57 protein-coding genes, 4 tRNA genes and 2 pseudogenes (1 of these 63 cut by a window edge) are annotated in these 55129 nt (G+C 71.5%); 40 read left to right on the top strand and 23 right to left on the bottom strand.

The annotated features are described in order from the left end of the window. Window position 1 carries a 1-nt sliver of a hypothetical protein gene (locus HCN08_RS13875; protein ID WP_240970077.1) on the bottom strand. 689 nt of this gene lie to the left of the window's left edge, so only 1 of the gene's 690 nt is visible here; only part of the start codon is in view: it crosses the left edge, with 1 base visible at window position 1; the stop codon falls past the left edge of the window. 588 nt (window positions 2-589) lie between these two features. On the opposite strand from HCN08_RS13875, the gene HCN08_RS13870 reads away from it, so the two are divergent. Then, the gene (locus HCN08_RS13870) at window positions 590-1411 is read left to right on the top strand and encodes a phosphoribosyltransferase (RefSeq protein ID WP_167983346.1); all 822 of its coding nucleotides are present in this window, start codon (window positions 590-592) and stop codon (window positions 1409-1411) included. Window positions 1412-1418: 7 nt separating this feature from the next. Then, window positions 1419-2276, top strand: coding sequence for a DNA-processing protein DprA (locus HCN08_RS13865; protein ID WP_167983345.1), 858 nt, complete (start codon window positions 1419-1421; stop codon window positions 2274-2276). An 8-nt stretch (window positions 2277-2284) separates the two neighbouring features. Here the strand turns inward: HCN08_RS13865 and HCN08_RS13860 are convergent, their stop codons facing one another. Both HCN08_RS13860 and HCN08_RS13855 read right to left on the bottom strand, forming a co-directional pair. Beyond that, a complete protein-coding gene (locus HCN08_RS13860) occupies window positions 2285-2791 on the bottom strand; it encodes a GNAT family N-acetyltransferase (protein ID WP_167983344.1) in 507 nt (168 codons plus the stop codon). Further along, window positions 2788-3540: a GntR family transcriptional regulator gene (locus tag HCN08_RS13855; RefSeq protein WP_167983343.1), complete on the bottom strand. Its 753-nt coding sequence runs from the start codon at window positions 3538-3540 to the stop codon at window positions 2788-2790. Before HCN08_RS13855 ends, HCN08_RS13860 begins: the two co-directional genes overlap by 4 nt. Window positions 3541-3947: 407 nt before the next feature. Here HCN08_RS13855 and HCN08_RS13850 point away from each other — a divergent pair, with 407 nt between their 5' ends. The 9 genes from HCN08_RS13850 to HCN08_RS13815 all read left to right on the top strand — a co-directional run bounded on the left by HCN08_RS13850 (window position 3948) and on the right by HCN08_RS13815 (window position 10031). Continuing rightward, window positions 3948-4247 (top strand): hypothetical protein, encoded by a 300-nt coding sequence (locus HCN08_RS13850; protein WP_167983342.1) that lies wholly within the window; start codon window positions 3948-3950, stop codon window positions 4245-4247. Then, complete coding sequence (locus HCN08_RS13845) at window positions 4244-4528, top strand: DUF6303 family protein (RefSeq protein ID WP_322974432.1); 285 nt, start codon at window positions 4244-4246, stop codon at window positions 4526-4528. The genes HCN08_RS13850 and HCN08_RS13845 overlap by 4 nt, the downstream gene beginning before the upstream one ends. Before the next feature lie 2 nt (window positions 4529-4530). Further along, a complete protein-coding gene (locus tag HCN08_RS13840; RefSeq protein ID WP_167983341.1) occupies window positions 4531-4767 on the top strand; it encodes a hypothetical protein in 237 nt (78 codons plus the stop codon). Further along, entirely contained in the window at window positions 4767-5627 is an 861-nt protein-coding gene (locus HCN08_RS13835) for a DUF2637 domain-containing protein (RefSeq protein WP_167983340.1), read from the top strand. The genes HCN08_RS13840 and HCN08_RS13835 overlap by 1 nt, the downstream gene beginning before the upstream one ends. Before the next feature lie 20 nt (window positions 5628-5647). Continuing rightward, window positions 5648-6034 carry a DUF6251 family protein gene (locus tag HCN08_RS13830; protein WP_240970076.1) on the top strand — a complete coding sequence of 129 codons (387 nt, stop codon included), beginning with the start codon at window positions 5648-5650 and terminating at the stop codon, window positions 6032-6034. 60 nt (window positions 6035-6094) lie between these two features. Then, window positions 6095-6271, top strand: a complete 177-nt coding sequence (locus HCN08_RS13825) for a DUF6257 family protein (protein WP_167983339.1) — start codon at window positions 6095-6097, stop codon at window positions 6269-6271. 84 nt (window positions 6272-6355) lie between these two features. After that, entirely contained in the window at window positions 6356-8551 is a 2196-nt protein-coding gene (locus HCN08_RS13820) for a cell division protein FtsK (protein WP_167983338.1), read from the top strand. Between the two features lie 166 nt (window positions 8552-8717). Next, complete coding sequence (locus HCN08_RS35305) at window positions 8718-9038, top strand: RRQRL motif-containing zinc-binding protein (RefSeq protein WP_322974431.1); 321 nt, start codon at window positions 8718-8720, stop codon at window positions 9036-9038. A gap of 87 nt (window positions 9039-9125) precedes the next feature. Beyond that, complete coding sequence (locus HCN08_RS13815) at window positions 9126-10031, top strand: bifunctional DNA primase/polymerase (RefSeq protein WP_167983337.1); 906 nt, start codon at window positions 9126-9128, stop codon at window positions 10029-10031. Between the two features lie 128 nt (window positions 10032-10159). Here HCN08_RS13815 and HCN08_RS13810 read toward each other — a convergent pair whose 3' ends face one another. After that, window positions 10160-10327 carry a hypothetical protein gene (locus HCN08_RS13810; protein WP_167983297.1) on the bottom strand — a complete coding sequence of 56 codons (168 nt, stop codon included), beginning with the start codon at window positions 10325-10327 and terminating at the stop codon, window positions 10160-10162. A gap of 23 nt (window positions 10328-10350) precedes the next feature. Here HCN08_RS13810 and HCN08_RS13805 point away from each other — a divergent pair, with 23 nt between their 5' ends. From HCN08_RS13805 to HCN08_RS13795, 3 genes are all read left to right on the top strand, one after another. Then, window positions 10351-11628, top strand: a complete 1278-nt coding sequence (locus HCN08_RS13805) for a DUF3631 domain-containing protein (protein WP_206318770.1) — start codon at window positions 10351-10353, stop codon at window positions 11626-11628. Between the two features lie 150 nt (window positions 11629-11778). Beyond that, the gene (locus tag HCN08_RS35300; RefSeq protein ID WP_167983335.1) at window positions 11779-12003 is read left to right on the top strand and encodes a helix-turn-helix domain-containing protein; all 225 of its coding nucleotides are present in this window, start codon (window positions 11779-11781) and stop codon (window positions 12001-12003) included. 74 nt (window positions 12004-12077) lie between these two features. Continuing rightward, complete coding sequence (locus tag HCN08_RS13795; protein WP_167983334.1) at window positions 12078-13259, top strand: site-specific integrase; 1182 nt, start codon at window positions 12078-12080, stop codon at window positions 13257-13259. 104 nt (window positions 13260-13363) lie between these two features. Here HCN08_RS13795 and HCN08_RS13790 read toward each other — a convergent pair. Together HCN08_RS13790 and HCN08_RS13785 are read right to left on the bottom strand one after the other, a co-directional pair. Next, a tRNA-Pro gene (locus HCN08_RS13790) sits at window positions 13364-13437 on the bottom strand. Between the two features lie 17 nt (window positions 13438-13454). Continuing rightward, complete coding sequence (locus tag HCN08_RS13785; RefSeq protein WP_167983333.1) at window positions 13455-14417, bottom strand: metallophosphoesterase; 963 nt, start codon at window positions 14415-14417, stop codon at window positions 13455-13457. A gap of 252 nt (window positions 14418-14669) precedes the next feature. On the opposite strand from HCN08_RS13785, the gene HCN08_RS13780 reads away from it, so the two are divergent. Beyond that, window positions 14670-15128: a GatB/YqeY domain-containing protein gene (locus tag HCN08_RS13780; RefSeq protein WP_167983332.1), complete on the top strand. Its 459-nt coding sequence runs from the start codon at window positions 14670-14672 to the stop codon at window positions 15126-15128. A gap of 282 nt (window positions 15129-15410) precedes the next feature. Here the strand turns inward: HCN08_RS13780 and HCN08_RS13775 are convergent, their stop codons facing one another. After that, window positions 15411-17714 carry a transglycosylase domain-containing protein gene (locus tag HCN08_RS13775; protein ID WP_167983331.1) on the bottom strand — a complete coding sequence of 768 codons (2304 nt, stop codon included), beginning with the start codon at window positions 17712-17714 and terminating at the stop codon, window positions 15411-15413. A gap of 397 nt (window positions 17715-18111) precedes the next feature. On the opposite strand from HCN08_RS13775, the gene HCN08_RS13770 reads away from it, so the two are divergent. Further along, complete coding sequence (locus HCN08_RS13770; RefSeq protein WP_167983330.1) at window positions 18112-18444, top strand: WhiB family transcriptional regulator; 333 nt, start codon at window positions 18112-18114, stop codon at window positions 18442-18444. Here HCN08_RS13770 and HCN08_RS13765 read toward each other — a convergent pair. Together HCN08_RS13765 and HCN08_RS13760 are read right to left on the bottom strand one after the other, a co-directional pair. Further along, a complete protein-coding gene (locus HCN08_RS13765; RefSeq protein WP_167983329.1) occupies window positions 18426-19763 on the bottom strand; it encodes an ArsA family ATPase in 1338 nt (445 codons plus the stop codon). The two genes, HCN08_RS13770 and HCN08_RS13765, sit on opposite strands and share 19 nt — an antisense overlap. A gap of 222 nt (window positions 19764-19985) precedes the next feature. Beyond that, window positions 19986-21002, bottom strand: a pseudogene (locus HCN08_RS13760) (ArsA-related P-loop ATPase); the annotation flags it as partial. Between the two features lie 589 nt (window positions 21003-21591). Here HCN08_RS13760 and HCN08_RS13755 point away from each other — a divergent pair. Beyond that, window positions 21592-22739: pseudogene (locus HCN08_RS13755) on the top strand (IS110 family transposase). Window positions 22740-22762: 23 nt separating this feature from the next. On the opposite strand, the gene HCN08_RS13750 reads toward HCN08_RS13755, so the two are convergent. Beyond that, entirely contained in the window at window positions 22763-22984 is a 222-nt protein-coding gene (locus HCN08_RS13750) for a hypothetical protein (RefSeq protein WP_322974444.1), read from the bottom strand. Between the two features lie 152 nt (window positions 22985-23136). Here HCN08_RS13750 and HCN08_RS13745 point away from each other — a divergent pair, with 152 nt between their 5' ends. The 5 genes from HCN08_RS13745 to HCN08_RS13725 all read left to right on the top strand — a co-directional run bounded on the left by HCN08_RS13745 (window position 23137) and on the right by HCN08_RS13725 (window position 27070). After that, window positions 23137-23301 carry a DUF4177 domain-containing protein gene (locus HCN08_RS13745; protein WP_073494871.1) on the top strand — a complete coding sequence of 55 codons (165 nt, stop codon included), beginning with the start codon at window positions 23137-23139 and terminating at the stop codon, window positions 23299-23301. Continuing rightward, complete coding sequence (locus HCN08_RS13740) at window positions 23298-23762, top strand: RidA family protein (RefSeq protein WP_167983328.1); 465 nt, start codon at window positions 23298-23300, stop codon at window positions 23760-23762. The genes HCN08_RS13745 and HCN08_RS13740 overlap by 4 nt, the downstream gene beginning before the upstream one ends. Window positions 23763-24075: 313 nt before the next feature. Then, a complete protein-coding gene (locus HCN08_RS13735; protein ID WP_167983327.1) occupies window positions 24076-24933 on the top strand; it encodes an NUDIX hydrolase in 858 nt (285 codons plus the stop codon). Further along, entirely contained in the window at window positions 24930-25763 is an 834-nt protein-coding gene (locus HCN08_RS13730; protein WP_167983326.1) for an MBL fold metallo-hydrolase, read from the top strand. The genes HCN08_RS13735 and HCN08_RS13730 overlap by 4 nt, the downstream gene beginning before the upstream one ends. Window positions 25764-25843: 80 nt before the next feature. Continuing rightward, window positions 25844-27070, top strand: a complete 1227-nt coding sequence (locus HCN08_RS13725; RefSeq protein WP_240970074.1) for a cytochrome P450 — start codon at window positions 25844-25846, stop codon at window positions 27068-27070. 54 nt (window positions 27071-27124) lie between these two features. Here HCN08_RS13725 and HCN08_RS13720 read toward each other — a convergent pair whose 3' ends face one another. Beyond that, on the bottom strand, window positions 27125-27937 hold the full coding sequence (locus tag HCN08_RS13720; RefSeq protein ID WP_167983466.1) for a diacylglycerol kinase family protein: 813 nt from the start codon (window positions 27935-27937) through the stop codon (window positions 27125-27127). Between the two features lie 206 nt (window positions 27938-28143). Here HCN08_RS13720 and HCN08_RS13715 point away from each other — a divergent pair, with 206 nt between their 5' ends. Then, on the top strand, window positions 28144-29427 hold the full coding sequence (locus HCN08_RS13715; RefSeq protein ID WP_167983324.1) for an adenylosuccinate synthase: 1284 nt from the start codon (window positions 28144-28146) through the stop codon (window positions 29425-29427). Window positions 29428-29463: 36 nt separating this feature from the next. On the opposite strand, the gene HCN08_RS13710 is transcribed toward HCN08_RS13715, so the two are convergent. Then, entirely contained in the window at window positions 29464-31251 is a 1788-nt protein-coding gene (locus tag HCN08_RS13710; protein ID WP_167983323.1) for a serine/threonine-protein kinase, read from the bottom strand. Between the two features lie 310 nt (window positions 31252-31561). Here HCN08_RS13710 and HCN08_RS13705 point away from each other — a divergent pair, with 310 nt between their 5' ends. Continuing rightward, on the top strand, window positions 31562-32254 hold the full coding sequence (locus HCN08_RS13705; RefSeq protein ID WP_167983322.1) for a GntR family transcriptional regulator: 693 nt from the start codon (window positions 31562-31564) through the stop codon (window positions 32252-32254). Between the two features lie 55 nt (window positions 32255-32309). Beyond that, on the top strand, window positions 32310-32963 hold the full coding sequence (locus HCN08_RS13700; protein ID WP_167983321.1) for a hypothetical protein: 654 nt from the start codon (window positions 32310-32312) through the stop codon (window positions 32961-32963). Between the two features lie 143 nt (window positions 32964-33106). Here the strand turns inward: HCN08_RS13700 and HCN08_RS13695 are convergent, their stop codons facing one another. After that, window positions 33107-33919 carry an SLATT domain-containing protein gene (locus HCN08_RS13695; protein WP_167983320.1) on the bottom strand — a complete coding sequence of 271 codons (813 nt, stop codon included), beginning with the start codon at window positions 33917-33919 and terminating at the stop codon, window positions 33107-33109. Between the two features lie 187 nt (window positions 33920-34106). On the opposite strand from HCN08_RS13695, the gene purD reads away from it, so the two are divergent. The 4 genes from purD (at window position 34107) to HCN08_RS13675 (ending at window position 40550) form a co-directional block, all read left to right on the top strand. After that, the gene (purD, locus tag HCN08_RS13690; RefSeq protein ID WP_167983319.1) at window positions 34107-35363 is read left to right on the top strand and encodes a phosphoribosylamine--glycine ligase; all 1257 of its coding nucleotides are present in this window, start codon (window positions 34107-34109) and stop codon (window positions 35361-35363) included. Window positions 35364-35672: 309 nt separating this feature from the next. Next, window positions 35673-37259, top strand: a complete 1587-nt coding sequence (locus HCN08_RS13685; RefSeq protein ID WP_167983318.1) for a hypothetical protein — start codon at window positions 35673-35675, stop codon at window positions 37257-37259. Between the two features lie 762 nt (window positions 37260-38021). Further along, entirely contained in the window at window positions 38022-39509 is a 1488-nt protein-coding gene (locus HCN08_RS13680; protein ID WP_167983317.1) for a N,N-dimethylformamidase beta subunit family domain-containing protein, read from the top strand. A 138-nt stretch (window positions 39510-39647) separates the two neighbouring features. Continuing rightward, window positions 39648-40550, top strand: coding sequence for a phosphoribosylaminoimidazolesuccinocarboxamide synthase (locus HCN08_RS13675; protein WP_167983316.1), 903 nt, complete (start codon window positions 39648-39650; stop codon window positions 40548-40550). 127 nt (window positions 40551-40677) lie between these two features. Here HCN08_RS13675 and HCN08_RS13670 read toward each other — a convergent pair. The 4 genes from HCN08_RS13670 to HCN08_RS13655 form a co-directional block, all read right to left on the bottom strand. Then, window positions 40678-40753 (bottom strand) — tRNA-Gly (locus tag HCN08_RS13670). 166 nt (window positions 40754-40919) lie between these two features. Then, window positions 40920-40995: transfer RNA gene (locus tag HCN08_RS13665), tRNA-Gly, on the bottom strand. A gap of 83 nt (window positions 40996-41078) precedes the next feature. Next, a tRNA-Gly gene (locus HCN08_RS13660) sits at window positions 41079-41150 on the bottom strand. A 151-nt stretch (window positions 41151-41301) separates the two neighbouring features. Beyond that, window positions 41302-41619: a histone-like nucleoid-structuring protein Lsr2 gene (locus HCN08_RS13655; RefSeq protein ID WP_167983315.1), complete on the bottom strand. Its 318-nt coding sequence runs from the start codon at window positions 41617-41619 to the stop codon at window positions 41302-41304. Window positions 41620-42044: 425 nt separating this feature from the next. Here HCN08_RS13655 and purS point away from each other — a divergent pair, with 425 nt between their 5' ends. The 3 genes from purS to purL are packed head-to-tail and all read left to right on the top strand — an operon-like array spanning window position 42045 to window position 45261. Further along, window positions 42045-42290, top strand: a complete 246-nt coding sequence (purS, locus tag HCN08_RS13650; protein ID WP_167983314.1) for a phosphoribosylformylglycinamidine synthase subunit PurS — start codon at window positions 42045-42047, stop codon at window positions 42288-42290. Then, window positions 42287-42991 (top strand): phosphoribosylformylglycinamidine synthase subunit PurQ, encoded by a 705-nt coding sequence (gene purQ / locus HCN08_RS13645; protein ID WP_167983313.1) that lies wholly within the window; start codon window positions 42287-42289, stop codon window positions 42989-42991. The genes purS and purQ overlap by 4 nt, the downstream gene beginning before the upstream one ends. Further along, the gene (gene purL, locus HCN08_RS13640; protein WP_167983312.1) at window positions 42988-45261 is read left to right on the top strand and encodes a phosphoribosylformylglycinamidine synthase subunit PurL; all 2274 of its coding nucleotides are present in this window, start codon (window positions 42988-42990) and stop codon (window positions 45259-45261) included. The genes purQ and purL overlap by 4 nt, the downstream gene beginning before the upstream one ends. A gap of 96 nt (window positions 45262-45357) precedes the next feature. Here purL and HCN08_RS13635 read toward each other — a convergent pair whose 3' ends face one another. Then, window positions 45358-46185 (bottom strand): hypothetical protein, encoded by an 828-nt coding sequence (locus HCN08_RS13635; RefSeq protein ID WP_167983311.1) that lies wholly within the window; start codon window positions 46183-46185, stop codon window positions 45358-45360. A gap of 160 nt (window positions 46186-46345) precedes the next feature. Here HCN08_RS13635 and HCN08_RS13630 point away from each other — a divergent pair, with 160 nt between their 5' ends. The 3 genes from HCN08_RS13630 to HCN08_RS13620 are packed head-to-tail and all read left to right on the top strand — an operon-like array spanning window position 46346 to window position 47991. Next, a complete protein-coding gene (locus HCN08_RS13630) occupies window positions 46346-46939 on the top strand; it encodes a Uma2 family endonuclease (RefSeq protein ID WP_167983310.1) in 594 nt (197 codons plus the stop codon). Then, a complete protein-coding gene (locus tag HCN08_RS13625; protein ID WP_240970073.1) occupies window positions 46936-47496 on the top strand; it encodes a Uma2 family endonuclease in 561 nt (186 codons plus the stop codon). The genes HCN08_RS13630 and HCN08_RS13625 overlap by 4 nt, the downstream gene beginning before the upstream one ends. A gap of 54 nt (window positions 47497-47550) precedes the next feature. Beyond that, window positions 47551-47991 carry a GNAT family N-acetyltransferase gene (locus tag HCN08_RS13620; RefSeq protein ID WP_167983309.1) on the top strand — a complete coding sequence of 147 codons (441 nt, stop codon included), beginning with the start codon at window positions 47551-47553 and terminating at the stop codon, window positions 47989-47991. A gap of 12 nt (window positions 47992-48003) precedes the next feature. Here HCN08_RS13620 and HCN08_RS13615 read toward each other — a convergent pair whose 3' ends face one another. Next, window positions 48004-48588 carry a Uma2 family endonuclease gene (locus HCN08_RS13615; protein ID WP_167983308.1) on the bottom strand — a complete coding sequence of 195 codons (585 nt, stop codon included), beginning with the start codon at window positions 48586-48588 and terminating at the stop codon, window positions 48004-48006. Beyond that, window positions 48585-49025, bottom strand: a complete 441-nt coding sequence (locus tag HCN08_RS13610) for an ATP-binding protein (protein WP_167983307.1) — start codon at window positions 49023-49025, stop codon at window positions 48585-48587. Before HCN08_RS13610 ends, HCN08_RS13615 begins: the two co-directional genes overlap by 4 nt. Window positions 49026-49147: 122 nt before the next feature. On the opposite strand from HCN08_RS13610, the gene HCN08_RS13605 reads away from it, so the two are divergent. Further along, window positions 49148-50017: a helix-turn-helix domain-containing protein gene (locus tag HCN08_RS13605; RefSeq protein WP_167983306.1), complete on the top strand. Its 870-nt coding sequence runs from the start codon at window positions 49148-49150 to the stop codon at window positions 50015-50017. After that, window positions 49977-50189, top strand: a complete 213-nt coding sequence (locus tag HCN08_RS13600) for a DUF397 domain-containing protein (RefSeq protein ID WP_167983305.1) — start codon at window positions 49977-49979, stop codon at window positions 50187-50189. The genes HCN08_RS13605 and HCN08_RS13600 overlap by 41 nt, the downstream gene beginning before the upstream one ends. An 81-nt stretch (window positions 50190-50270) precedes the next feature. Here the strand turns inward: HCN08_RS13600 and HCN08_RS13595 are convergent, their stop codons facing one another. Next, entirely contained in the window at window positions 50271-50708 is a 438-nt protein-coding gene (locus HCN08_RS13595; protein WP_167983304.1) for a DUF2262 domain-containing protein, read from the bottom strand. Window positions 50709-50771: 63 nt separating this feature from the next. Here HCN08_RS13595 and HCN08_RS13590 point away from each other — a divergent pair, with 63 nt between their 5' ends. Then, window positions 50772-51683, top strand: coding sequence for an SUKH-4 family immunity protein (locus tag HCN08_RS13590; RefSeq protein ID WP_167983303.1), 912 nt, complete (start codon window positions 50772-50774; stop codon window positions 51681-51683). A gap of 158 nt (window positions 51684-51841) precedes the next feature. On the opposite strand, the gene HCN08_RS13585 is transcribed toward HCN08_RS13590, so the two are convergent. Next, window positions 51842-52183 (bottom strand): PH domain-containing protein, encoded by a 342-nt coding sequence (locus tag HCN08_RS13585; RefSeq protein ID WP_167983302.1) that lies wholly within the window; start codon window positions 52181-52183, stop codon window positions 51842-51844. Window positions 52184-52348: 165 nt separating this feature from the next. Further along, complete coding sequence (locus HCN08_RS13580) at window positions 52349-53236, bottom strand: DUF3592 domain-containing protein (protein ID WP_167983301.1); 888 nt, start codon at window positions 53234-53236, stop codon at window positions 52349-52351. Window positions 53237-53494: 258 nt separating this feature from the next. Between HCN08_RS13580 and HCN08_RS13575 the strand changes: the two genes are divergently transcribed. Both HCN08_RS13575 and HCN08_RS13570 read left to right on the top strand, forming a co-directional pair. After that, window positions 53495-54796 (top strand): MFS transporter, encoded by a 1302-nt coding sequence (locus HCN08_RS13575; RefSeq protein WP_206318768.1) that lies wholly within the window; start codon window positions 53495-53497, stop codon window positions 54794-54796. 107 nt (window positions 54797-54903) lie between these two features. Then, window positions 54904-55107, top strand: coding sequence for a DUF4177 domain-containing protein (locus tag HCN08_RS13570; protein ID WP_167983299.1), 204 nt, complete (start codon window positions 54904-54906; stop codon window positions 55105-55107). Window positions 55108-55129: the final 22 nt, after the last annotated feature.

The raw sequence follows: 55129 nt of genomic DNA, 5'->3' as shown, positions 1-55129 counted from the left end.
TGTGGCGTCCCCCCGGGGTCGGCAATCCGTGGAGGCGACCGTAGCGCCGTCGCGAGGGCCGTCTCAGGCGTTCCGCCGAGCCGGGCCGCTCCTGCCTGAAGAGCCGGTTGTGGAGGTTGGCTCCCAAGACGCCCTCTGGAACGACTCGGGGCCCCGATCCTCGGAAGGATCAGGGCCCTGAGCTGCTGCTTTGGAGTCGGGGTGGCGGGATTTGAACCCACGGCCTCTTCGTCCCGAACGGCCGACAAGAAGCGGCGATCGCCTGATGACCCTGATTACAGGCCAGTGTGCGAGCGCAGATCCGTCCACAGTGGTCCGCAGGTGGCTGAGCAAGTCCGTGCTGTGTGGCTCCCCTCGTGGCTCCCCGAGGTAGCCGCTTCGCTCAGCGCCAAGGGTTGAGGTGTCAGTGCCTCGGGGCAACATGGACTGTAGGCACATGCGAACGCCAGTTCGTAAACCGTTGTCGATCTTGGAGGTTGCGTGAGTTTGTCGGAGACGAGCAGATCATCGTCAAAGTTGGAGCAGAACCTCGTAGCAGTGGGTAGCCTCACTGTTACGAACGGACCTGCGCTTGGGGGGCATGGTAAGCATGCGACTGGTGTTTCCAGCTTATGAGTTCAACGCTAGAGCGGATCGCTTATGGAGATATGAAATCCTCAAGTACGCCAATCACGAAACCCCTGACCGATGGTTAGATCTATGCGGTCCTGAAACCATAAGTGAGCAATTTCTTATGGCCAATGGGCCTCTTTGTCGCTCCGTGCGGGTTCCGGAAGATAGAGAATCCGAGTGGTCGCATCGCCTTCATTTCCCCAGGGGTATGCCCGGGGAAAATCGAACACTGGCTGACCTTCTCAAGAGTGTTCTTTCGCTGACCGTTCGGTCACCTCTGGACTGCTGCATAGCCCTGGATTGGTATAAAATCCCCGATCCTGATGTGGATCCGATGAAGTGGAAGAATACCGAAGCCGGAGAACTCAACTACCGCAGTAAATACTACTACCCGGGTGTTGATCTAAATAGGGCGCGCCATCGCCTGATCACCCGTTTCAGTGAGGTCATCAATAAACACCCCCTCTACAGAGATGCTGCGGCTATCGTGAGCGTGGCTGGGCATAAAGCTGATGGTAGGAGTCACGGCGAGATACTTGCATCCGCAGTTGCCGAGGCCACGGGCAAGCGCTTGATCATGACGCAGACGCCCGATGGGCCCCGTGCTCCCGCTAAGGAATCTCAGGGGACTATCACGGAAAAGACCTTCAGCTTAAACGAGCGAATCATCGGCAATGTGGTAATATTGGATGACGTTTATAGTTCCGGCGCAACGATGCATGCAGTGGCGAAGGTCGCAAAACGCGCGGGAGCGGATCGAATATTCGGTCTGTCAATTGTCAAGACGATGAGGAACTGAGATTGACATGGGAACACGCGAAGAGTCTATTCGTCTGAGTCTGACGGCTATGAAGGCTTATGGTAGTCCGAGTCAAATTGACAAGGCGTTAAGGGAGAGTGGCCGCGAAGGTTTGAAGGAAGCCTTCGCGGAGCTCGATTACGCAGCGCAGGAAGAGATCCTCAAGAAGACGGAAGAACTCGTCGGTGGCGGCATCGGCGTCGTGATGCGGGACGACCCACACTATCCGCAGACCTTGATCAATAATGGGCGATCCGTTGCGCCAGTTCTGTACTACTGGGGAAACCCAGACCTGTTGCTCGCCGAGGGGATTGGTATGTGCGGGTCTAGGTCTGCTAGTGACCTAGGCCTTAAGGCTGCTCATGACTGCGGCGAAGAGGTGAGCAGTCGCTACATGAGTGTGATTTCTGGTTATGCCAAAGGTGTTGACACCGCAACTCACCTAGCTGCCTTGCGCAGCGGAGGCTCGACAGTCGTTGTCCTGGCCGAGGGGTTTGATCATTTCCGCATCAAGCGGGAATTCAAGCAATCTTTCGATCCTGCTCGTATCCTTGTATTGTCCCAATTCGCCCCGGCGCAACCCTGGCGCGCTTATGCCGCTATGGCTCGCAATAAGGTCATCTTTGGATTGGGGCGAGCGCTTGTGGTGGTAGAAGCAGGCGAAAGAGGTGGGACACTTGCCGCAGGTGAGGGAGCTTTGCAAATTGGAAGGCCAGTATTGGTGCTCAACTTTGGATCAGACACGCCGCCTGGCAATCGTATTTTGATTGAGCGAGGTGGTTTCCCGATCGGATCGCGCGAGGAGCTAGGTAGGGTCCTGGACAAGCGGCCCGCTGTGGCCATTCAGGAAAGCTTGCCAATTTGAAGGTCGCCTTAGATGGCGACCACTTGCCTCTGAAAAAGCGCCCCTGAGCCTCGATGAGGCAGGTTGATCACCCTTACGAGAGAAAACCCCATTCTCTCGTAGTATCGATGTAGCTCTTGGTTGTCCTTCCAGGCGTCCAAACGCAGCCATTTTTTTCTAGAAGCTGCTGCCTGTCGAGATGCCCAGTCAAGCATTAGGGATCCCACTCCTAGTCCGCTGTATTGGCGTCCGACCGCCATGCGATGCACATACAACGCTGTATGTGGTTCATCAGAGGCAGTCCAAAATTCCGGATCTGCATACTCATCGAGTTGCAGAGTGCCGACTGGCTGGTCTCCTAGGGAAGCGATAAAAACCTCGCTTCGTGCCAGCGCCAAGGCGATGCGGTCGCTGTGGGGTGGGTACTGCCATTGGTCGATGCCACGGGAGGCAAGCCAGGCAGAAGCCTCCCGCAGCAGGTCTTCGACGATGGGTTGTTCATCCGGGCGAGCCGGCCGTATGTGCAGGTCGGTCATGCTTCCTCGCCCGGTGTCTCAAGACCACGCTCGTACGAGATGACGTGCCGGTCTCCCGGGAGCACGGTGGTGGCGACCCGGACGGGTCTGCCTTCCGCGGTGAAGCCTGTTGTGATGTGGTACCCGACCGGCGTGCCCGGGGGAAGCTCCAGTCGCTTCACCTCTTCCGGCTGCGGCATTCGCACGTACAGCTCATCAAGGGCGCGCACCTGGCGGTACCCGAGCTCGGCCAAGACCTCGTTGGCGCCACGCGTTATGTCCTCTGGGCGCATGATCTCGGAGTCACGGACGATGTCCAGCGGGAAGTAGCTGTCATTGATGTTGAACGGCTCGCCGTCCAGATAGCGCACGCGCTTGCGGATGGCGACCAAGTCGCCGGCCTTGAGCTGTAGGCGCTTGGCCACCTCGGCCGGCGGTTCCACGATTGCCACCTCGATCACCTGCCGCGGCTCGCGCCCCTCGGCTGAGTGCTCGGTGGCGAACGCGTCCATCTCCGGTGAGTGGGGACGCTTCCTGAACTCCGTCTGCGGCCGGAAGATCATCGGCTCACGCCGCCGCACGAAGTGACCCTGCGGCCTGGCAGAGACGACCAGCCCCTCGTTGACGAGCAGGTTCAGCGCCTTCCGGACGGTCTCCCGCGATACGTCGTAGGCGCTGCGCATCTCCGCTTCGGTAGGCAGCTTCGCTCCTGGCTCCAGGTCGCCGGCAACGATCTGACCGCGGATCTCGTCCGCGATCTGCTGGTACATCGGGTCTCGCCCGAGTCTGTTCACGGCCACCCCTCCATCAAAGCCGCAGGCTGACGCCATTGTCCAGTCAATGCGGGCAATGCCCTTGACGCGCCTGCCGCCATCTGCCAACATCCTGACTGTAGCCATTGTACGGACAATGGCTACAACGGCTCGTCCTTGCTGTGCCCTGCACCACTTGGACGGAGACACCGAGGAAGGCGGCACCACCGCACGCCTACGGGTCTTCGTACCTCCTGACCTTTGACAACTGCATACCGGGCCACCGCCTCCCCGAGTCGAAAAGGCGGCCTCAGCGGCTTCGGCCGTGCTTCTGCTCCATCCATCCCCGGTCACGGGACGGCGGGCCTCCCGGCCAAGGACAGCACCGCCGCCCCGTTCCCTCCCATCCCGTCTGGAGACAAGACGTGAAGAACTACGTGGGGCGTCACCGCGCCCTGACCCCGAACGACTTCCTCGAACTCGCCCTCGGCACGCCCGTTGACCTCTGGCTGGGGGAGGAGGGCGAGACGGCCGAAGAGCGGGCGGCGCGTGAAGCCGCGGCTCGCGACATCCTCGCCGACGACCCGGAGCTCTTCGACCGCACCACCTCGTTGGCCGTCGAGACGATCGGCCGCACCATGCCGGAACTCCTGACCCTGGCCCCCGCCCTCCGGCCGGCCGCGCCTATGCGGCGCCGGCACCCCCGGAAGGGGGCCGCCGCGTGAGCCCCGACCGTGCCCTGATGCCCTACCGCCACGGCCGCTGGCTGCTGATCGTTGTCCTGCTCGGCGTTCCGCTCTCGCAGTGCTCGGAGCTCCAGTGGCCCGAGGGAACGCCGACCCCCACGCCCGCGCAGCGCCGTGAGGCCCTGGCCGCGCTCGGATACCGGGCCGCGCCCGGCGCAGAGTGGCAGTGGGCCGAGATGTCCGCCGACCCCGACGCCGTCGACGCCGGGCCGGTAGAGCTCTTTGCCGCCCTCGACGTGCAGCCGATCGGGGGCGAGTAGCCGTGAACCCGGACTTCAAAGCGCGTGGCGCGTTACTGCTGGCCGTCCGCCGTATCCGGTTGCTGGCCGTGCTGGGCGGTCTGGCGTGGGTGCTGGGAGTCACCCCGCCCGCCCCGGTCCGCATCCTGCTCGTTTGCGTCGTCGGCGTCGCCCTGGCCCTGGACTCCCTTGCCGACGCCGGCCTCAAGCCCGCCCGCATCCGCCTGACCGGCTGGGGCCGCCCCGGGGGTGACGAGTGATGACACCCAAGTCCATCCGTGAGTCACTGACGATCGCCGCGTCGGGCGTCATCGTGGCCCTGACCGCCGCCGCGTTCTGGCTGTCGTACGCGCACCTGCGGTCGGTGGCCGCCACATACGGCCTGGCCACCTCCCCCGCCCGCGCGTGGGCCTGGCCCGCGACGCTGGACCTGTTCATCGTCGCCGGGGAACTGCTGCTGCTGCGCGCGTCCCTGACCGGGCGAACCGACTGGTGGGCCATCGGTCTGACCGTCACCGGTTCCGGCGGCAGCATCGCCCTCAACATCTCCGGTGTCGGTGCGCACGCGCACACCCTCGACTACGTCGTCGCAGCAGTACCGCCCACCGCCGCGCTGCTCGCGTTCGGTGCGCTCATGCGGCAAGTGCATGACGCGTTGGCCGCGCCCGACGTGCGCACCGTGAAGGAGACGGCAGCCCCGGACGCACCGCCCGCAGCGACGGCAGACCCCGTTGGCGTCACGGAGCTGGATGCGGTCTCCGCCCCTGCTCAGCCCGCGACTGCTCCGCCCGCCAAGGCCGTCACACCGCCGCGACCGGCTGCGGCTACGGCCCAAGGCCCGTCTCGTGTGCGGCAGACCCCGGGCGCGGGCAGGACATCGCGTCCGGCGCGCACCGATGACGAGTTGCTTGCGCACCTGCGGGACCTGCGCACGGGCGCGCCCGCGCCGCTTTCACAGCGACAGGTCTTGGCCGCGCTCGGCATCGGCGTGCCGCGTCTGCGCGCGCTGCTGGACGCGCACGGACTGTCCCTCGACCCGCTTCCCGCCCCCGCGCGTCCGCTCTCCCTGGTCACCGCAGACGACCAGCAGCAGGCGGACGGCTCGGCCGCGGCCCTGTGACCACGACAGGAGAACACTCCATGTCCCACCTGCCCGCACCCCACCAGCACTCGGCCGAATGCGGCTGCTACCGCCCGGACCTGCTGCCCTACCAGCCCAACCCCCTGCTGCCGCAGCAGTCGGCACAACCGCAGATCGTCCACATCCACCAGGCACCGCCGGACCGCACCATTCAGCGCGTCGCGCTGGGTTCCGGCGCCGGCGCCGGAGCGGTCGCGGCCGGTGTCTACTTCGGCCCGCTGCTGGTGGCCGCCATGACCTCCATCGCCATCGACCTGGCCGTCGTCGCGTTCATCGTCGCCGTTTCCGGTTGGGCCGTCGTCACGGTGGTGCGCTCCATCGGCGGACCCGAGGGCCGTAACGCCGCCAAGACGATCCAGTCGGCCCGTCGTGGCCGCCGTCGCTGAGGGGGCACCGATGGACAACAACCGTGCCGTGGCCTTCGCGGCGAGGAAGGGAACTGCGCTGTGATCCGGCTGCACCCCGACGACCCGCCGCTGACGGCCGCGGAGACGGCCCGTATCGGCCGCATCACCGCCGTGGCCATGGTCCGCGGTGGTGTCCTCACCACCAAGCAAATGGCCACCCTCGACCGCATCCTCGACGGCGCCCGCAAGCGCGCCGAGAAGGACGCCGCCAAGTAACGCCGCCCCGGAACGGCCGTCATCCGCCAAGACAGCCGGCCGTTCCGGGCTCCGCCCCCTGTGAGGAGAGCAGGAAACCCCAGCATGACCGAGATCATCAACCTTGACGACCACCGACCCCGGCCGATAACCGACCCGCTCACCAAGGACGACGCGCGCTTGGCGCCCCCGCTGGAAGGCGTCGTGTTGCCCAGCGACAGCACGCCGAACGGCGAGGCTGTCGACCGCCCGGACAACCCGCTTGCGGACTGGCTGACCCTGCCCGACGAACCGGTACTCCCGCCCTGGCTCGCCACTCCGGCGGCGCTGCGAGCGAACGCCGGCGCGTTGGTCCGCCTCGGTGGCTACCACGCCCGCTACCACGGCGTGCGGCTCCCGAAGTACGGCGTGAAGACCGCCGGGCTCGCCTGCCGCGGAGCCTGGCGTTGCACCGCCCGCCTGTGGCCGGTGCTGACGGCCGCGGACCACACCCGCACGGTCAAGGCTCTCGCCGCCTCCCTGGACGCGCGGAACGCCGACCCGGACCTGGCCGTACGGCACCAGGCCGCACACCGCGCCCGGACGGAGGCCCGGCGGTGGCGGTTCGGGAGCGCCGTCGCCGTGGCGACCGGTTGCGGCATGGCGCTTTCCCTGGCCACCACGCCGGTCCTGATCGCGACGGCGACGATCCTGCTCGCGATCCTCGCCGTCGTGGGCCGCAAGGGCAGCGAAGTGCCGTTCCTGGACCAGGCCACACCACCGATCCGCATCGACATGAACGCACAGCAGCTCAACGACGCGCTGCGTGCGGCCGGCCTGCTCAAGGCCGGCAAGGGAGACGAGGAGGGACCGAAGGTCTCGTGCGTCATGGGCCCGGTCCGCGACGGCAAGGGATGGGCTGTGGTGTTCGACCTGCCCCGCGGCGGCGGCAAGACGGCCGCCGACGTGCTCGCCAAGCGCGACGCCCTCGCCGCCGAGCTGGGTGTCGACGAGATCCAGGTCATCATGTCCCGGGTGCGAGCGGCCGGCGGCGGCCACGCGGGCAGGGTCAGCATGTGGGTTGCCGACGACGACCCGTACCTGGGTGACCCGAACCCGTCGCCGCTGCTCAAGGCCCAGACGTTCACCGTGTGGGATCCGATCCCGTTCGGGCAGGACGCCCGTGGCAACCGCGTCTCGGTGCCGGTCATGTGGCAGTCGCTGTTCTTCGGCGGCCTGCCGCGTCGTGGCAAGACCTTCACGCAGCGCCTGATGACGGCTGCCGGGCTGCTCGACCCGTACGTGCGGCACTACGTCGCGGACGGCAAGGGCGGTGCCGACTGGATGCCGATGCGGCACGTCGCGCACCGACTCGTCATGGGTGCCGAGGACGACGCCGTCGAAGCGCTCAAGGCCATGCTCAAGGAACTGCTCGCCGAGATGGAGCGGCGGTTCGCGCTGCTGCGCGGGCTGCCGGTGTCCATCTGCCCGGAAGGCAAGCTGACCCCGACCATCGTGCAGAAGTACAACCTGCCGGTCATCTTCGTGACGATCGACGAGTTGCAGGAGTACTTCACCGCGATGGAGCGGGAGGACCGAGAGCAGGTGGTCGACGACCTGTGCCGCATCGCGCGGCGCGGTCCGGCCGCCGGGTTCATCTGCAACTTCGCGTCCCAGCGCCCCGACGCCGAGTCGGTGCCGCCGAAGCTCCGGGAGATCATCACCCTGCGGTACTGCACGCAGGTGGTCGACCGGACAAGCTCCGACATGGTGCTGGGCAAGGGCAAGGCGGCACAGGGCGCGGACGCGTCGGTCCTGTCCGAGGAGCACAAGGGCACGGGCGTCCTGGTCACCGGGCCCGCGTCGTTCGTGACCGTGCGAGCCGACTACCTCGACGGCGCCGGCTTCACCGAGATGTGCCAGCGCGGCCGGGCCCTGCGGCAGGCCGCCGGGCAGCTCACCGGGGACGCCGCCGGCGACGTATCCGCCGCCGCGGACCAGGCCGGGGTGACCATCCCGCCCGTCCTGTCCGATTGCCTCGACGTGATGCGGCACGCCGACCGTATGCACACCGTCGACCTGCTCGCCCGGCTCGACAACCTCGACACCGACCGGTACGGCGACTGGGACGCCGAACGGCTCGCCCGTGAGCTGGAGGCCGCAGGCGTCGAGCGGACCGGCAAGCAAGTCAAGATCGGCAACGTCAACCGCGCCGGGTACCGGCGGGCGGACCTCGAAGCGGCCGTGCCGCCGGAACTCCTGCTCGCCGCGCGGTCGACGGGCCCGGTAGAGCCCACCCCCGCTACCTCCCCCACTACCTGAGCTGGCTCCGCGCCCCCGCTACCGGCACCCGCCGAGTAGCGGGGGCGCGCTACCCCGGTAGGGCCCCCGGTAGAGGGGGTCTGACCTGCGAGGTAGTGGCCTGTAGAGGGGGTACGGGCCACCTCTTGCCACACCCGCTACGGCCACCTTCCCGGAAGGAGAGACCGTGGCCGCCATACCTGTCTACCCGTACCGTCTCGCGCCCGCCGGGCTCATGACTCGCCGCCAACTCCGTGCCGCCGGACTCCGGCCGGGCGGGGCCGATCCGGTCGCCGAGATCCGGTGGCGCCGCGGCCGGCGCTTCGCTCTGCTCTACGACGCTCGGCGGGCCCGGCCCGTCCGCCCCATGACCCCGGGCCTGTGGCGGGCCCACGCCGCGATGATGCGCGCCCGCCGCACCTGCCCGGCCTGCCGGACCGATAGGGGCTACGTCATCCCCCGGTCACTCGGCACCTGCCTGCTCTGCGCTGACAGCGCAGACACCTGACGCACACCCGTGAGCGGCGGTCTCCCGGCCAAGGACAGCCCGCCGCCCACGGTCCTCCCTATCCCGAAGGACAGGAGAAACCCAAGCATGGCTCATCCCAACCCCTCTGCGCTGCTGTCCGCAGCGTTGGCCGCCGCCGCAAGGGGCTGGCCGGTCATCCCGCTGCGGCCCGGCCGCAAATACCCGGCGCTGCACGGAGAAGACGCCTGTCCCCGTACCGGCGACTGCGCCGAAGGGCACCGGAAGTTCGAGCAGCGCGCCACCATCGATCCGGAGCGCATCCGGCGGTGCTGGGCTGCCGGGCCGTACAACGTCGGTATCGCGACGGGTCCGGCCGGGCTGCTGGTGGTCGATCTCGACACGCTCAAGCCGAAGGACAAGAAGGGCACGCCTGACGGCGTGGCGTCCTTCCTGGCGCTCTGCGAGCGCGCCGGGCAGGCCGTTCCCACCACACGTACGATCCGGACTCCCAGTGGTGGGCGGCACCTGTACTTCACCGCGCCCGCCGGGGTCCGGCTGGGCAGCAGCAAGGGCACGCTCGCCCCGAAGATCGACACCAGGGCTTGGGGCGGGCAGGTGGTCGCTCCCGGGAGCGTGACCGGTGAGGGCCCGTATGCGGTTCTGGACGATGCGCCCGTTGCAAACCTACCCGAATGGCTCCAAAGCGCCGTGACGGCCCCTCAGGGGCCCGTTGCGGGCCCGTTCCGCGCCTCGCCGGTCCGTAACGCCACGCGCGTTGCTGCGGTGGCGCTCGACCGGGAATCCGCAGCGGTCGCCGGAGCCACCGAGGGCGGGCGGAACGCCGAGTTGCTGCGTGCCGTACGGGCTGTGGGCCGGTTCGTGGCGTGGGGAGACCTCGACCGCGGCGCCGTGGAAGAGGCTTTTCAGGCGGCGGGGGAGTCTGCCGGACTCCCGGCGGGCGAGTGCCGGGCCACTATCCGTTCCGCGCTCAACTGGTCCATTCGCACCGCCCGGCCGCGGGAGGCAGCGTGAAACCGCCGACCCCGCCCCGCCGCCTGAAAAGCCCTGCGCCCACCCCCGGCCAGGCCAAGACCGCCGAACCGGCGGTTCCCGACGCGGCGAGTAGCGCGCCGAAAGGTGCCGCCCGTCAGGGCGTCATTTCAGCTCTTCGTCCTGACCAGCACCAGAGCGACGGACGCCGGCCGGTCGCGTGGCTTCATGTCGTGGCTCCGCCGGACTGGCGCGCCATTCCCCGCGGCGAATCGCACTGCGAATGCGGCCGACACGTCGAAGCGGTCGGCCGCGCCGAAGTGCTCGCCCTGGTCCACGCACACAACGATCACCGCACCACATGCCCGCTCCGCACCACCGCACGCGAAAGGAGGCAGGCAGCGTGACCACCGAGAACGGCGCCTCCCTGCTCGACGAGGTGGAGGCATTCCACCGCCGATTCAACGCCTTCCCCACGGAAGCGGCGTACGTCGCCGTGGTCCTGTGGAACGCCCACACGCACCTGCTCGACTGCTTCGACTCGACGCCGCGGCTCGCGTTCCTCAGCCCTGAACCGGGTTCGGGAAAGACGCGCGGGCTGGAGATCTGCGGGACGCTGGTCCCCAACCCCATGGCCGCCGTGAACGCCTCGCCGGCCGCGCTCTTCCGGGCGGTATCCGGCATGGAGACCGGTCGTCCCACGATCCTCTTCGACGAGATCGACACCGTCTTCGGGCCGAAGGCCGGGGACAACGAGGAACTGCGCGGCCTGATCAACGCCGGTCACCGCCGTATCGGGGTGTCGTACCGGTGCGTGGGCGACGGCGGGCAGCAGACCGTACAGGAATTCCCGGTCTACGCCGCTGTGGCCGTCGCGGGACTCGGTTGGCTGCCCGACACGATCCTGCACCGGTCGGTCATCATCCGGATGCGGCGCCGGGCCCCCAACGAGCACGTGGAACCCTTCCGGAGCCGTATCCACGAACCGGAGGGACACGCGCTGCGCGACCGCCTCGCGAAGTGGGCGGATTCCGTACGCGACCGCGTCACGGGTGCCTTCCCGGAGATGCCGGAAGGGGTCACCGACCGACCGGCGGACGTGTGGGAACCCCTGCTCGCCGTCGCCGACGCCGCCGGCGGTGACTGGCCGCAGCGAGCCCGGGAGGCATGCGCCGCACTGGTCGCCGCGGCGGCTGCCGGCGACAAGGCGTCGCTGGGAATCCGGCTGCTCACCGACCTGCGCGACACCGTGTTCTGCGGGGCCGACCGGATGCCCACCGCGCAGATCCTCGCCGCCCTCAACACCCTGGACGAAGCGCCATGGGCCGACATGGGCGGCAAGCCGCTGGACTCCCGGCAGTTGGCCAAGCGGCTGGGGGAGTACGTCAACGCCGACAACCAGCCCATCAAAGCCCGCAACATGCGCGTCGGCGAGGGAGTGTCCAAGGGCTACTACGCCGCGGATCTCGCCGACGCATGGGCCCGTTACTGCCCCCCGGCTCGGAAGTCCGCTACATCCGCCACGGAAGCCCTTCCCGGAGCGTTGACCAGCGGCGACGACGTAGCGGACGTGGCGGCCGGTAGCCGCTACGACGCCGCTACGAACGCCGGTTCCGCTACGCCCACGCTGCCGCTGTAGCGCATCCGTCCGCTACAGCCCATCCCGCCGCTACGCCGAAAGGTTGCCCTGACCTGCGGCGTAGCAGCGGTAGCGGCTGTAGCGGACTTGGAGGGGGGAGGGGCCGCCTCCCCTCTCCCGAACCACCGACACCAGCGCGAAGGAGAACCAGTGACCACCGCCGTCACCGACGCTGCTCCGACCACCGTTGCGCGGCGTCTGCACTGCGTGGAAGCGGCTGCCGAACTCATCGGCGTGGGCCGTTCCACCGCTTACGAGGAGATCCGATTGGGGCGGCTGCGGACGGTCCGCGTGGGCCGTCGCCGCCTGATCCCGACCGAGTACATCGAGGAGTACATCGACCTGCTCAAGGCCGAAGCCACCGCCGCCGCCTGACCACAACCGACTTCGCAGACGAAGGGCCGCGCTCGCACATAGCGCGGCCCTTCCGTCGAAAGGCCCGACGCTGCATGACAACCGAACCCAAAAGCTCCCGCAAAGCGGGAAACGGCGCTGACTCGATCTACTGGGACGCATCCAAGAACAGGTACGTAGGCGCGGCCTCCCTCGGCTTCACCCCATCCGGCAAGCGCCGGCGCGTGAAGGTCCGAGGGAAGACGAAAACCGAAGTACGCGCCAAGCTCCGTGAGCTCAAGAAGGAAGTGGAGACGGGCGTCAAGACGCCCGCCAACTACACGGTGGCCGACGCCGTGAACGACTGGATCGGCCGCGGCCTCAAAGGGCGGGACGAGAAGACGGTCGACAAGTGCCGGAGCCTCGCCGACAACCACGTCATCCCTTTCCTGGGCAAGGCCAAGCTCAAGGACCTCACGGCGGACGACGTGGACGACTGGTTGGACGACCGGGCCGACGCGCTCGCGACACGCTCCCTGCGAGAGGTCTACTCGGTGCTTCGCCGGTCCATCACCCACGCGCAGCGCAGGGACAAGGTGCTGCGCAACGTCGCCGACCTGGTCACCGTGCCGGAGGGACGGCCGGGCCGACCGAGCAAGGCCCTGACGCTGGACCAGGCGAAAGCCGTGCTTGCCGCGGCACAGGGGACCAGGCTGTACGCCTACGTCGTCCTGTCCCTGCTCATCGGCATTCGCACGGAGGAAGCCCGGCCGCTCACCTGGGACCACGTCCACCTCTCGCCACCGGAAGGCACGGTGCCGCACGTCGAGGTCTGGCGGTCGGTGCGCCGGCACGGGGACACCAAGACCCGGAAGAGCCGTCGCACGCTGGCATTGCCGCAGCAGGTGGTGAAGGTACTGGAGCAGCACCGAACCTGGCAGAAGCAGGAACGGGCGTGGGCAAGGCTGGAGTGGTCCACGTCGGGCCTGGTCTTCGCCACCAGGACGGCGAACGCGCTCGACGCCTCCCACGTCCGCCGCGACTTCAAGGCCATCGTGGTCAAGGCCGGGCTGACCCGCGACTGGACCCCACGGGAGCTCCGGCACAGCTTCGTGTCCCTGCTCTCGGACCACGGCATCCCGCTGGAGGTGATCGCCCGTGTCGTAGGTCACAGCAGCACGGCCACCACAGAGGCCGTCTACCGGAAGCAGCTCCGGCCGGTGATCACCGAGGGCGCCGGCGCCATGGACGAGATCTTCGCCGTGGGCGGGGGAGAGGAGGACGGCGAGCCCGGCTGATCTGGCGGTCGGTGGCTCCCCTTCTGGCTCCCCTGCGCACAAAAAAGGTGGGCCGGTCACATACGGAGATCCGTATGTGACCGGCCCACCTGCTGCTTTCCGAGTCGGGGTGGCGGGATTTGAACCCACGGCCTCTTCGTCCCGAACGAAGCGCGCTACCAAGCTGCGCCACACCCCGGTGCAACGGGGATAACTTTAGCGGACGGCGGGCTGTGGGCGAAATCCGGTTTCGGTGGGGGTCAGGGTGAGGAGGGTGGCCTCGGGGGGGCAGGCCAGGCGGAGGGGGGTGTAGCGGTTGGTGCCGCAGCCGGCGGAGACGTGGAGGTAGGAGGTGGAGCCGGTGGCGGTGTGGGTGGACAGGCCCTTGACGCGGTCGGTGTCGAGGTCGCAGTTGGTGACCAGGGCGCCGTAGAAGGGGATGCAGAGCTGGCCGCCGTGGGTGTGGCCGGCGAGGATGAGGGGGTAGCGGTCGGCCGTGAAGGCGTCGAGGACGCGCAGGTAGGGGGCGTGGACGATCGCCAGGGGGAAGTCGGCGTCCGGGTCGGGGCCGCCGGCGACGCGGGCGTAGCGGTCGCGCTTGATGTGCGGGTCGTCCAGGCCCGTCAGGCTCAGCACCGGGCCGTGGTCGAGCTTGACGTGGCCGCGGCTGTTGCTCAGGCCCACCCAGCCCGCCGCGTCGAACGCGTCGCGCAGGTCGCCCCAGGGGTTGCGGATCACGCCGTGCGCGCTGTGGCTCTTGCCGTTCAGGCCGTGCTGGCCGCGGGCCTTCTCGACCAGGTAGCGCCCCGGGTTGCGGAACTTCGGGCCGTAGTAGTCGTTCGAGCCGAAGACGTACGCGCCCGGGAAGCGCATCAGGGGGCCCAGCGCGTCCAGCACCTCGGGGACGGCCGTGGGGTCCGACAGATTATCGCCGGTGTTCACCACCAGGTCCGGGCGCAGGCCGGCCAGCGACTGCAGCCAGCGGGCCTTCTTGCGCTGGCCCGACACCATGTGGATGTCGGAGATCTGGAGGATACGGATCGGGCGCATGTCCGGTGGCAGCACCGGGACCTCCACCCTGCGCAGCCGGAACGACCGCACCTCGAAACCCGCCGCATAAGCCAGGCAGGCCGCGCCTGCCGCCGTCACACCGAGAGGTACTCCGTATCGCGCACGCATCCCCCCATCGTGTCAGAGGTGGGGGTGGGGCCGGCGCCCTGTGGGGCTCCCTGTGGGATCCTCTCCGGGGTTCTTCCCCGGTTCTCCCGGTTCTCCCGGGTTCCTTTTCGGTTGCTCCGGCTTCTTCGGGCTTCTCCGAGCTGGCTCCGTGGCCTTCGCCGGCCGTCGTTTGTCCTCCGCTGACCATCGCCCGTGGCCGGGCCGAGCGTTAATCCGGGGCACCTCCCTCGGGAGGGTGCCAAAATCGGGGGCATGGACACGACCCTCAAGCAGCGACTCAAGGACGACCTCACCGCGGCGATCAAGAGCCGGGACGAGCTGCGTTCCGCCACGCTTCGGCTCACGCTGACCGCCATCACCAAGGAGGAGGTCGCGGGCGCGACGGCGCGGGAGCTCTCCGACGAGGAGGTGCTCACGGTCATCGGCCGCGAGGCGAAGAAGCGCCGGGAGGCTGCGGAGGCGTTCGAGCAGGGCGGCCGGGCCGAGTCCGCGCAGCGGGAGCGCGCCGAGGGTGAGCTCCTGGCCGGGTATCTGCCGCAGCAGCTCAGCGACGAGGAGCTTGCCGTCCTGGTCCGGGAGGCCATCGCCGAGTCCGGCGCCGAGGGGCCCAAGGGCATGGGGGCCGTCATGAAGGTCGTCAACCCGAAGGTCGCCAAGCGCGCGGAGGGCGGTCGCGTCGCCGCCGAGGTCAAGCGGCAGCTTGGTGGATGACTTGTGACTTGTGGCCTGTGACCTGCCACCTGCCACCTGTGACCTGCCACCTGTGACTTGTGGCCTGTGACTTGTGACTTGTGTTCACCTGGTGGGTGACCTGTTCTTGGTGGGTGACCCGGTTGCCTGCCGCCCGTTCGCTTGAGGGCAGGCTCCCCACCTCGCCGCCCACGTGAACTTGAGCGCGGGCTCCCCGCCCCCCCCGCCCACGTGAAATGGGCGCCCCCCGCCAAGGAGGGCGCCCCTTCGTACGCTCAGCGCCGCAGGCTCACGCTCGGGTGCTCACGGGCCCGCCGTACCGCCGCCGCCACCTCTGCCGTTGCCGCCGCCCGCGCCCCCGCCGTTGGCGCCTCCGTTGGTGCCGCCGCCGAGCGTGCCCGGCGGGAAGGAGAAGGTCGGGAACGGGTTCGGCAGGTGGCCCTTGCCGTCGTCCGGTGGGGTGGTGGCGCCGTCGCCGGGCTGGTTCGGCTGGTTGTTGCGGGGGGCCGGGCCGGGCAGCGGGACCGTCACGAAGTGCTCGTTCGACGTGCCGTCCAGCGCGCCGAGCATCGCGTCCTTCCAGATCGGCGCCGGGCCGGTCGCGCCCTCGACCTTGTCGAAGGTCTTCGGGCCGATCTTGACCTTTATCCCGCCGTTGTCGGCCGCGCCGGCGTACATCGACAGCCGCTTGCCGTGCGGGCCCTTGCCGAACGGGTCGCCCAGCCACACCGCGGAGGCCAGCGAGGGGGTGTAGCCGGCGAACCAGGCGTCCTTGCGCTCGTCGGTCGTACCGGTCTTGCCTGCGGTGTCGCGGCCGGGGAGGTCGGCGGCGGTGCCCGTACCGTCGTCGACGACGCCCTTGAGCATGCTGTTGAGGGTGTCCGCGGTGTTCTGCGACATCGCCCGGTTGCAGATCGACTTCGGCACCGGCAGCTGCTTGCCGTTGGACGCCTTCACCGACTGGATGGCGACCGGCGTGCAGTAGACGCCGCGGTTGGCGAAGGCCGCGTAGGCGGCGGCCACCGACAGCGGCGAGACCTCGTTCGTACCCAGCGTCAGCGAGGCGCCCTGGACCATGGGCTTGCCGTCGGCGCGGACGACGCCGAGCTTGTTGGCCATGTTGAGGATCGGGCACAGGCCGACGTCGGCTTCGAGGGCGACGAAGTAGGTGTTGATGGAGTGCTTGAGGGCGTCGGGCATGGAGTACGGCCCGACCTCGCTCGGCATCTCGTTCTGGGTGCCCTCGCCGGAGTGCGCGTGGATGGTCTGGCCGGAGCAGTTGGTGACGTCCGGGTAGGTGTCCATCTTGTTCGGCGACGGGTAGGTCTGGTCGGGCTTGAAGCCCGCCTCCAGGGCCGCGGCGGCCGTTATCGGCTTGAAGGTCGAGCCCTGCTGGAAGCCGCCGCTGCTGCCCATGGTCTTGTCGACCGACAGGTTGATCTGCGTCTGGTTGGTGCCGAAGCCGTACGGCTTGCTCTGGCCCATGGCGATGATCTTGCCGGTGCCGGGCTGCACCATCGTGTCCGCGGCGACGAACTTGTCGCTCTTGTAGACGTGCTCGCCCAGGCCCTTCATGAGCGACTTCTGCGACTTGGGGTCGAGGGTCGTGGTGATGGTCAGGCCGCCGGTGTCCCAGGTCTTCTGCCGATCGGCCTTGGTCTTGCCGAAGGCGGCGTTGGTCAGGAACGAGTTGCGGACGTAGTCGCAGAAGAAGCCGGCGCCGTTCGCGGCGGTGATGCAGCCGTTCTTCGGGGAGCTGACCTTCAGGCCCAGTGGGGTCTTCTTCGCCGCGTCGGCCTGCGCCGGCGTGATGTCCTTCAGCTGTGCCATCCGGGTGAGCACGGTGTTGCGCCGGGCGAGGGCGGTCTCCGGGCTGGTGACCGGGTCGTAGCGGCTCGGCGACTGCACCATGCCGGCCAGCAGCGCGGCCTGGGTCAGGGAGAGGTTCTTGGCGGAGGTGCTGAAGTAGCGCTGCGAGGCGGCCTCGATGCCGTAGGCCTGCTCGCCGAAGAAGGTGATGTTGAGGTAGTTCTCCAGGATCTTCTTCTTGCCGAGCTCCTTCTCGACCTGGATCGCGTACTTCATCTCCTTGATCTTGCGCCCGATGGTCTGCTGGGTGGCCTGGGCGACCTTGGTCGGGTCGTCGCCGGCCTCCTCCACGAAGACGTTCTTGACGTACTGCTGGGTGAGCGTGGAGGCGCCCTGGGTGTTGCCGTCGGAGGCGTTGTTGCTGAGGGCCCGCAGGATGCCCTTCAGGTCGAGGGCGCCGTGCTCGTAGTAGCGCGAGTCCTCGATGTCGACTATCGCCTTGAGGATGTTGGGGCTCATCTGCTCGATCGGGACGACGGTGCGGTCGCGCGAGTAGACGGTGGCGATCAGGCCGCCCTTGGAGTCCAGGATCTTCGACGCCTGACTGAGCGGCGGGGCCTTGAGCTCGCCGGGCAGGTCGTCGAAGCCGGCCGCCGTGCCCTTCGCCGACAGGCCGAGCGCCCCGACGGCGGGCAGGGCGATCCCCGCCAGGACCGCGCCGGCCAGAACACTGACGCCGAGGAACTTGGCGGCCTGCTGGGCCGTCGTCAGCCCCCCGCCCGAACGCTTGTGAGCCATGGAGGCAGCCTACGTGGCGAATCCCCGGACGTACGCCCAGGTGTTCGCCTAGTCTGTAACAGACAGGGTGCGAACGTCGGCGCGCCGCTGTCTCCCGTCCTCACTCTTGTGAGTGATGAGAGGTGCCCGGATTTCGGTATATGCCGGAGGACCCGGTACGTACGGCACATGCTGCCGTCCCGGTTGTCCGCCGTATGTGCCGAGAGGTCCGGTATGACCAGCGGTCACTCCGTTGGGTGATGTGCTGCGCACGCATAGTCCATTCGGGCCATGCAAGATTGGGCCTGAAAGGGCTGTTGCGCCGCGCCTACCTTCCGTAACGTCCTCAACTGGCAACGGTGAATATGCCGGTTGCCGCCGTGGGGGAGCCTCGATTTCGGGAGAGGACGGCGCCAGCATGAGCAGCTGGGTAACCGACTGGAGCACGCAGGCCGCTTGCAGGACGACGGATCCGGACGAGCTCTTCGTCCAGGGTGCCGCGCAGAACCGGGCGAAGGCGGTGTGCACCGGATGCCCGGTACGCACCGAGTGCCTGGCCGACGCGCTGGACAACCGGGTGGAGTTCGGGGTGTGGGGGGGCATGACCGAGCGGGAGCGCCGCGCACTGCTGCGCCGCCGTCCGACGGTCACGTCCTGGCGGCGCCTGCTGGAGACCGCCCGCACCGAGTACGAGCGCAGCACCGGGCTGCTGCCGCTCGGTGACGAGGAGGACTACGCCGCGGCGGGCTGACCCTCCGCGAGCTCCTCGCCGATCGCGCGCAGGCCCTCCAAGTCGTGGACGTCGCCCGGCAGGGCGGTGACCTCGATCATCGGCACCTCCGGGTGCACCGACACGAAGCGGTCGCGGGTGCGTCGTTCACGCGCGACCACCTGCATGCGTTCGGCATGGAGGCGCAGCAGGCCGGCCGCGAGCCGTTCCGTACCGGCGTCGTCCGGTCGGTCCTGCCGGGAGTCAGCATGCCCGGCCCCGTGATCCACAATGCGGCGGTCATCGTTTTTTCCGGTGAGAGCCACGTCACTCCCGCCAGGACCGCCCCCCGCGGACCCCCCGGACTCCCCGGGCCCCGCGGACTCCGCCGACTCCCCGGACCCCTCGGCCTCGTCCGCCGCCCAGTCCTCCAGCTCCTCCGCCGCGGCCAGCGCCCGCTCCGCCGTCAGCTGCGCCGCCCCGCTGCCGTGCACCCGGTTCAGCACCAGGCCGGCCAGCGGCATGTCCTCGTCGGCCAGCCGCTCCACGAAATACGCCGCCTCGCGCAGCGCGTCCCGCTCCGGGGCCGCGACCACCAGGAAGGCCGTCCCCGGCGCCTGGAGCAGCCGGTACGTGGCGTCGGCGCGGGTGCGGAAGCCGCCGAACATCGTGTCCATGGCCGCCACGAAGGTCTGGATGTCACGCAGCAGGCTCGCGCCCATGACCTTGTTGAGGGTGCCGGTCATCATCGACATCCCGATGTTCAGGAACTTCACGCCGGCCCGGCCGCCGACCTTCGCCGGCGCCATCAGCAGCTTGATGAACCGGCCGTCCAGGAAGGAGCCCAGGCGCTTGGGGGCGTCCAGGAAGTCCAGCGCGCTGCGGCTCGGCGGGGTGTCGACGATGATCAGGTCCCATGCGTCCTGCGCGCGCAGCTGGCCCAGCTTCTCCATCGCCATGTACTCCTGCGTACCGGCGAAACCGGCCGACAGCGACTGGTAGAACGGGTTCTCCAGGATCGCCCGGGCCCGCTCCGGATCGGAGTGCTGGACCACGACCTCGTCGAACGTCCGTTTCATGTCCAGCATCATCGCGTGCAGCGAGCCGCCGGCCGACCGATCGATTCCGGCCACCTCGCGCGGGGTGTTGTCCAGCTCGGTCAGGCCCATCGACTGCGCGAGCCGGCGCGCCGGGTCGATCGTCAGTACGACCGCGGTACGGCCGCGTTCGGCGGCGCGCACGCCGAGGGCCGCGGCGGTCGTGGTCTTGCCGACGCCGCCGGAGCCGCAGCAGACGATGATCCGGTTCTTGCGGTCGTCGAGCAGCGGGTCGATCTCCAGCACGGGGCTCTCCAGGCTCATGTCACCACTCGCTTCACGTCACAGGTCGCCGTCGGCGGCGGGGCCGGCGGCGCCTTCCTGGGCGGCTTCCGGGGCTTCCGGGGCTTCCGGGGCTTCCGGGGCCTCGGCGGCTTCGTCGGCGGTGTCGGGGCCGGCGCCGTCCGGGTAGGCCGCCTCGTACAGGTCCTCGCCGTCGTACGGGCCCTGCGCCGCGTCCCCGCCCGCCGCCTGCGTCCCGCCCGGCACGGCCTGCTTGCGCAGGGAGTCCGCGAGCCGGTAGAGCCCGCCGAGGTCCACGCCGTCGCCCAGCAGCTCCAGCTCGCGCACCGGGAGCCCGAGGCCGGCGATCGCGGCGCGCTGCTCGCGCTCCAGCACCACCCGCTGGGCGTGCTCGTGGGCCTGCGCCAGCAGCGGGTCCACCAGCCGCTCGGCGACCCCGCCGCGCCGCGCGCCGCCCAGGCCCGCCTGCGACAGCGCCTTGGCCACCGCGGTACGCCGCTTGCCGGCCGCGACCGCGCCGCTGTCCTCGGCCGCCCGGGCGAGGTCGGCGTCGCCCAGCAGCACGGGCCGCACCATGTTGACGATCACCGCGCCGACCGGCAGTCCGGCCGCGCGCAGCTCCGCGACGCCGTCCATCGTCTCCTGGACCGGCATCTCCTCCAGCAGCGTCACCAGGTGGATCGCGGTCTGCGGGGACTTCAGCACCCGCATCACCGCCTGCGCCTGGTTGTGTATCGGGCCCATCCTGGCCAGGCCCGCGACCTCGTCGTTGACGTTGAGGAAGCGGGTGATACGGCCGGTGGGCGGGGCGTCCAGCACCACGGCGTCGTAGACGGGCCAGCCGGCCTTGTCCTTGCGGCGCACCGCCTCGCACACCTTGCCGGTCAGCAGGACGTCCCGGATGCCGGGGGCGACCGTCGTGGCGAAGTCGATCGCGCCGAGCTTGCGCAGGGCGCGGCCGGCGCGGCCGAGCTTGTAGAACATCTCCAGGTAGTCCAGCATCGCGAGCTCGGCGTCGATGGCCAGCGCGTTGACCTCGCCGCCACCGGACGCCGAGGCGATCCTGCGCTCCTCGTACGGCAGCGCCTCGGTCTCGAAGAGCTGGGCGATGCCCTGCCGCTCCTCGACCTCGACCAGCAGCACGCGCCGGCCCTCCGCGGCGAGGGCGAGCGCGAGGGAGGCGGCGACCGTGGTCTTTCCCGTGCCGCCCTTGCCCGTCACGATGTGGAGCCTGACGGCTGATGACTGTTGAGCGCTCACCTTGCGAGCCTAATTCCTTGTTAACGGCCACGGTGGCGCTGGGGCGAGGTCAGCGTGGTGTTCGAGTGGTGAGGGCCGTCACGTCTGTTGCGAGCTGGGCTCAGAAGCCTCTGGTTAGAGCGTGCGGGCGGTCCTCCCACTCGGGGTGGTGGCAATCACGTGGGTGCCGAACGGATGCCTTTGTCCAACCGGGCGTGAACGCCTCCGTACAGGGCGGCGGCGTGCGGCGCCTCCGTGGTCGCCACTACAGAGCAGCGGTGGCTCTGTGGGTGCTGAAGGGAACGTCTCCGAAAGACCGGGCCTTTGAGGCCTCGACCAAGAGCGGCGTCCTTCAGCACCTGCCCGGCCACCGCTGCCAGCCGGCGATTCGCTCGTTGAAGTCGGTGGTGCGAGCCCGCTGCACGGTGACCTCTTGCTACGCCAGAGCTGCTTGAGCTCCTGCTGAGACCGAGACCCGTGGGGCGCGCTGGTGCCGCGAACGGCTAGTGAGGTGGCGGACCGGCCCTGGGCCGAGTCCTGGAATCAGGTCGCTGCGTGGCCCGCATGCGCTCGTGACCAGCGCAAACACTCACGGCAAGGGAGGAACAACTTGATCTACTGCGGAATCGACTGGGCCGAACGGACGCACGACGTAGCCCTGGTCGACGACTCCGGCCAGCTGCTGGCCAAGCGCCCCATCACCGACGACGCAGCCGGCTACACGATCCTGTTAGACCTGCTCGCCGAGCACGGCGACACCGAGCAGGACCCGATCCCGGTGGCGATCGAGACCTCCCGCGGCCTGCTGGTACCGCGACCGGCACTCCGTCTCACGCAAAAAGTCCGATCCCGGCGACGCCCTGGTACTCGCGAACATCCTCCGCACCGACATGCACGCCCACCGGCCACTGCCTGAGGACAGCGACCTCGGCCGCGCGGTCGCCGTCCTCGCCAGGGCACAGCAGGACTCCCTGTGGAACCGGCAGCAGCTCGCCAACCAGCTCCGATCCCTGCTGCGCGAGTACTACCCGGCTGCGCTGGACGCCTTCGCCACTTGGACCAACGGCCTGTGCCGCCCAGAGGCCCGAGAACTCCTCAAGGTCGCACCAACACCCACCCGTGCCGCGCGGCTGACCCGCACCCAGCTCCAGGCCGCTCTCAAACGCGCCGGCCGCCAGCGCGGCATCGAGGCCGAGGCTGAACGGCTCCGCGAGGTCTTCCGCGCCGAATCGCCCACCAGCCCCAGCTGGTCGAAGACGCTCTCGGCAAGCAGATGCTCGCCCTCCTCGCCCAGATGGAAGCCGCCTGCACCGCCGCGGACCAGCTCGCAGAGGCGGTGGGAGAGGCGTTCCCTCAGCACCCGGACGCCGAGATCCTGCTGAGCTTCCCCGGGCTCGGCATCCAGCTCGCCGCCCGGATTCTCGCTGAGATCGGGGACGACCACACCCGCTTCGCCGACGCCCGCGGCCAGAAGGCATACGCCGGCTCCTCACCCATCACCCGCGCCTCCGGCAAGAAGTCGTCCATCACCAGACGGTGGGTGAAGAACGACCGGCTCAACCACGCCGGCTACCTCTGGGCCTTCGCTTCGCTGAGGGCCTCCGCCGGGGCCAACGCCCACTACCGCCGACGACGCGAACACGGATCTTCAACCGCATGATCGGTCAGCTCTACTACTGCCTCCAGCACCGCCGGCCCTTCGACGAGAGCCTGGCCTTCCCGACCTCGCCAGAAGCCGCGGAAGCATCTGCCGCATAGATCGACCGACCGAGCCGCTCTTCTCACTCAGGGAGGACGAGACCATGGTCACGCAACTGCGGCAGACAAATCTCCAGGCAGGCTTCCACCGAGGCCGCATCAGTGCGTACGAGCAGGTCCCCATGGAACGGGGCACCGCTCGCGACGAAGGTCCACGGCCTGACTCCGTCACGCATGCGTTCCGCATCCGCCTTGAACAGCACCGTGACGCCCTGCTCGGCCAGCGCCTGCATCACGCGCACCACGTCGGCCAAAGCTCCATCCTTACCCGTTCGAATAGGACACGTCACGCTACACGGACCTTCGGACCAGGACTTGACGCCGTAGCAACGTGAGGTGTCTAACCACTGGCGGGCGGGGCACGCCCTGGGTCCCGGCGAGGCGATAAAGTCGCGGCATGGCGAAGAAGTGGGAATACGCGACCGTGCCGCTGCTCGTGCACGCGACGAAGCAGATCCTCGACACGTGGGGCGAGGACGGCTGGGAGCTGGTCCAGGTGGTGCCCGGGCCCAACAACCCCGAGCAGCTGGTGGCGTACCTCAAGCGGGAGAAGCAGGCGTGAGCGCGGTCGCCGCGCGGCTCGCGGAGCTGGGCCTGACGCTGCCCGAGGTCGTGCCGCCGCTGGCCGCGTACCAGCCGGCGGTGAGGTCCGGGTCGTACGTCCACACGTCCGGCCAGCTGCCCATGGTCAAGGGCGAGCTGCCGGCGACCGGCAAGGTGGGCGCGGAGGTCTCCCCGGAGCGGGCGAAGGAGCTTGCCGCGGTGTGCGCGCTCAACGCCCTGGCCGCGGTCAAGTCCGTCGCCGGCGACCTGGATCGTATCGCCCGCGTCGTGAAGGTCGTGGGTTACGTCGCCTCGGACCCGTCCTTCACGGGCCAGCCCGCGGTCGTCAACGGAGCGAGTGAGCTTCTTGGGGAGGTGCTGGGCGAGAAGGGTATCCACGCCAGGAGCGCAGTCGGCGTCGCCGTCCTGCCCCTCGACGCGCCCGTCGAGCTGGAGCTCCTGGTCGAGCTCACCGACTGACGACGCGACTGCGGCTGCGCCGCGGGGTGACACCCAGGGGCGCGGGGAACTGCGCGCTCAGCCGGCCACCGGCCGGTGGTCCGGATCGGACCGAACAGCCCCTTTGGGTCGGTGACGACGTGCGGGCCGCATGTGGCTGGTCGCGCAGTTCCCCGCGCCCCTGGTGTGCCGGCCCGCGGCGCAGCCGCAAGCCCCGCCGGTCGCGCCCACGCGGCGGCAGCCGCACAACAAACACAGCCCCGTGCCCCTGGGGGGCACCCCGTGGGGTGAGGGGGGCCTCGAAAGATGGGAGGGGGAGACGTACGCTCCGGGGATGAGGAAGACGTGGGCGGAGCGGGTGGGGGCGTGGGAGCGGGGGGAGCTGGAGGTCGTGGCGGCGCGGCGGGCGGCCACCGTGCTGCTGCTCAGGGACGAGCCCGCCGGCGCCCCGGCCGTGCATATGCTGCGGCGGCGTACGTCGATGGCCTTCGCCGGCGGGATGTACGCCTTCCCCGGCGGCGGGGTGGACCCGCGCGACGAGCGCCCGGTCCGCTGGGCCGGACCCCCGCTCGCGGAGTGGGCCGCCCTGCTCGGCCTGGAGCCGGCCGCCGCTCAGGCGGTCGTATGCGCCGCGGTGCGCGAGACGTTCGAGGAGTCCGGCGTCCTGCTGGCCGGCCCGGCGGACGCCCCCGACCTCGTACGTGACACCACCGGCCCGGGCTGGGAAGCCGACCGCACCGCCCTGGTCGGCCACGAGCTCGCCTTCGCCGACTTCCTCGACCGCCGCGGCCTGGCCCTGCGCAGCGACCTGCTGCGGCCGTGCGCCCGCTGGATCACCCCGGAGTTCGAGGAGCGCCGCTACGACACCTGGTTCTTCCTCGCCGCCCTCCCGGCCGGCCAGCTCACCCGGGACGTCTCGGGCGAGGCGGACCGCACGGTGTGGCTGCCGGCCGCGCAAGCCGTCGCCGGCCACGACAGCGGCGAGCTGTCGATGCTGCCGCCGACGATCACGATGCTGCGCGACCTGCTCCCGTACGACAGCGCCGAGGCGGCCCTGGCCGGCGCGGCCGGGCGCGACCTCGCGCCGGTGCAGGCCACCGCGCGCCTGGACGAGGCCGGCTCGGTCGTGCTGACCTGGCCCGGGCACGGGAGCTTCACGCGCACCGCCGCGCCCGGCGGTGAGGCCCGGTGAGCGCGGGGACGGCGCCGGGCGCGCCGCGGGCGACGGTCGGCGGGTGGGCGACGCCCCGCGCGCTGTGCGTGCTGGCCCCCAACCCCTCCCCGATGACGCTGGACGGCACCAACACCTGGCTCCTCGCCGAGCCGGACTCCGACCTCGCCGTCGTCGTCGACCCGGGCCCGCTGGACGAGTCCCACCTCGCCGCGGTCGTCGGGGCCGCCGAGCAGGCCGGCAAGCGCGTGGCGCTCACCCTGCTCACCCACGGCCACCCGGACCACGCCGAGGGCGCCGCCCGCTTCGCCGAGCTGACCGGCACCCGCGTACGCGCCCTGGACCCGGCGCTGCGGCTCGGCGAGGAGGGGCTGGCGGAGGGCGACACCGTGACGGCCGGCGGGCTTGAGCTGCGGGTCGTGGCGACGCCGGGGCACACCGCCGACTCGCTGTCGTTCCTGCTGCCCGCCGACGCCGCCGTGCTCACCGGCGACACGGTGCTGGGCCGCGGCACCACCGTCGTCGCCCACCCCGACGGGCGGCTCGGCGACTACCTGGACTCGCTGCGCCGGCTCCAGGCCCTCACCGTCGCCGGTGAGGTCGACACCGTCCTGCCGGGCCACGGCCCGGTGCTCGGCGACGCGCGCGGCGCCGTCGAGTTCTACCTCGCCCACCGCGCCCACCGCCTGGCCCAGGTCGAGACGGCCGTCGAGACGGGGCTGCGTACTCCGTCCGAAGTCGTCGCACACGTCTACGCCGACGTCGACCCGGCGCTGTGGCCCGCCGCGGAGCTGTCCGTACGGGCCCAACTCGACTACCTGCGCGAACACGGAATCATCGAGCTGCCATGAACCCCCTTGCCTCCAAATCCCCCGCCGGATCCCCCGCAAAAGACTCCGCAATAGGCCACGGCTCTGCCATAGGCGCAGCCTTGGACGTCGCCGGCGTCTTCACCCCGCAATCCGCCGCGTTCGTCGCCGACCCCTACCCGGCGTACGACGAGCTGCGCGCGGCCGGCCGCGCCCTGTACTACGCGCCGACCAACCAGTGGCTCATCCCGCACTACGACGATGTCAGCGCCCTGCTGCGCGACCGCCGGCTGGGCCGTACGTATCAGCACCGCTTCGCGCACGAGGACTTCGGCCGCACCCCGCCGCCGCCCGAGCTGGAGCCCTTCACCGTCCTGAACGACAACGGGCTGCTGGACCTGGAGGCGCCCGCGCACACCCGGATCCGCCGGCTGGTCGCCAAGGCGTTCACCCCGCGCCGGGTCGAGGAGCTCGCACCGGTCGTGCAGCGGCTGGCGGACGAGCTGGTCGCGGGGCTTTACGCGGACGGCGGCGGCGACCTGCACGCCCGGGTCGCCGAGCCGCTGCCCGTCGCCGTCATCGCGGAGATGCTGGGCATCCCGCCCGCCGACCGCGCCCTGCTGCGGCCCTGGTCGGCCGGCATGACGGCGATGTACGAGCTGAACCCGGGCCCGGACGCCGCCCGCGCGGCGGTGACGGCGAGCGAGGAGTTCTCCGCCTACCTGCGCGCGCTCATCGCCGCCCGCCGCTCCGACCCCGGCGAGGACCTGATCAGCGCGCTCATCGCGGTGCACGACGACGGGGACGTGCTCAGCGAGCAGGAGATGGTCTCCACCTGCGCGCTGCTGCTCAACGCCGGCCACGAGGCCACCGTCAACACCACCGCCCTGGGCTGGCTCCAGCTCTTCCGGCACCCCGACCAGCTCGCGCTGCTCGCCGCGGGCCGGGACGACGCCGAGCGGCTGGCGGACGGCGTCGAGGAGATCCTCCGCTACGACACCCCGCTCCAGCTCTTCGAGCGCTGGGTCCTGGACGACATCGAGGTCGGCGGCACGGTCATCCCGCGCGGCAGCGAGGTCGCGCTGCTCTTCGGCTCCGCCAACCGCGACCCGGCGCGCTTTCCCGACCCGCACCGCTTCGACGTCACCCGCCCGGCCGCCGGCAACAAGCACGTCAGCTTCGGCGCCGGCATCCACTACTGCCTCGGCGCCCCGCTGGCCCGCCTGGAACTCGCCGCCTCCTTCGGCGCCTTCCTGCGCGACGCCCCGGGCATGCGGCCGGCCGCCGAGCCGCTGTGGCGGCCCAACTACGTCATCCGCGGCCTCCAGGAGCTGCCGGTCACCTGGTGAGCCGTACGGCCGCGCACAGGGGCGTACAGGCCCGCGTACGGCCCTCCGTACGCCCTAGCCGGCCGTCAGGGGCAGCTGGCGCGGCACCGTCAGGCGCCAGGCCGCAGGCTCCACCGTCCAGGTGCGGGAGCGGACCGGGCCGGTCACGGCGGAGTCGGCGCGGTAGCGGAAGTCGCGGCCCGAGACGGTGACGGAGCGGGCCCGGGCGCGGACCTGGCCCGCGCCCTCGGGGCGGCGTACGCACACCTCGGCGTAGCCCGCGGGGGCCGGGCGGACGGACACCTCCTGCACGGGCTGGTCCAGGTCGGTGAGCAGGACGCCGTCGGCCTCCACGCGCAGCCGCTGGCGCGGCGGTTGGTGGTGGCCGCCGGCGGGTATGGGCGCGGTCAGCGTACGGACCAGGGAGCGCGCGGTCTTCTCCACCGGCGTCCACCAGTGCGCCGCCGTCCGGGCGATCGGCGTGCCGCACGGGATGCTCAGCGCGCCCAGCACGATGCCGCCGCTCTCGTCGACCAGCAGGTCCAGCTCGCGCTGCGCCCCGTCGAGCACCGCGCGGGCCGCGGCCGGCACGTCCCCGGGCACGCCGAAGCCGCGGGCGAGCGCCGAGCGGGTGCCGATCGGCACGAGGGACAGGGGCGCGTCGTGCAGCGCGCGGTCGCGGTGCAGCGCCCGTACCGTACGCAGCAGGGCCAGGTCGTCGCCGAGCAGGACGGGGTGCCGGCGGCCACGGTGGGCGAGCGCCCGCTCGGCCTCCTCGGCGGACTCCGGGAAGACGATCTTCACCGACGCGGCACCCGCGCACAGCACGTCCTTGGCGATACGGACCGACTCGCCGTCGGCGGCGCGGGCCGCCGGGTCGACGACCAGGAGCAGCGGCGCCCTCCGGACGGCGTCCGGCGGGGGATGGCCAGGAGGGTGACCAGGAGGGTGAGCCGACACCTTCGTCCTTCCTCAGGTAAAATCTCGGTGCAAGAGCCCCTTGCGCCGTTGCGTCAGGGGCTTCGTCTATTCCGGGGCAGGTTCGACGGCTCTCTGCACGTTGGACATGCCCCGCCCGGAAGGGGTGTACGCCTGTGCCCGCACTTGTGCTGCTCGGCGCTCAGTGGGGTGACGAGGGCAAGGGGAAGGCCACCGACCTGCTCGGCGGCTCCGTCGACTACGTGGTGCGCTACCAGGGCGGCAACAACGCCGGCCACACGGTTGTCGTCGGCGACCAGAAATACGCACTGCACCTCCTCCCCTCCGGCATCCTGTCGCCGGGTTGCGTGCCGGTGATCGGCAACGGCGTGGTCGTGGACCCCGCGGTCCTGCTCTCCGAGCTGAGCGGGCTGAACGACCGCGGCGTGGACACGTCCAAACTGCTGATCAGCGGTAACGCCCATCTGATCACGCCCTATCACCAGACCATCGACAAGGTGACGGAGCGCTTCCTCGGCAACCGCAAGATCGGCACGACCGGGCGCGGCATCGGCCCGGCGTACGCGGACAAGATCAACCGGGTCGGCATCCGGGTGCAGGACCTCTTCGACGAATCGATCCTCCAGCAGAAGATCGACGCCGCGCTCCAGGACAAGAACCAGATCCTGGTCAAGATCTTCAACCGGCGCGCGATCAGCACCCAGCGCGTCGTCGAGGAATACCTCGGATACGCCGAGCAGATCAAGGACTTCGTCGCCGACACGACGCTCGTCCTGAACAACGCGCTGGACGAGGGCAAGGTCGTGCTCATGGAGGGCGGCCAGGGCACGCTCCTCGACGTCGACCACGGCACTTACCCCTTCGTCACCTCGTCGAACCCGACCTCCGGGGGCGCCTGCACCGGTACCGGCGTCGGCCCCACGAAGATCACCCGGGTGATCGGCATCCTCAAGGCGTACACAACGCGCGTGGGTTCGGGACCGTTCCCGACCGAGCTGTTCGACGAGGACGGCGAGCGGCTGCGCACAGTGGGCCACGAGTTCGGTGTCACCACCGGCCGCAACCGCCGCTGCGGCTGGTTCGACGCGGTCATCGCGCGCTACGCCACCCGGGTCAACGGCCTGACGGACTTCTTCCTCACCAAGCTGGACATCCTCACCGGCTGGGAGCGCATCCCGGTGTGCGTCGGCTACGAGGTCGACGGCCGCCGGGTGGAGGAACTGCCGTACAGCCAGAGCGACTTCCACCACGCCAAGCCGATCTACGAGTACCTGCCCGGCTGGTCGGAGGACATCACCAAGGCGAAGACCTTCGCCGACCTGCCCAAGAACGCGCAGAGCTATGTGAAGGCGCTGGAGGAGATGTCGGGCGCGCCGATCTCCGCGATCGGGGTCGGCCCGGGCCGCACCGAGACGATCGAGATCAACCCGTTCCTGTGAGCTGACGCCCAGGGCGAGGGCTTGGGGAGGCCGCGGTCAGGAGACCGCGGCCTTCTCGTACGTCGGCGGGTCCTTCTCGCCCGCGACGCCGAGGCGGCGCAAATGGGTGCCGTCGAGGAGGGTGACGGTGGTGGCGCCGCCGGGCTGGCAGGAGGCGGCGGGGGTGCCGTCCGCGACCAGCGACGGGCTCAGCCGCGCGGGCGGCCCGGCGTCGGTGACCGACATGTGCCATTCGCAGTGGTAGAGCGTCGCCGTGCCGTCCGTGCGCTCGCCGGTGAGCTCCACCGAGCCGTCCTGGCGGACGGTGAGGGTACGGGTGTCGGTCACGCCGGGGGCGGAGTCGTACGACGCCCGCCAGGTGCCGACGAGGTCGTCCGGCGCGGTGACGGGCACGGGCGGCGTCGGGGTCGCGGTCCCGGTCGGGGTGTCCGCGGCGGTGGGTGTCGGGGCCTGCGGCGGGGGCGCGCTGGTGGCGGTGCCGGCGGGGGCGCCGGTGGTCGGCGTGGCAGTGGGCGGAGCCGTGGCCTTTTGCGGAGCCAAAGCCGTGTCCGAGGTGGCGCCGGGCGCCGCGGGCGGGGCGCCGCGGTCGGACCGGCCGCCGCTCGCCTTGACGACGACGTAGGCGGTGGTGCCGCCCGCGATGACGGCGAGCAGCGCCAGGACGGCGACGAGCGCGCCCCGGCCGCCGCGCCGGGGCGCGGGGGGTGCGGGCGCGGGCTGCGGGGCCGGCGCGGGCTCGGGGGCCGGTGCCGGTACGGCGGCGGGCGCGGGTATGGGCGCGGGTGCGGCTATGGACGGCTCGGGCGCCGGCGTGGCCGGCTGCGGTGCCGGGTCCGGGGCCGGCGCCGGGAGGTCCGCGGGGCGCTGCGGCGCCACGAGCGTCGGGTCGGCCGCGCCGGCGACCTCCGCCTCGGCCTCCAGCTCCAGGAGCTGCACCGCGTGCCGACCCAGCTGCGCCACGATCGCCCCCGGCAGCCACGGCTCGGCGTCGGGCCCGTCCGCCCCGGCGGGGATCAGCTCCAGCACCTCGGGCAGCGAGGGGCGGCCCGCGGGCTCCTTCGTCAGGCACGCGGTCACCAGGGGCCGCAGGCCCTCCGGGACGGCCGCCAGGTCCGGCGGCTCCTGCACGATGCGGAACATCTGGGCGTGCACGCCGCTGCTGGCCGCGCCGAAGGGTTGCAGGCCCGTGGCGGCGTAGGCGAGGACCGAGCCGAGACAGAAGACGTCGCAGGCGGGCGTGACGCGGTCGCCGCGCACCTGCTCGGGCGACATGAAGGCGGGGGAGCCGACCATGTCGCCGGTCTGCGTCAGCGACCCGGAGCCGTCGGCGACGGTCTCCAGCGCGCGGGCGATGCCGAAGTCGATGACGCGCGGTCCGTCGATCGTGATCATCACATTGGACGGCTTGAGGTCCCGGTGCACCAGGCCCGCGGTATGAATGTCGGACAGCGCGTGCGCGAGCCCCGCCGCGAGCACCGTGACTGAACGCTCCGGCAGCGGCCCGTAGTCCTTGACCACCTGCTGGAGCGAGGGCCCGGCCACATACCCCGTCGCGACCCACGGGATCTCCGCCTCGGTGTCGGCGTCCAGCACCGGCGCGGTCCACTTGCCGCCCACTTGCAGCGCCGCGCGCACCTCGCGCCGGAAACGGGTGCGGAACTCCTCCTGCGCGGCCAGTTCCGCGCGCACCAGCTTCACCGCGACCGTACGGCCGCGGTCGGAGCGGGCGAGGTAGACCCGGCCCATACCGCCGGTGCCCAGCCTGCCGAGCAGCCGGTACGCGCCGATCCGCTGTGGATCGTCCCCTCTCAGCGGCTCCACCATCGCCGTTCCCCCGCCCCCGGTATGCCGTTCCCCCTGCCAGAGCGAAGAATATGCCGACCAACTGCCGGTGCGATCAGGTGGTCTTCCGCCAAATGAGCAGCTGATGATCATCGAGCCGGCCATCGGACGATCACGACGATCGCGAGGATGATCATCGGACGGTCGTAGGGCACTCATGGGGCACTCACGGGGCGCTCATGGGTCGGTCATGGGTCGGCCACAGGGCGGACGCATCACCGCCCGGCCTCGCTTATGGTGTCGGGCGGCGCGGAAACCACCCGCGCGGGTGAAGCGCGAAGGAGGACGCGGGATGCCGGAGGTCGGCGGGCCGGCCACGCCGCTGCGGCGCAGCAGCCTGCGCCAGCAGATCGCCGACGCGCTGCGTGACGAGATCCTCACCGGCCGCCTCCAGGCCGGCCGGCACTTCACCGTCAAGGAGATCGCCGAACTCTACGGCGTGTCCGCCACCCCCGTGCGCGAGGCACTGGTGGACCTGGCCGCGCAGGGCCTGCTGGAGGTCGAGCAGCACCGCGGCTTCCAGGTGCGCCGGCTGACCGCCGCGGACTTCCGGTCCCTCACCGAGGCCCGCGTCTTCATCGTGGAGGCGTTCTTCCGCGAGCTGGCCGGGCAGGGCATGGGCGCGGTCCCCGGCGACGCGCTGGCGTCGGTGCGGCGCCGCGCCGAGGCCGCCGCGCGGGCCGCGCAGTCCGGCAGCCTGGACGTCCTGGTCGGCTGCGACCTGCGCTTCTGGCGCGAGCTCTCGGCGATCGCCGCCAACCCGCACATCTGCGAGTTCATGGACCGCGTCCGCACCCAGACGTGGATATACGCCGTGCCGCACCTGCGGGCGCTCAGCGACGCGGCGGGAGTGTGCTGGGCCGGGCACGTCGCCCTGGTCGACGCGGTCGCCGCCCGCGACATCGAGACCGCGCACACCCTCACGAGCCAGTACGACACGCACACCCGCACCCTGATCGAGAAGCTCGCCCCCGCCCGCTCCTGACGCGGCCGGGGCCGCCGATTTACGCTGTACGCCCCCGACCGTATGGAGCGTGTACGTGGCTTGCGACCTGTGGCTGGTGCCGCTGGTGGACGTCCTGTGTCACAGCCCGGAAAACCCCTTCTCCGAGGAACTGGCCCGCTACGACAAAGCCCTCAGCGACGCCGGGCAGCCGCCCGTCCCCGTCTACGCCTACATGCCGGGCCTGTCCGGCGACGTCGCACCCGTCGCGTGCTTCGACTACGACGCCCTGCACTTCCTGCGCCGGGCCTATCTGCTGAGCCTCCAGGGCCTGGAGGTCTCCCCGGTCGACGAGCTCGGCGGCGACTACGAGCAGCTGCTGGAGATGTTCGAGGCCACCGCCCAGCGCTCGCACCTGGTGTGGCATTACGACCACGCCGGCGCCTATGTGCCGCTGGACTTCCCCCACCCGGTCGTCAGCGACGAACTGCTGGAGAGCGGCGGCCCGCTGGGCTCCAGCCACGGGCTGCTGCGGGAGCTGGAGTTCGTCGCGCCCGCGATCGGCATCGACCCCGCCAACCCGCCGCGGCCCCCCGTGCCGCCCGAGCGCCACACCGCCCTCGAAGAGCCCGCCCTGCCCTCCCCGAGCCCCCTGGACGGCCCCTTCGCGCGCGAGCACCACGTATGGCTCGGCCTGCACGCGGCGGCGACCCGGTCGCTGGGGCAGGGCTCGATGATCGTCTTCAGCTGAACCCCACCCGACGACCCGGCACATTGCCCGGCCGGTACGACCGGCCCGGCACATTGCGCCGTCGGCCCGAAGGCTCGGCATATTGCCCGGCCGGTACGGCCGGCTCGGCGCATTGCGCCGCCGGCCCCCGGAGACCCCGCCTCTTACCGCGGATTCTCCGGGGGCCGCTGGCGCGGCATATTGGGCCGGGTGCCCGGATGCGGCAGCCGCGGCACGGCGGGCGGCTCGGTACGGGTCGGCCACCAGGCGCCGGACTGCGTCCGCAGCGGCGCGCCGGCCGTACCGGCGCCGAAGCCGACCATCCAGTCCGCGGTCTCCATCCGCACCAGGTCGGCGACGTCGTCGCAGAAGCGGCGCAGGATCGCCAGGCAGCGCTCGGCGGCCTCCGCCGCGGTGCCCTCGGTCGGCCCCAGCACCTCGCGCACGCTCTCCGACGCCCAGTCGAAACGCAGCTGCTCCAGGCGCCGCTCCACGCCCTGCGCGGTGCCGACGTCCCGCATCCAGCCCGCCGTCAGGCCCAGCACACGGTCCACCGCCGCGCATGCCGTCGCCGCGAGCAGCGCCAGATACCCCCACACCACCGATGTGCCCCCGGCGCCCGCAAGCTCGGCAAGTGGCGCAGCCGCGCCCACCACGGCCAGGGCCGCGGCGCCGCCGCGCAGGGCCCGGGCGCCGCGCCGCTTCCACACCCGGTTGCCCAGATACCAGTCGGCGGTGCGCAGCGCCCCTGCCTCCGCCCACCGGTAGAGCTCTTCGAGGCGCTCGGCCGGCTCGCCCCAGTCGCCGCGCGGGAAGGGCAGGGCGCGCAGGTCCTCGCGCGGGCCCAGCCGGTCGGCACGGCCGGTACCGCCCGCACGGCCGGGGTCGGCGGCGTCGCGCAGCTGCTCGGGGCGTGCAGCGGGCCGCTCAGGCTCCTCCCGAGGGGCTCCCTCCGGGAACATGTCCTGCTGGCTCACAGCGCGCTCCTCGACTCCGTCGGCTGAGTGACGAAGGTCTCTTATTACCGCCGAACGGCTGAGAGCGGCGGGGCGAAGCCGCCGTTCGCGCCCGCAGGGGCCGCGTGATCAGGTAAGGGACCCGGACGGAGGTCGCCCGAAAGAGTGAGGTCGGCCGGTGTCCGCACGGGCCACTACCCTGGTGCGCGTGAAGGTCCTTGTCATCGGCGGCGGCGCCCGCGAGCACGCCCTGTGCCGTTCCCTGTCCCTCGACCCCGACGTGACGTCGCTGCACTGCGCGCCCGGCAACGCCGGCATCGCGGACGTCGCAGAACTGCACCGGGTCGACGCCCTCGACGGCGCCGCGGTCGCCGGGCTCGCCGAGGAACTGGGCGCGGACCTGGTCGTCGTCGGCCCCGAGGCCCCGCTGGTCGCCGGCGTCGCCGACGCGGTGCGCGCCCGCGGCATCGACTGCTTCGGGCCCGGCAAGGAAGCCGCGCAGCTGGAGGGCTCCAAGGCCTTCGCCAAGGACGTCATGGCGGCGGCCGGCGTGCCCACGGCCCGCTCGTACGTGTGCGCCACGGCGCAGGAGATCGACACCGCGCTCGACGCGTTCGGCGCGCCCTACGTCGTCAAGGACGACGGGCTCGCCGCCGGCAAGGGCGTCGTCGTCACCCAGGACGTGGACACCGCGCGGGCGCACGCGCTCGCCTGCGTGGCCGCGACCGGCGGCCGGGTCGTCATCGAGGAGTATCTGGACGGCCCCGAGGTCTCCCTCTTCGCCCTCACCGACGGCCACACCGTGGTGCCGCTCCAGCCCGCGCAGGACTTCAAGCGGGCCCTCGACGGCGACCAGGGGCCCAACACCGGCGGCATGGGCGCGTATTCGCCGCTGCCGTGGGCGGACCCCAAGCTCGTCGACGAGGTCGAGCGGACGGTGCTCCAGCCCACCGTCGACGAACTGCGCCGCCGCGGCACGCCCTTCGCCGGGCTGCTCTACGCCGGCCTCGCGATCACCTCCCGCGGCGTGCGGGTCATCGAGTTCAACGCGCGCTTCGGCGACCCCGAGACGCAGGTCGTGCTCGCCCGGCTGCGCACCCCGCTCGCCGGCCTGCTGCGGGCCGCCGCGACCGGCCAGCTCGCCGCGTACCCGGCGCTGCGGTGGAGCGACGACGCGGCGGTGACCGTCGTCATCGCCTCGTACAACTACCCCGACACCCCGCGCACCGGCGACCCCATCGCGGGCCTGGACGCGGTGGGCCCGGACGCGTACGTGCTGCACGCCGGCACCCGCCGCGAGGACGACGGGCAGGTCGTCAGCGCCGGCGGGCGGGTGCTGTCGGTGACGGCGACCGGTCCCGACCTCGCCGCGGCGCGCCGGCGGGCGTACCGGGGCATCTCGGCGATCCGCCTGGACGGCGCGCACCACCGCACCGACATCGCGCTCGCGGCGGCCGGCGAGTAGCCCTCCGCCGCGCTTTCCGCGCGCCGCCGCCGGGTCGGGCCCTGAGGGGCCCGGCCCTTTTCCGTGCCCGGATTCCGTCCAGGTCGCGGCGGCCGGGGGGCGGAAGTTCGGGGGGAAGCCACTCCAAGGAGTGATGGGTCGGCCGTATGGCTGACTCGCTCGGCGAGGCCGAATTAGGGTGCCGCGGAGGCGCACCGCAGGCGATTGCGGCAATCAGCCGTACGGGCATTGCGATGTCGGTGGGCGGTGCGACAGTGGGGGGAGGCCGTCACCGGGGCGGTCGCCGACAGCGCAGGGGGTGAGCCGCCGATGGCCGGAGAAGCGGGCGAGGCCTGGGCGCGGACCCGCGCGCTGGCGGTGCTGCGCATGCGCGGTGCCGCGCTCGGCGTCGTGCTCCTCCCGGCCGCCGTCGCCGTCGTGCTGCACGTCGCCTCGCTCACCGGGCGCGTCGGCGGCCCCGGGTGGGACGGCGTGCGCTGGGGCGTCACCGGCGCCGCGCTGGTCGTCCTCGCCGTGGCCGCCGCGATCGCCGCGGTGATCGTACGGGCCAGGCCCGCCGTCAGCCCCGCCGTGCCCGTCTCGCGCACCGCCGCGCCCGACCTGCACCGCATGGTCGCCGACCTGGCGGAGACGCTGCAGGTGCCGGTGCCGTCCGGGATAGAGCTCACGCCCGACTGCGACAGCTGGCTGGAGGACCGCAGACCCGGCCCCGGCGCGGCCGAGCGCCGCCCCGCGCCCGTGCTCGTCATCGGCTCGCCCTTCCTGTGGTGGATGCGCGTCGCCGAACTGCGCGCCCTACTCGCCCCGGTGGTGGCCGGCACCGGCGCCGCCGCCGACCCGGAGATATACGCCGCCCGGCGCTTCGTCCGCGGCCTGGACGCCGCGGTCGGCGTCGCCGCGCAGGGCCGCCTGCGGCACTCGGTGCTGCTGCGGCCCGCTTTCGGCGTGCTCGGCTGGGCCGCGCGGCTGCTGCTGCGCGGCTGCGGGGCGCATGTCGCCGAGATGGAGCGCGGGGTCGCCGCGGGCGCGTCCGAGCGGGCGCAGGCCGTCGACTACGGGCTGCGGATCGTCGCGCAGGAGCAGGTGGGGCTCGCATACGCCGGGTGGGACCGGCTGCTGACCCGAGTCGCGCTGCCCGCGTGGCGGATGGGCCGCTGGCCCTCCCGGCTCGACGCGGGCGTCGTCTCCGCGCTGACGGAACTGTCCCGGCGCGACCGGCTCGCGGACGGCTTCGAGAGCAGGCTCGGCGAGCGGCCGGCGTGCGATCTGCTGGAGGAGCCGGGGCTCGTCGACGAGTCGGTGTCGCTGCTGGCCGCGCGGCTCTTCCACGGCGGCCCGCGGGCTGCCGGGCCCGACTGGGCGCCGGTGAGCTGGGCGCGCTACCCCGACGAGGTCGTCGACCGCATCTGGCGGGCGGAGGCCGCGCGGCTCATACGCGTGCTGGACGAGGTACGTCCGGCGGTGCCGGCGCTGGCGCCGTCCGGCGGTGGGCGCGGGCTGCTCCTCGACGAGCCGGGCGCGGCGACGCTCTCCCGGGTCATCGACCGGCTCGCCGCCGGGGGCAGCGAGGAGCTGGCGGCGCGGATCGGGGCGATCGTCGCGCAGGAGCAGCCGTTGCCGGGGGCGGAGGTGTATGAGCTGTGTCCGCCGCGGACGGGGCGGGAGTTGCTGGCGGAGCATGTCACCGCGGCGGTGTGCTGTGCCGCGGTGGATACGGCTGGCGCCGGGGCGGGCCTGGACTGGCTCGACGGGCCGACCCTCGTCGTCGACGGCTCCCGCCGAGGTGATCTTGCCTGGCCCGTGGTCCGCCTCGTCGAGGCGGGCGACCCCGCTCCCCTCCGCGCCTGGCTCTCCGCCCTAGGAGTCCGCCCCAACCAACCCCTCCACCTCCCCTAGCCCCCGGGCCTCCGCCCCACCCGGCCCCTTGCGGCTGCCCCGCGACCTCCCCGCGCCCCTTCGCTCCGGACTGCCCCGTCCGGTTGTTGCGCGATCTTCTGTCGGTGGTGGGCTGGGCGCGCAGTTCCCCGCGCCCCTGGTTTGCTGGCCTGCGTCGCAGGGGCGAGCCCCTGGTGACGTAACCGGCGCTGGAGCATCGGGGCTCCGCCCCGAGGAGGTGCTGGTACGCGGGAGGGTGCCGCTTTTCAGGGGCGCGGGGAACTGCGCGCCCAGCCACAATGGCGGCGCGGTCGAACACCGCACCGCAAGGGGCACCCACCCAGGGGCGCGGGGAACTGCGCGCCCAATCACGATGGCGGCGCAGTCGAACAGCCCACCGCAAGGGGCAATCACCCAGGGGCGCGGGGAACTGCGCGACAGGCCACCGACCGGCGGAGGATCGCGCAACGACCGGACAGGGCAGCCCAGGGCGCAAGGGGCGCGTGGGGGTACCCCCACGCGAAGCGCTGGGGGAGAAGGGAGCGCGCAACCGGGCACCGGCGGAGGGGCGCGGGGCAGCCGCAAGGGGCGGGGCGGGGCGGCCCCCGGCGAGGTCGCGGGCAGCGGGTGGCTGGAACGGGTTACCCCCGGAGGGTGGTGGCGCATATTTTCACCACGAAAAGTGATTACCGGGGAGCATTCTGTGATGTCCTAGGCAAGTGCACCGCACCGTTGCCCCGCCGGCAGGCGGCCCGCGGGGACGGGGGACGGAGGGATGGGCTCATGGGGGCGGAGAAGGTCAGGCGGTGGGAGTCGGGCGCGCTCGCGCACGGCGTGTCGGATCCGTTCGGGCAGGGTCCGCTCCCGTGGCTGCGGGGCGAGTCGGAGTACCCGGGGGACGGCGGCCAAGCCGTCCCCTGGTACGTGGACCTCGCCGCGAGCAGCGGCGAAGCACCGCGCCGGCCGCATCTGCCGGGCCCGCGCATGGCGGACGACGTGCGCCGGCAGATCAAGGGCTTCGCGTCGGCCGGCGGCGTCGCGCCCGGCGGCGCGCTGGACTTCCGGATCACCGTGGACCCGCCCCAGGAGTTCACCGTCGACGTCTACCGCATCGGCCACTACGAGGGCGACGGCGCCTCACTGGTCAGTGCGAGCCCCCGCCTGTCGGGCATCGTGCAGCCGGCCCCGCTCATCGCCGGACGGACGATTTCCTGCCACCACTGGTGGCAGTCCTGGCGCCTCCAGGTCCCGCCGACCTGGCCCACCGGCGCGTACGTCGCCGTCCTGACCACCGCCGACGGCTACCGCAGCCATGTGCCGTTCACCGTCCGGGATCTCAACGCCACCGCCGACCTGCTCCTGCTGCTCCCGGACGTCACCTGGCAGGCGTACAACCTCTACCCCGAGGACGGCAGGACCGGCGCGAGCCTCTACCACGCGTGGGACGGCGAGGGCCGGCTGCTGGGCGAGGAGGAGGCCGCGGGCACGGTGTCCTTCGACCGCCCCTACGCCGGCGCGGGCCTGCCCCTGCACATCGGCCACGCCTACGACTTCGTGCGCTTCGCCGAGCGGCACGGCTACGACCTCGCGTACGCCGACGCCCGCGACCTGCACGCCGGCCGTGTCGACCCCACCCTCTACCGCGCCCTGGTCTTCCCCGGCCATGACGAATACTGGTCCGTGCCGATGCGCCGGGCCGCCGAGCAGGCCCGGGACGCCGGCACCTCGCTGGTCTTCCTGTCGGCCAACACGATGTACTGGCAGGTGGAGTTGGCGGCCTCACCGGCCGGCGACGCCGACCGCCTGCTGAGCTGCCGCAAGCGCCGCGCGGACGGCCGGGGCCGCACCAGCCTGTGGCGGGAGGCGGGCGAGCCGGAGCAGCTGCTGCTGGGCGTGCAGTACGCGGGCCGGGTCCCGCAGCCCTCCCCGCTGGTGGTGCGCAACGCCGGGCACTGGCTGTGGGAGGCCACCGGCGCCGGCGAGGGCGACCGTATCGAGGGACTGGTCGCCGGCGAGGCCGACCGCTATTTCCCGCGCACCCCGCTGCCCGACTGCACCGAGCGCATCCTGCTGGCCCACTCGCCGTACGAGGCGGCCGACGGGCGCCGCTGCCACCAGGAGACGTCCCTCTACCGGGCGCCCAGCGGCGCGTACGTCTTCGCGTCGGGCACCTTCGCCTGGTCGCCGGCCCTGGACCGCCCGGGCCACGTCGACGCGCGTATCCAGCGCGCAACAGCCAATCTGCTGGACCGCATCTGCAAGCGCGACTGAGCAGGCACCCCGGGCCGCGCCCCCGCGCCCCGCCGCCCCGGCCCCCCGGGCGCCGCCCCGCCCGCCCCGCCTGGCGCGTGCACCCTCCCGCGTACGCGAGAATCAGTGGCCGAACCACCGATTTGGGGAGGACGACCCATGCCCGGATTCGTCGACAAGCCGGAGCCCGTGCAGGTGCCCGGTCTGGTCCATCTGCACACCGGAAAGGTGCGCGAGCTGTACCGCGACGCCGCCGGGAACCTGGTGATGGTCGCGAGCGACCGCATCTCCGCCTACGACTGGGTGCTGCCCACCGAGATCCCGGACAAGGGCCGGGTCCTGACCCAGCTGTCCCTGTGGTGGTTCGAGCAGCTCGCCGAGCTGGTCCCGAACCACGTGGTCTCCACCGACCTCCCCGAGGGCGCGCCCGCGGACTGGGAGGGCCGCACCATGGTGTGCCGGGCGCTGCGCATGGTCCCGGTCGAGGCGGTCGCCCGCGGCTACCTGACCGGCTCCGGCCTGCTGGAGTACCAGCGGTACCGCACGGTGTGCGGCCTGGCGCTGCCCGAGGGCCTGGTCGACGGCTCCGAGCTGCCCGCGCCGATCTTCACCCCGGCCACGAAGGCGGAGGTCGGCGAGCACGACGAGAACGTCCCGTACGAGGAGGTCGCCCGGCAGGTCGGCGCCGAGACGGCCGCGCAGCTGCGGCAGGCGACGCTCGCGGTCTACAGCCGTGGGCGGGACATCGCCAAGGAGCGCGGGCTGATCCTCGCGGACACGAAGTTCGAGTTCGGCTACGACGACCAGGGCACGCTCGTGATCGCCGACGAGATGCTGACGCCCGACTCCTCGCGCTACTGGCCGGCCGACGCATGGGAGCCGGGGCATGCACAGCCCTCGTACGACAAGCAGATCATCCGCGACTGGCTGACCTCGCCGGCCTCCGGCTGGGACCGCTCCGGCGACACCCCGCCGCCCGAGCTGCCCGCCGAGGTCGTCGCGCACTCCCGCGCCCGCTACGTCGAGGCGTACGAGCGGCTGACCGGCCTGCCCTGGACGTAAACCCGCAAGTGCCCGCGCACGGCCCGTACATGGCCCACACGTAGCCCACACGTAGCCCGTACGTAGCCCTGCATACCCGTACATGGCGAAGGCCCCGGTTCTCGGAGAACCGGGGCCTTGGCCTTGCTGGAGCGGACGACGAGATTCGAACTCGCGACCCTCACCTTGGCAAGGTGATGCTCTACCAACTGAGCCACGTCCGCAGGTGGTGCAGATACTGTACCCGATCGGCCGAGCGGACCGGAAACACCTTTCCGCCGGGCGGTGGACGCAGCCGCACGGACCCCGCAAGCGCCCGCGCATGGCCCCGTACGCGACCCGTACATGGCGGAGGCCCCGGCTCTTGGAGAACCGGGGCCTTCGTCTTGCTGGAGCGGACGACGAGATTCGAACTCGCGACCCTCACCTTGGCAAGGTGATGCTCTACCAACTGAGCCACGTCCGCAGGTCGTGCAGACCACTCTACCCGATGCCTGCGGGGCCCCGGCCGAGGGGCCGTGACCACGAAGGCGCCGCGAAGGCGATCCGAGCGGGCGACAGGAATTGCACACTGCCCCTCCCCCCTGGAAGGGGGGCGCTCTACTGCTGAGCTACACCCGCCTGACTGCCGCTGACCTGGCCTTTCAGCCCGTGCCCTCGGCGTGGTCCCCACATTAGCGGAAGGGTGGGGGTGGATGTCCAATCAGCCCGGCCCGGCCGCGCGTCGCCCCCCGCGGCGACCGCACGACCGGGCCCCGTAAGGCTGTTGGGGTCAGCTGGCCTTGCTGAAGGCCTCGTAGACCTTCTTCGGGATACGGCCGCGGGCCGGCACCTCGAACCCGTTGGACTGCGCCCACGCGCGCACCGTGGCCGGGGTGGGGGCGATCGGCGTGCGCTTGTAGGCGCGGCCGGACAGGGTCCGGCGCCGGCCCGCCTCGACGTACGGGGCGAGGTCGCTGCGCAGTTTGTCGGCGTTCTCCGCCGAAAGGTCGATCTCGTACCACTGCCCGTCGACGCCGAATGCGATCGTTTCCGCGGCCTCGCCGCCGTCGAGATCGTCGGCGAGGGTGACCAGTACGCGTTGCGCCATAGGAATCGGTCCTTTCGTGCGACGTCGGCGTGCCGCCGCCGGTACGGCCACCGGGCCCGCACCGCGGGGGCCTTGGGCGGCCTGTCGCGGTTCGCGGCCCGTACCGGAACCGGTGGCGCGGGCGACGCCGACGCGCAGGGGTGTCGACAAATGTGCATTCAGGGCGGTGCTGTGCGGTGTCACGGAATGTGTGGTCCTGGGACGGCAGATGTTACTGATAATTCCCGCCTGTGTGTCATCCCAAGCCTGTTCGTCATCGGGACCCTATGATTCTCTGCCGCGTTTCCCCAAGCATTTTGGCAGCCGATACATAAACGTGATGCATGATCAGCGGCTGATCGGAGCGACGCCGTATATCTACCCGCGTAGAAATTCGTACCAGGTACGCTGGAGGAACCTCACGTACCACACCACCGGGAGTGCCAGTGGCACGCGTCGTCGTCGACGTCATGCTCAAGCCGGAGATCCTCGACCCCCAGGGCCAGGCCGTGCAGCGTGCGCTGCCCAGGCTCGGCTTCGAGGGGATCTCGGACGTCCGCCAGGGAAAGCGCTTTGAACTCGAGGTCGAGGGGCCGGTCGACGAGGCCGCCCTCGCCCGCATTCGGGAGATGGCGGAAACCTTTCTCGCCAACACCGTGATCGAGGACTTCGACGTAAAGGTCGAGTCGTGACAGCCCGCATTGGTGTCGTCACATTCCCCGGCACGCTCGACGACCGCGACACGCAGCGCGCGGTGCGCCTCGCGGGCGCCGAAGCGGTACCGCTGTGGCACCGCGACAAGGATGTGCTCGGTGTGGACGCGGTCGTTCTGCCCGGCGGCTTCTCCTACGGCGACTATCTGCGGGCCGGCGCGATCTCCCGCTTCTCGCCCGTGATGGCCACGGTTATCGAACAGGCGCACGCGGGAATGCCGGTCCTGGGCATCTGCAACGGATTCCAGGTGCTGTGCGAGGCCCACCTGCTGCCCGGCGCGATGCTGCGCAACACCGGGCTCCACTTCGTGTGCCGCGACCAGAAGCTGCGGGTCGAGACCGCCGGCACCGCCTGGACCGCCGAGTACGAGGCGGGCCAGGAGATCTCCATCCCGCTGAAGAACATCGACGGCCGCTACACCGCCGACGAGCGCACGCTGGACGAGCTGGAGGCCGAGGGCCGGGTGGCCTTCCGCTACGCCACCGCCGGCGCCGCCGCCGACGGCTACGGCAACCCCAACGGCTCGCTGCGCGACATCGCCGGCATCAGCAACGCCGCCGGCAACGTCGTCGGCCTCATGCCGCACCCCGAGCACGCCGTGGAGCCGCTCACCGGCACCGGCCGCACGGACGGCCTGGCGTTCTTCACCTCGGTCATCAAGAAGTTGGTCAGCGCATGAGCGACGGTACGACCGCCCGCCCGGCCCTCGACACCGTCGAGCACGCCGCCAAGACGCCCGAGGCGGCGCAGCCCTGGAAGGAGCTCGGCCTCAAGGAGGACGAGTACGCCCGGATCCGGGAGATCCTGGACCGCCGCCCGACCGGCGCCGAGCTGGCCATGTACTCGGTCATGTGGTCCGAGCACTGCTCGTACAAGTCGAGCAAGGTGCACCTGAAGCAGTTCGGCGAGAAGGCCCCGCAGACCGACGCGCTGCTCGTCGGCATCGGCGAGAACGCCGGCGTCGTGGACGTCGGGCAGGGCTACGCCGTCACGTTCAAGATCGAGTCGCACAACCACCCGTCGTACATCGAGCCCTACCAGGGCGCGGCCACCGGCGTCGGCGGCATCGTGCGCGACATCCTCGCGATGGGCGCGCGGCCGGTCGCCGTCATGGACCCGCTGCGGTTCGGCGCGGCCGACCACCCCGACACCAAGCGCGTGCTGCCCGGCGTCGTCGCCGGCATCGGCGGCTACGGCAACTGCCTGGGCCTGCCCAACATCGGCGGCGAGGTCGTCTTCGACCCCTGCTACCAGGGCAACCCGCTGGTCAACGCGCTGTGCGTCGGCGTGATGAAGCACGAGGACATCCACCTGGCCAAGGCGTCCGGCGCCGGCAACAAGGTGATCCTGTACGGCGCCCGCACCGGCGGCGACGGCATCGGCGGGGTGTCGGTGCTGGCCAGCGAGACCTTCGACGCGACCGGCCCCTCCCGGCGGCCCGCCGTCCAGGTCGGCGACCCCTTCCAGGAGAAGCTGCTCATCGAGTGCACCCTGGAGATCTTCGCCGAGAAGCTGGTCGCCGGCATCCAGGACCTGGGCGGCGCGGGCCTGTCCTGCGCGACCTCCGAGCTGGCCTCGGCGGGTTCGGGCGGCATGCGGGTCGAGCTGGACACCGTGCCGCTGCGCGACGCGACGCTCTCGCCGGAGGAGATCCTCATGAGCGAGTCGCAGGAGCGGATGTGCGCGATCGTCGAGCCGGACAAGGTCGGGCGCTTCCTGGAGATCTGCGAGAAGTGGGACGTCATCGCGACCGTCATCGGTGAGGTGACGGAGGGCTCGCGGCTGGAGATCTTCTGGCACGGCGAGCAGATCGTGGACGTCCCCCCGCGGTCCGTCGCGCACGAGGGCCCCACCTACCACCGCCCCTTCGCGCGGCCCGCGTGGCAGGACGCGCTCCAGGCCGACGACGCGGGCGCGCTGCCGCGGCCGGCCGGCACGGACGAGCTGCGCAAGCAGGTGCTCGCGGTCGTCGGGTCGCCCAACCAGGCGTCGAAGGCGTGGGTCACGGACCAGTACGACCGGTTCGTGCAGGGCAACACGATCCTCGCGCAGCCGGAGGATTCCGGCGTCGTGCGGATCGACCCCGACACCAACCTCGGCGTCGCCCTCGCCACCGACGGCAACGGCCGCTACACCAAGCTCGACCCGTACGCGGGCGCGCAGCTCGCCCTCGCGGAGGCGTACCGCAACGTCGCGGCGACCGGCGCGAAGCCGCTGGCCGTCTCGGACTGCCTGAACTTCGGCTCGCCCGAGGACCCGGCGGTGATGTGGCAGTTCGCCGAGGCGACCCGGGGCCTGGCCGACGCGTGCCGGACCCTCGGCACCCCGGTGACCGGCGGCAACGTCTCCCTCTACAACCAGACCGGTGACGCCGCGATCCACCCGACGCCGGTCGTGGCGGTGCTCGGCGTGATCGACGACGTGAGCCGCCGTACGCCGATGGCCTTCGCGCAGCAGGGCCAGCTCCTGCTGCTGCTCGGCGAGACCCGCGAGGAGTTCGGCGGCTCGGCGTGGTCGCAGGTCGTCCACGACCACCTCGGCGGGCTGCCGCCGGCCGTGGACCTGGAGCGCGAGCGGCTGCTCGCCGAGATCCTGATCTCCGGCTCGCGCGACGGCATGATCGACGCCGCGCACGACCTGTCCGACGGCGGCCTCGTCCAGGCGGTCACCGAGTCCTGCCTGCGCGGCGGCCTCGGCGCCCGCCTCGTCGTCCCCGACGGCCTGGACGCCTTCACCTTCCTGTTCTCCGAGTCCGCCGGCCGCGCGGTCGTCGCCGTCCCGCGCTCGGAGGAGCTGCGCTTCACCGACATGTGCGGGGCGCGCGGCCTGCCGGTCACGCGGATCGGCGTCGTCGACGGCGACGCGGTGGAGGTGCAGGGCGAGTTCACGCTGCCGCTGAGCGAGCTGCGCGCGGCGCACGAGGACACGATCCCGGGCCTGCTGGCCTGAGCTTCACCCCACGAGGGTGCGCCGGTTCCTTTACGGGGGCCGACGCACCCTCGTGGCGTACGGGCGTGTGGGTACGGGCCTGTGCGTACGGCCGGGTCAGTGGACGGCGGCCAGCTTGGTGACCTGCGCGGTGATGACGTCCATCGGGAACTCGGGGTAGTCCTTGCCGGCGCCCGGGACGCTGTACGCGGCGAGGACCGTCGAGCCGGAGCGCACGACGACGAAGGTGAACAGGGCGTCGACGGCCGGGCCGCCGTCGTCGTCACCGTTCTTGTCGACGCTCGGCACGGTCTGGACCAGGTGGTAGGACAGCGCCTCGTCACCGGCCTTCGGGTCCGCGAGCCGCTTCGGGCTGCCCCAGCTCTCGCCCTCCTCCAAGGACTTGAAGGAGGTGCAGGTGCGCAGGGAGGTGCGCAGGTCCGCCATGAGGCGGGCGGCGTCGGGGCCGGTGTACGACTTGAGCGACATCATGCCGCCGTCGGCGCCGTCGGCGCCGCCGGAGCTGTCCGAGCCGTCCGAGCTGTCCGAGCCGTCGTCGGCCGGGGTGAGCTGCTGCTCCACCACGCCGTGGTACTGCTGGCGGCTGAGCATCATCGTCATGTCGTAGAGCGGTTCGCACGCGGCGGGGCTGATCCGCGGCATCTTGGCGACGTCGGGGATGGTCGGCGGGATCTCCGTGCCGTCCCCGCCCCGCCCCTGGACGGTGCCGGTCCGCCACCCCTTGAGGTCCTTCGGCCCGACGACGGCCTGCTCCAACTGCGCCTGCGTCAGCGGCGGGAGGTTGCCGACCACCATGGGCGTCTCCGGCCCGCCGCCCTTCGCGTCCCCGCCCTTCCCGCCGCCCCCGCACCCGGCGGTGGCCGCCAGCACGACCGCGAGGCCCGCGAGGCCCGCGAGCGCGGCTCTCGGCGCAACAACGCGCATATGTTTCCCCACCCTTGTGTTGTCGTTCATGTGCGGAGCCATTAGAGCAGGTGCGGGGGTGTGCGAGGGGGGTGAGGTGCGTACGGGGGCGTTAGCCCGTTCGGGTGAGGGTGATGCGATTGGCATATGCGTATGGCACATGGTCGCCAGGATGGCGCGTATGAGCGAATGGGCTGACCCCGAACCGTACGCGGCGCTGCGCCGGTTGGCCGGGGAGGTGGCGGACGTGGTCGGCGTGGGCAAGGTGGAGGTCGCCGGCGGGACGGTCGTCGTCTCGCTGCCGCCGGTCAAGCGGCACGAGGTCGCGGTGTGGCGGCTGTGGCGCCAACTCGACGCGCAGGTCGGCGCGTCGCACCCCGGCTGCATCGCCTACTCCGGTGCGTCCGTCGAGGACCCCGACCTCGGCCGGCTGCGCCGCCCGGACCTCATGGTTTTCCCGGCGGTCTGCCTGGAGGACGAGGGCACGCCCCTGCGCCCGGCGGACGTGCTGCTCGCCGTCGAGATCGTCTCCTGGGCGAATCCGCGCGGCGACTACGGCGAAAAGGTCGCGGACTACGCGGCGATGGGCATCCCGCACTACGTCATCGTCGACCCCCGAGGCGGCACCGGCGTCGTCCACGCCACCCCCGGCTACCGGCACCGCACCCCCTTCGTCTTCGGCGACACGGTCCGCGTGGGCCCCTGGAAGCTCGACACGAGCGTCCTGCTCACCTACGGCCCGCCCCGGGCGACCTGCGGCGGGAGTGCGTCATGAGCGGTACGTACGCCACGCTCCGCCAGGCGGCGGAAAAGCTGGCCGAGATGCCGGGCATCGGCAAGGTCGAGATCGCCGGCGGCAACGTCATCGTCACGATGCCGCCGGTCAATCGCCATGAGCACGCCGTGGCTCGGCTGTGCCGGCAGCTCACCGAGCAGGTCGCGAAGACGCACCCCGGGCATGTGGCCCACCCGGGAGCCGACCTTGAGGATCCGGGGCTCGGCAGGCTCCGGTGCCCCGACGTCATGGTCTTCCCGGAGTCGAGCCTGGAGGGCCCCGACCCGGCGCTGCGGCCCGACGAGGTGCTGCTGGTCGTGGAGATCGTCTCGCGGTCCAACCCGGAGAACGACTATCTCACCAAGGTCGAGGACTACGCGGCGATGGGCATCCCGCACTATGTGCTCGTCGACCCGCGGGACGGCACCGGCATCGTCCACTCGCAGCCCGGCTACGCGCAGCGGACGCCGTTCGTCTTCGGGGACACCGTGAGTGTGGGCCCCTGGAAGCTCGACACGAGCGTCCTTCTGACCTACGGCCCACCCCGGAGCGCGTAAGTCCGCGGGAAAAACCGCTGGCCCGGGGGCGGGGTGGGCTGGTTGGGTGCGGGGATGAGCAGTGGTGAGCTTCCGGGCGGGTACGAGGTGTCCGCCGACCCGGCGCGGATCGACGCCGGGCGTGTGCACGAGTGGCTGTCGCAGGACTCGTACTGGGCGGTCGGCCGCCCGCGCGAGAAGCAGGACGCCGCGATCGCCGGCTCCCTGAACTTCGGCGCGTACGACACCGCGTCCGGCGAGCAGGTCGCCTACGCGCGGGTCGTCACCGACAAGGCCACCTTCGCGTGGCTCTGCGACGTCTACGTCTCCCGCGCCGCACGCGGCAAGGGCCTCGGCACGGCACTCGTCGCCGCGATACGCGACCACCTCGCCCCCTACGGCCTGCGCCGCATCCTGCTGGCCACGGCGGACGCGCACGGCGTCTACGAGAAGATCGGCTTCGAGCCGCTGCCGGACCCGGAAAAGTGGATGATCTACGGCGCCCCGGTCGTCTGACCCCACCCGGGGTCAGCACTCCCCTTCGCCGGCGGCCCAACTCAGCAGCTGCTGCGTGTCCAGCTCGATCCCGACCGGCTCCGGCAGCGCGACCGTCTTCCCGAACGGCACGCTCAACCGCTGCGCGTAGACCCCGTCCTCGGGCCGGTCGTGGACGACGACCTCCCGGCTGTCCCGGTCGATGAGCAGGTACACGGGGATGGCCGACTCCGCGTAGGCGCGGGGCTTGCCGATACGGTCGCGCCGGTCGGCTTCCTCGTCCCCGCCGGACGTCACCTCCGCCGTCAGCAGGACGCCGTCCGGCTCGGCCCAGTAGCCCGTGCCCAGCAGGTGCCCGACCGGCAGCAATACACCGTCCGGGACGGCCCTTCCCTCGCGGTCGGCCCCGACCTTGAGGCCCAGGCCGATGTGGAGGCCCCACTCCGGCTTCTGCTGCCAGCGCTGTCGGGCGAGCCACGTCGTGAGCGTCGAGTGCACGCCGTCCGCCATGGGTCGGAAAGCCGGCCTCCCACCGAGGAGTTCCAGGCGGAGGCCCTCCACCTCGCGGGCCGCGAGGACGGCCAGGTGCTCGAACTCGGTCGGCTGGAGCGGGCTCACTGGTCGTTCTTCGGGGTGGGGTCCTTCAGGTCCAGGGTGAACCAGACGACCTTGCCGATGTGGCGGCGGGGGTATGTGCCCCAGTGCGTGGACAGCGCGTCGACCAGGAGCAGGCCGCGGCCTCCCTCGTCCACTCCCGCCTGCGGCTCGCGCCGCACCGGGGGGACGTCGGAGGCGTCCGCGACCTCGACCCGGAGCAGCCGGCCCGGGGCAAGCTCCGCGCCGACCGCCAGGAGGCGGCCCGTGGGGCGGGTCGCGTGCCGTACGGAGTTCGTCACGAGCTCGCTCACCAGCAGCTCCGCGATGCCTGCGGCGGCTTCGTCCACCTCCCACTCCGCGAGCTGCGCCAGCAGCAACCGCCGGGCCCTCCCGGGCGACTTCGCGCTCCGGGTGAAGCTCCACCCGGCGTTCACGCCGGGCGCACACGTCGTACCCATGTGTCCTGCACCAACTTCCTGAGGTCAATCTCACCGTCCGTACTACGAGCCTTGCGTTGCGCAGCTACGCTTGACAACTGACGGCAACTCAGCTCCCGAGCTGTCAGGAAAGGCCGAACAGCATGGTTCAACCCAAGGACCTCAACCCCTTCGAATCCCCCCAAGCCTTCTACGGAGCCGAACTGCGCCGCCTGCGCGAAGCCGCGAGCCTGTCGCAGGAAGGGCTCGGCGAGCTGGTCTTCTGCTCCGGCGCGTACATCGGCCAGATGGAAGTGGCCGCCCGCCGACCACAACTGGACCTCTCCCAGCGCATCGACGCCGTCCTGAACACGGGCGGTCAGCTGGAGCGGCTGTGCATGATGGTGCTCAGAGCGACCAAGCACGCCGAGTATTTCGCGCACGTCAACGAGTTGATGGAGCAGGCGTCAGCGATCTACGAGTTCGCGGGGCAGATACTGCCCGGACTGCTTCAGACGGAGGCATACGCCCGCGCGCTGATCCGGGCGACCTGCCCGCTGCTCCCGGAGGAGAAGGTCGAGGAGCGCGTAAAGGCCCGGATGGAGCGGGCTGTGCTCTTCGACAACCCAACTGCGCCGTTGTACTGGGCGATTCTGCACGAATCCGCGCTGCGGATGGCCGTCTGCGATCGGGCGGAGACGCGGGTGCAACTGCTGCACATCGTCGAACTCGCCCGCCGCAGGAAGATCATGGTGCAGGTCGTTCCGTTCAGCGCGGGTGCTCACCCGCTGGTTGGCGGTGCCACCACGGTGATGTCCTTCGAGGAGGCACCGGCAGCCGTGTACGTGGAGGGCGCACACTCAGGGCACTTGCTGGACTCGCCGGGAATCGTCAACGTGTACCAGCGGGCCTACGATTGTGCGAGGGCCGTCGCACTGTCACCGGAGGCGTCCCTGACGCTGATCGAGTCGGTGGCTGAGGAGTTCGGCACTCATGAGCACAACGGTGGACCTGAACAGGGCCCTGTGGCGTAAGTCGTCGTACAGCAATGGCGACGGCGGCAACTGCGTCGAGGTCGCGGACGGGTTCACGGGCGTGATGCCCGTCCGCGACTCCAAGGACCCGCAGGGCCCCGCCCTGCTCTTCCGGGCTGAGGCATGGGCCGACTTCCTCGCGGGCGTCAAGGCGGGGGAGTTCGGCCGCTGACCTCGGGCGGCCGTGTGCTGGGCCGCACCCGGGGCTCGGGGGTCGGCGGCAGCCAGGTGCGGGCGTCGCGGGGGCGGTCGGTCAGCTGATGCTCGTCCTCGTGGCGCCCTCGGCAAGGGTGCCGATGACCTCGATGCCGTGGCCGGCGAACACGTCCGCGTCCTCGTGGAAGATCGCCCCGAAGACACCATCTGCATCGACGGTGAGCCGCTTCAGCGTGAGACTGCCGCGGAACCGTTTCGCGGTGATCTGCTCGTCGTCGTCGAGCCACACGTCGTTGGCCAAGTCCAGCAGGTCCGCCACGACCCGGCCGGTGAGCGCTTCATCGGTCAGGACCCCGGCTTCGCGCTCCCGCGCCACCTCGTCCAGCACCCGCCGCGCCAGGTTCGCGTCCTCGGTGTCCACGACCAGCGCCACCGCCGCCATAGCCCCAAGTGCGCCTTCGTACCAGCCGTGCACGCTCCCCGTGCCGGGAACGAAGACGAACTCGCCCAGAGGATGCCGCACCGTTTCGCTCATGACCCGATCATGCCAGCCGCCGTCGGCGGCACCGGTTCTCGTGCGTCGGGTAACGTCGCGGCCGTGACCCAGCCCGAACCGCCCCTGCCTGAACCCTCACAGCAGCTGCGGCTGGCCCGGCAACTGTGCGACCAGGTCCGTGACCGTGCGCTGCTCGTGCCCTACCAGGGCCGGTGGACCGCGCCGGGACCGCTCGATGCCGCACTGCTGACGCTGGCCGAGGACGGCGACATCGGCCGGCTGTTCGTCGACCAGGCCGGTGCGGTGGTCCTGGTCGACGGCGCGGGCCGTCACACGGTGAACTCGTCGCTCGCGGCTTTCGCCGCATGCGCGCACGCCTACACCGAGGCGATGCGCGAGGTCGCGCGACGCGGGTTCGACGACGGGGACCACGACGACGAGCTCGAACAGATCGAGCGCGATCTCCTGCGACGTCTCGCCGGCGCCGACAGCGCCGCGCTCGGCGGACCGGACGGTTTCTGGGCTGTTGCCGCCGAAGAGATCGGACTGGGCACCGCCCCGTTCCCGCGGGCATCCGCTCCCGACCCGCCTCGGCCCGCGGAGCCGGCACCACGAAGCGAGGACACCGCGTATGCGCCTCGGGTTCTGGTGGCGTTGACGGAGGCCGACCGCACCCGGCTGTTCACCCCGCAGCAGTGGAAGCGTCTGACCGCGCTGGCCCCGGTCACCCTGGTCGGGGCGCCGGGGATGATCGAGACCGCTGTCGAGCTCGCCCGGCGGACCGCCGCCGCCCGCGGCAACCCCGCACCGCAACCCACCGTGCTGCTCACCACCGACGCAGCCGCCCTGACACCGGGACTCTGGGCCAAGCTGCCTGCGCTGCGACTGGTCTGCCTCCTCGCCGCGCCGGCGCCGGCTTGCGCTGCACCTTCGGGCACAGGGATACGCGTCCTCGCGCCAGACGCCGACGGCGATACGGTCGTCGACGAGATCGCCCGCGGCCTGGCCACCTGAGCGGAGCGCGAACCGAGCCCGACCGTCACGACCGCCTCCGGCGGCGGTCCAGCGGCGTGGGTCCAGCGGCAGGGGGCCGGCATTCCCGCTGGATCGACACCGCGGCGGTTTACGGGCACGGGCAGTCGGAAGAGCCGGTGGGCGCGGCAGTTGTCCGCTCAGGAAGGGCGCAGTTCGGGGCAGCGGGCCATGGCGGTGATCTCCGCCGCCACCCGCCTGGGCCGGCGCAGGCCCGTCGACCGTACGAAAACGTCCTTCCCGGGGCACCGCCCGGTGCGCCGGATCCGCAGCGAGGTGCCGGGCCCCGGTACGGCCACGGCGACCTCCTCCCAGGCCAGCGTGCACGTCCGGCGCCCGCTGCGGACCCGCAGCCCCGCCGCGTCCGCGGTGACCCGCCACGTCAGCGCCCCCAGCCCGAGCCCCACCCACGCCGGCACCACGCCGACCTGCGCCACGATCTCCCACCACGCCGGCGGATCGACGACGTCCCCGACGACCATCCCCGCACACACCACGAGCAGCCCACCCGCCGCCGCCCAGTCCCACGGCCCACTCCGCCACCGCGCCACCATCCGCGTCCCCCCGCGTCTCGTCGATGCCTCTCCGCCAGGATGCCCTCGCCGTCGAGCGACGGCAACGTCCCGCCGGATGTCACTGGGAGGGGCTCAGCCCCGGGTCAGCAGGGTCAGGCCGGTCAGGGCCGCGGCGGTGGCGGCGAGGGAGAGGGCGGTGAGGAGGGCTGTGCCGCAGCCGTAGGCGTGGCGGTCGGCGCGGGGGTCGAAGGCGAGGATCGCGGGGTCGGTGGGGGCGTAGTGGACGGGGACCTCGGCGCCGAGGGTGTGGGGGTGGGTGGTGGCGGCGTAGGGGCGGCGGACGGCGGTGACCGTGCGGGCGTCGGCGGTGGTGAAGGTCACGACGGGGAGGTGGCGGGGGTGCGGGTTGCCGTCGGCGTCGTGGAAGGTGAACTGCCACGACCCGACGATGCGGCCGGTGGCCGTCTGCGCCGTGGCCAGCAGGCGGGCGCGGCGGCGGCCCGTGCGGCTGTTGGCTGTCGCGCCCCGGGCGGCCAGCGCCGCCAGCAGGGCGCCGAAGCCGAGCAGGGCCCATGCGCCGCCGTCCCGTACGACGAGCCAGGCGGTCAGCCCGGCCCAGGCCAGGCACGCCGCCGCGGCGGGCAGCGTCGCCCGGCGGGTGCGGCCCGTCGACGGGTCCTCGACGCGGAAGTCGTACGGGCGCCCGGCCGGGAAGCGTACGGTCACCGCGCGGCCCACCCATGCCGCGTCCAGCCGGCCGTTGCGGGCGCCGGCCGTCGGCAGCAGCAGCCGCTCGCCGGTGGCCGGGTCCTGGAAGGCGACCACCACCGGGATCCCCGAGCCGTCCGGGGTGCCCGACTCGCGCGGCGTCTCCACGCGCTCCACCCGCGCCGCGACCCGGACCGTACGGGAGGACGCCGGGCGGCCTGACGGTGGGCGTACGGAGCGGCGCCATACGCCGTGCGCGGCAACCGTGGTCCAGCCGGCGCACCACATCGCGGCGAGTACGTCGAGCAGCATCGGCCCCACCCCCTACCCGGCCAGACGGTCGCCCGGGGGCGGGCGGTTGCGGCGTGGACAGCCGGGCGCGACCGGGGCAGGATCGGAACGGTGCCAGCCGACGACCGCGAAGACCGCGCCCTGAGACCTGACCGTCACGCCGAGCGCCGGGGGCGCCCCGGACCGGGGGCCGGGCCTGGGGCTGGACCTGGACCTGAACCCGGGCTTGGGGCTGGACCGCGCCCAGGTGAGCCGCAACCGCCGGGGGTGCAGCGCTCGTTGCTGCGGCATCGCGACTTCGTGCTGCTGTGGAGCGGGCAGACCGTCAGTGAGGTCGGCTCGCAGATCTCCGTGCTCGCGCTCCCGCTGGTCGCCGTCGTCGTGCTGGGTGCGGACGCGTGGCAGGTCGGGCTGCTCACGGCCGCCGGGACGAGTGCGTATCTGCTGGTGTCGCTGCCCGCGGGGGCGGTCGTCGACCGGGTGCGCAAACGGCCGCTGATGCTCGGCTGCGACCTCGGACTGCTCGCCGTCATCGGCTCGGTGCCGGTCGCGCACGCGCTCGGGGTGCTCACGCTCGGGCAGTTGTACGCGGTGGCCTTCGCGGCCGGCGTGCTGTCGGTCTTCTTCTCGGTGGCGTACCAGAGTTATCTGCCGGTGCTGCTGGAGCAGGGCCAACTCATGGACGGCAACGGCAAGATCGCCGCGACGCAGTCCGCCGCGCAGATCGCCGGGCCCGGGGTCGGGGCCGGGCTGGTGGCGGCGGTCGGGGCCGCGGCGGCGATGGCCGCGGACGCGGTGTCCTTCGCGCTGTCGGCGGTCTCCCTCGGGGCGATCCGGGGGCGCGAGCGCAAGCCTGCGGGGGCGGCGGGAGTGGTGGGAGCTGCCGGGGCGGCGGGGGCGGCCGGGGCGGTGGCCGCGACGACGTTGCGGGCGCAGATCGCCGAGGGGCTACGGCATGTGGTGCGGGACCCGATCCTGCGCAACTCCGTCGCCTTCAACGGCACCGCCAACTTCTTCGTGGTGATGGTCGAGACGCTGGGCCCGGTCTTCCTCGTGCGGTCGCTGCATGTCCCGCCGGGGCTGGTCGGGCTGCTGATGGCGCTCGGTGCGGTGGGCGGGGTCGCGGGCGGTGTCGCCGCGAAGTCGCTGGCGCGGGGGGTGGGTTCGGCTCGGGTCAGCTGGCTGGCGATGACCCTCTTCTCGCTGCCGGGCCTGCTCATTCCCCTCGCCGGGCACGGCGGACGGGCCGTGCTGTACGGGGTGGGGTGGAGCGCGTGGACCTTCTCCGCGGTCGTGGCGAACATCTCGCTGACCAGCTACCGCCAGGCGTCATGCCCGCCGGGCATGATCGGGCGGGTCAGCGCGGCGGCCCGGTGGATCAACTGGGGCACGCTGCCGCTCGGGGGGCTGGCCGGTGGGGCGCTCGCCGGTGCGGTGGGGGTACGGGCGACGCTGTGGATCGCGACGGTGGGGGGCTGCTGCTCGGGTCTGTGGCTCTTCTTCTCGCCGCTGCGCGGCATGCGCGACATTCCGCTGGGGCGCTGGTCGTTGTCGCTGGGCCGCGACGGGGCTGTGACGTGACTGCTGCGGACGGGCCTGTCACCGGTGCGGGGCTTCGTGGTTGGCTGTGGACCGCACGCCGTGCGTCATACGTCATACGTCATACGTCATCGAGCGAAGGTCAGAGCATGTACGAGTACAAGGTCGTCACCTTCCGCGAGTCGCTGATCGGCGACGCGCTCGACAGCGACAAGCTGGAGAAGACCCTCAACAAGCACGCGGAGGACGGCTGGGCGCTGAAGGCCATCACGGCCGCTGACGTCAAGGGGCGGATAGGTCCCGGCGCGGTCGAGGGCCTTCTGCTCACGTTCGAGCGGCCCGCTCAGGGCTGAGCAGCGCTCCGGGGGGGCGGGT

Source organism: Actinacidiphila epipremni, assembly GCF_012034175.1.
In the GTDB taxonomy this organism is placed as follows: Bacteria; Actinomycetota; Actinomycetes; order Streptomycetales; family Streptomycetaceae; genus Actinacidiphila; species Actinacidiphila epipremni.
Note: the sequence above shows the minus strand (reverse complement) of the source record. Positions and strands in the feature narration are given on the sequence as shown.

Coding starts and splice junctions, on each gene's coding strand:
- HCN08_RS13775 (WP_167983331.1), bottom strand. CDS start 17,714: ATGGCTCACAAGCGTTCGGGCGGGGGGCTGACGACGGCCCAGCAGGCC.
- HCN08_RS13610 (WP_167983307.1), bottom strand. CDS start 49,025: ATGGGTACGACGTGTGCGCCCGGCGTGAACGCCGGGTGGAGCTTCACC.
- HCN08_RS13585 (WP_167983302.1), bottom strand. CDS start 52,183: ATGGTCGTCGGGGACGTCGTCGATCCGCCGGCGTGGTGGGAGATCGTG.
- HCN08_RS13805 (WP_206318770.1), top strand. CDS start 10,351: ATGCCCGCTCCGCACCACCGCACGCGAAAGGAGGCAGGCAGCGTGACC.
- HCN08_RS13870 (WP_167983346.1), top strand. CDS start 590: ATGCGACTGGTGTTTCCAGCTTATGAGTTCAACGCTAGAGCGGATCGC.
- HCN08_RS13835 (WP_167983340.1), top strand. CDS start 4,767: ATGACACCCAAGTCCATCCGTGAGTCACTGACGATCGCCGCGTCGGGC.
- HCN08_RS13765 (WP_167983329.1), bottom strand. CDS start 19,763: ATGAGCCTGGAGAGCCCCGTGCTGGAGATCGACCCGCTGCTCGACGAC.
- HCN08_RS13745 (WP_073494871.1), top strand. CDS start 23,137: ATGGCGAAGAAGTGGGAATACGCGACCGTGCCGCTGCTCGTGCACGCG.
- HCN08_RS13735 (WP_167983327.1), top strand. CDS start 24,076: ATGAGGAAGACGTGGGCGGAGCGGGTGGGGGCGTGGGAGCGGGGGGAG.
- HCN08_RS13570 (WP_167983299.1), top strand. CDS start 54,904: ATGTACGAGTACAAGGTCGTCACCTTCCGCGAGTCGCTGATCGGCGAC.
- HCN08_RS13780 (WP_167983332.1), top strand. CDS start 14,670: ATGGACACGACCCTCAAGCAGCGACTCAAGGACGACCTCACCGCGGCG.
- HCN08_RS13600 (WP_167983305.1), top strand. CDS start 49,977: ATGAGCACAACGGTGGACCTGAACAGGGCCCTGTGGCGTAAGTCGTCG.
- HCN08_RS13770 (WP_167983330.1), top strand. CDS start 18,112: ATGAGCAGCTGGGTAACCGACTGGAGCACGCAGGCCGCTTGCAGGACG.
- HCN08_RS13855 (WP_167983343.1), bottom strand. CDS start 3,540: ATGTACCAGCAGATCGCGGACGAGATCCGCGGTCAGATCGTTGCCGGC.
- HCN08_RS13815 (WP_167983337.1), top strand. CDS start 9,126: ATGGCTCATCCCAACCCCTCTGCGCTGCTGTCCGCAGCGTTGGCCGCC.
- purL (WP_167983312.1), top strand. CDS start 42,988: ATGAGCGACGGTACGACCGCCCGCCCGGCCCTCGACACCGTCGAGCAC.
- HCN08_RS13705 (WP_167983322.1), top strand. CDS start 31,562: ATGCCGGAGGTCGGCGGGCCGGCCACGCCGCTGCGGCGCAGCAGCCTG.
- HCN08_RS13605 (WP_167983306.1), top strand. CDS start 49,148: ATGGTTCAACCCAAGGACCTCAACCCCTTCGAATCCCCCCAAGCCTTC.
- HCN08_RS13635 (WP_167983311.1), bottom strand. CDS start 46,185: ATGCGCGTTGTTGCGCCGAGAGCCGCGCTCGCGGGCCTCGCGGGCCTC.
- HCN08_RS13675 (WP_167983316.1), top strand. CDS start 39,648: ATGCCCGGATTCGTCGACAAGCCGGAGCCCGTGCAGGTGCCCGGTCTG.
- HCN08_RS13710 (WP_167983323.1), bottom strand. CDS start 31,251: ATGGTGGAGCCGCTGAGAGGGGACGATCCACAGCGGATCGGCGCGTAC.
- HCN08_RS13620 (WP_167983309.1), top strand. CDS start 47,551: ATGAGCAGTGGTGAGCTTCCGGGCGGGTACGAGGTGTCCGCCGACCCG.
- HCN08_RS13580 (WP_167983301.1), bottom strand. CDS start 53,236: ATGCTGCTCGACGTACTCGCCGCGATGTGGTGCGCCGGCTGGACCACG.
- HCN08_RS13860 (WP_167983344.1), bottom strand. CDS start 2,791: ATGACCGACCTGCACATACGGCCGGCTCGCCCGGATGAACAACCCATC.
- HCN08_RS13655 (WP_167983315.1), bottom strand. CDS start 41,619: ATGGCGCAACGCGTACTGGTCACCCTCGCCGACGATCTCGACGGCGGC.
- HCN08_RS13595 (WP_167983304.1), bottom strand. CDS start 50,708: ATGAGCGAAACGGTGCGGCATCCTCTGGGCGAGTTCGTCTTCGTTCCC.
- HCN08_RS13820 (WP_167983338.1), top strand. CDS start 6,356: ATGACCGAGATCATCAACCTTGACGACCACCGACCCCGGCCGATAACC.
- HCN08_RS13680 (WP_167983317.1), top strand. CDS start 38,022: ATGGGGGCGGAGAAGGTCAGGCGGTGGGAGTCGGGCGCGCTCGCGCAC.
- HCN08_RS13685 (WP_167983318.1), top strand. CDS start 35,673: ATGGCCGGAGAAGCGGGCGAGGCCTGGGCGCGGACCCGCGCGCTGGCG.
- HCN08_RS13865 (WP_167983345.1), top strand. CDS start 1,419: ATGGGAACACGCGAAGAGTCTATTCGTCTGAGTCTGACGGCTATGAAG.
- HCN08_RS13830 (WP_240970076.1), top strand. CDS start 5,648: ATGTCCCACCTGCCCGCACCCCACCAGCACTCGGCCGAATGCGGCTGC.
- HCN08_RS13630 (WP_167983310.1), top strand. CDS start 46,346: ATGAGCGAATGGGCTGACCCCGAACCGTACGCGGCGCTGCGCCGGTTG.
- HCN08_RS13785 (WP_167983333.1), bottom strand. CDS start 14,417: ATGCGTGCGCGATACGGAGTACCTCTCGGTGTGACGGCGGCAGGCGCG.
- HCN08_RS13625 (WP_240970073.1), top strand. CDS start 46,936: ATGAGCGGTACGTACGCCACGCTCCGCCAGGCGGCGGAAAAGCTGGCC.
- HCN08_RS13795 (WP_167983334.1), top strand. CDS start 12,078: ATGACAACCGAACCCAAAAGCTCCCGCAAAGCGGGAAACGGCGCTGAC.